The organism is Nonomuraea sp. NPDC049758 (assembly GCF_040674635.1).
Classification (GTDB): Bacteria; Actinomycetota; Actinomycetes; order Streptosporangiales; family Streptosporangiaceae; genus Nonomuraea.
On the sequence record NZ_JBFAMZ010000003.1, the window covers coordinates 394301 to 449257 of the forward strand.

The 54957-nt window shown below is 73.3% G+C and carries 59 protein-coding genes and 1 pseudogene (2 of these 60 only partly in view); 29 read left to right on the plus strand and 31 right to left on the minus strand.

Features of this window, described 5'->3' with window-relative positions:
* Positions 1 to 274: the 3' end of an FAD-dependent oxidoreductase gene (locus AB0J46_RS09880; RefSeq protein ID WP_364328891.1), read on the plus strand. Its footprint begins 911 nt before the window's first position; the window shows 274 of its 1185 coding nt (coding positions 912-1185); the start codon falls outside the window, past its left edge; the stop codon is at positions 272 to 274.
* Positions 275 to 299: 25 nt separating this feature from the next.
* Entirely contained in the window at positions 300 to 2126 is a 1827-nt protein-coding gene (locus AB0J46_RS09885; protein WP_364328894.1) for a hypothetical protein, read from the plus strand.
* A 31-nt stretch (positions 2127 to 2157) separates the two neighbouring features.
* Here the strand turns inward: AB0J46_RS09885 and AB0J46_RS09890 are convergent, their stop codons facing one another.
* A complete protein-coding gene (locus AB0J46_RS09890; RefSeq protein ID WP_364328897.1) occupies positions 2158 to 4080 on the minus strand; it encodes a Xaa-Pro dipeptidyl-peptidase in 1923 nt (640 codons plus the stop codon).
* A gap of 76 nt (positions 4081 to 4156) precedes the next feature.
* Between AB0J46_RS09890 and AB0J46_RS09895 the strand changes: the two genes are divergently transcribed.
* Positions 4157 to 5146, plus strand: a complete 990-nt coding sequence (locus AB0J46_RS09895; protein ID WP_364328900.1) for an ADP-ribosylglycohydrolase family protein — start codon at positions 4157 to 4159, stop codon at positions 5144 to 5146.
* A 31-nt stretch (positions 5147 to 5177) separates the two neighbouring features.
* Complete coding sequence (locus AB0J46_RS09900; protein ID WP_364328903.1) at positions 5178 to 5837, plus strand: FadR/GntR family transcriptional regulator; 660 nt, start codon at positions 5178 to 5180, stop codon at positions 5835 to 5837.
* Positions 5838 to 5850: 13 nt separating this feature from the next.
* Here AB0J46_RS09900 and AB0J46_RS09905 read toward each other — a convergent pair whose 3' ends face one another.
* From AB0J46_RS09905 to AB0J46_RS09945, 9 genes are all read right to left on the minus strand, one after another.
* A complete protein-coding gene (locus AB0J46_RS09905; RefSeq protein ID WP_364328906.1) occupies positions 5851 to 7200 on the minus strand; it encodes an NADH-quinone oxidoreductase subunit N in 1350 nt (449 codons plus the stop codon).
* Complete coding sequence (locus tag AB0J46_RS09910; RefSeq protein WP_364328909.1) at positions 7197 to 8660, minus strand: NADH-quinone oxidoreductase subunit M; 1464 nt, start codon at positions 8658 to 8660, stop codon at positions 7197 to 7199. Before AB0J46_RS09910 ends, AB0J46_RS09905 begins: the two co-directional genes overlap by 4 nt.
* A 3-nt stretch (positions 8661 to 8663) precedes the next feature.
* Positions 8664 to 10514, minus strand: a complete 1851-nt coding sequence (locus AB0J46_RS09915) for a proton-conducting transporter membrane subunit (protein ID WP_364328912.1) — start codon at positions 10512 to 10514, stop codon at positions 8664 to 8666.
* The gene (nuoK, locus tag AB0J46_RS09920) at positions 10511 to 10816 is read right to left on the minus strand and encodes an NADH-quinone oxidoreductase subunit NuoK (RefSeq protein WP_364328915.1); all 306 of its coding nucleotides are present in this window, start codon (positions 10814 to 10816) and stop codon (positions 10511 to 10513) included. Before nuoK ends, AB0J46_RS09915 begins: the two co-directional genes overlap by 4 nt.
* Positions 10813 to 11310, minus strand: coding sequence for an NADH-quinone oxidoreductase subunit J (locus AB0J46_RS09925; RefSeq protein ID WP_364328917.1), 498 nt, complete (start codon positions 11308 to 11310; stop codon positions 10813 to 10815). The genes nuoK and AB0J46_RS09925 overlap by 4 nt, the downstream gene beginning before the upstream one ends.
* Complete coding sequence (locus tag AB0J46_RS09930; RefSeq protein WP_364328920.1) at positions 11307 to 12212, minus strand: NADH-quinone oxidoreductase subunit H; 906 nt, start codon at positions 12210 to 12212, stop codon at positions 11307 to 11309. The genes AB0J46_RS09925 and AB0J46_RS09930 overlap by 4 nt, the downstream gene beginning before the upstream one ends.
* 4 nt (positions 12213 to 12216) lie before the next feature.
* A complete protein-coding gene (locus tag AB0J46_RS09935; protein ID WP_364328923.1) occupies positions 12217 to 13269 on the minus strand; it encodes a hypothetical protein in 1053 nt (350 codons plus the stop codon).
* Positions 13260 to 13598: an NADH-quinone oxidoreductase subunit A gene (locus tag AB0J46_RS09940; RefSeq protein WP_364328925.1), complete on the minus strand. Its 339-nt coding sequence runs from the start codon at positions 13596 to 13598 to the stop codon at positions 13260 to 13262. The genes AB0J46_RS09935 and AB0J46_RS09940 overlap by 10 nt, the downstream gene beginning before the upstream one ends.
* 129 nt (positions 13599 to 13727) lie before the next feature.
* On the minus strand, positions 13728 to 14438 hold the full coding sequence (locus AB0J46_RS09945) for a TetR/AcrR family transcriptional regulator (RefSeq protein WP_364328928.1): 711 nt from the start codon (positions 14436 to 14438) through the stop codon (positions 13728 to 13730).
* A 77-nt stretch (positions 14439 to 14515) separates the two neighbouring features.
* Here AB0J46_RS09945 and AB0J46_RS09950 point away from each other — a divergent pair, with 77 nt between their 5' ends.
* Positions 14516 to 14848, plus strand: a complete 333-nt coding sequence (locus AB0J46_RS09950) for a nuclear transport factor 2 family protein (protein WP_364328931.1) — start codon at positions 14516 to 14518, stop codon at positions 14846 to 14848.
* A 48-nt stretch (positions 14849 to 14896) separates the two neighbouring features.
* A complete protein-coding gene (locus AB0J46_RS09955) occupies positions 14897 to 15559 on the plus strand; it encodes an NAD(P)-dependent oxidoreductase (protein ID WP_364328934.1) in 663 nt (220 codons plus the stop codon).
* Between the two features lie 15 nt (positions 15560 to 15574).
* Here the strand turns inward: AB0J46_RS09955 and AB0J46_RS09960 are convergent, their stop codons facing one another.
* Positions 15575 to 16444 carry a hypothetical protein gene (locus tag AB0J46_RS09960; protein WP_364328937.1) on the minus strand — a complete coding sequence of 290 codons (870 nt, stop codon included), beginning with the start codon at positions 16442 to 16444 and terminating at the stop codon, positions 15575 to 15577.
* Between the two features lie 177 nt (positions 16445 to 16621).
* Between AB0J46_RS09960 and AB0J46_RS09965 the strand changes: the two genes are divergently transcribed.
* Positions 16622 to 16864 carry a hypothetical protein gene (locus AB0J46_RS09965; protein WP_364328939.1) on the plus strand — a complete coding sequence of 81 codons (243 nt, stop codon included), beginning with the start codon at positions 16622 to 16624 and terminating at the stop codon, positions 16862 to 16864.
* Between the two features lie 74 nt (positions 16865 to 16938).
* Here AB0J46_RS09965 and AB0J46_RS09970 read toward each other — a convergent pair whose 3' ends face one another.
* The 3 genes from AB0J46_RS09970 to AB0J46_RS09980 all read right to left on the minus strand — a co-directional run bounded on the left by AB0J46_RS09970 (position 16939) and on the right by AB0J46_RS09980 (position 18551).
* The gene (locus tag AB0J46_RS09970; RefSeq protein WP_364328942.1) at positions 16939 to 17580 is read right to left on the minus strand and encodes a class I SAM-dependent methyltransferase; all 642 of its coding nucleotides are present in this window, start codon (positions 17578 to 17580) and stop codon (positions 16939 to 16941) included.
* Between the two features lie 43 nt (positions 17581 to 17623).
* Positions 17624 to 17905, minus strand: a complete 282-nt coding sequence (locus AB0J46_RS09975; protein ID WP_364328945.1) for a metal-sensitive transcriptional regulator — start codon at positions 17903 to 17905, stop codon at positions 17624 to 17626.
* Positions 17906 to 17975: 70 nt separating this feature from the next.
* The gene (locus tag AB0J46_RS09980) at positions 17976 to 18551 is read right to left on the minus strand and encodes a nuclear transport factor 2 family protein (RefSeq protein WP_364328948.1); all 576 of its coding nucleotides are present in this window, start codon (positions 18549 to 18551) and stop codon (positions 17976 to 17978) included.
* A 375-nt stretch (positions 18552 to 18926) separates the two neighbouring features.
* Between AB0J46_RS09980 and AB0J46_RS09985 the strand changes: the two are divergent.
* Positions 18927 to 19040: pseudogene (locus AB0J46_RS09985) on the plus strand (hypothetical protein); the annotation flags it as partial.
* On the opposite strand, the gene AB0J46_RS09990 reads toward AB0J46_RS09985, so the two are convergent.
* The 8 genes from AB0J46_RS09990 to AB0J46_RS10025 are packed head-to-tail and all read right to left on the minus strand — an operon-like array spanning position 19004 to position 29315.
* The gene (locus AB0J46_RS09990; protein ID WP_364328951.1) at positions 19004 to 20092 is read right to left on the minus strand and encodes a glycosyltransferase family 2 protein; all 1089 of its coding nucleotides are present in this window, start codon (positions 20090 to 20092) and stop codon (positions 19004 to 19006) included. The pseudogene AB0J46_RS09985 and the gene AB0J46_RS09990 sit on opposite strands and share 37 nt — an antisense overlap.
* Positions 20089 to 21072, minus strand: a complete 984-nt coding sequence (locus AB0J46_RS09995) for an iron-containing redox enzyme family protein (RefSeq protein ID WP_364328954.1) — start codon at positions 21070 to 21072, stop codon at positions 20089 to 20091. The genes AB0J46_RS09990 and AB0J46_RS09995 overlap by 4 nt, the downstream gene beginning before the upstream one ends.
* Positions 21072 to 21803, minus strand: a complete 732-nt coding sequence (locus AB0J46_RS10000) for a class I SAM-dependent methyltransferase (protein WP_364328957.1) — start codon at positions 21801 to 21803, stop codon at positions 21072 to 21074. Before AB0J46_RS10000 ends, AB0J46_RS09995 begins: the two co-directional genes overlap by 1 nt.
* Positions 21804 to 21856: 53 nt before the next feature.
* Complete coding sequence (nirD, locus tag AB0J46_RS10005; RefSeq protein WP_364328960.1) at positions 21857 to 22177, minus strand: nitrite reductase small subunit NirD; 321 nt, start codon at positions 22175 to 22177, stop codon at positions 21857 to 21859.
* The gene (gene nirB / locus AB0J46_RS10010; protein ID WP_364328963.1) at positions 22174 to 24603 is read right to left on the minus strand and encodes a nitrite reductase large subunit NirB; all 2430 of its coding nucleotides are present in this window, start codon (positions 24601 to 24603) and stop codon (positions 22174 to 22176) included. Before nirB ends, nirD begins: the two co-directional genes overlap by 4 nt.
* Complete coding sequence (locus AB0J46_RS10015; protein WP_364328966.1) at positions 24600 to 25994, minus strand: FAD-dependent oxidoreductase; 1395 nt, start codon at positions 25992 to 25994, stop codon at positions 24600 to 24602. The genes nirB and AB0J46_RS10015 overlap by 4 nt, the downstream gene beginning before the upstream one ends.
* Positions 25991 to 28003 carry a molybdopterin oxidoreductase family protein gene (locus AB0J46_RS10020; RefSeq protein ID WP_364328969.1) on the minus strand — a complete coding sequence of 671 codons (2013 nt, stop codon included), beginning with the start codon at positions 28001 to 28003 and terminating at the stop codon, positions 25991 to 25993. Before AB0J46_RS10020 ends, AB0J46_RS10015 begins: the two co-directional genes overlap by 4 nt.
* A 1-nt stretch (position 28004) precedes the next feature.
* Positions 28005 to 29315, minus strand: coding sequence for an MFS transporter (locus tag AB0J46_RS10025; RefSeq protein WP_364328972.1), 1311 nt, complete (start codon positions 29313 to 29315; stop codon positions 28005 to 28007).
* 213 nt (positions 29316 to 29528) lie between these two features.
* Between AB0J46_RS10025 and AB0J46_RS10030 the strand changes: the two genes are divergently transcribed.
* Positions 29529 to 29819, plus strand: a complete 291-nt coding sequence (locus AB0J46_RS10030; protein ID WP_352322735.1) for a hypothetical protein — start codon at positions 29529 to 29531, stop codon at positions 29817 to 29819.
* Between the two features lie 64 nt (positions 29820 to 29883).
* Here the strand turns inward: AB0J46_RS10030 and AB0J46_RS10035 are convergent, their stop codons facing one another.
* Positions 29884 to 30351, minus strand: a complete 468-nt coding sequence (locus AB0J46_RS10035; RefSeq protein ID WP_364328975.1) for a GNAT family N-acetyltransferase — start codon at positions 30349 to 30351, stop codon at positions 29884 to 29886.
* Between the two features lie 123 nt (positions 30352 to 30474).
* On the opposite strand from AB0J46_RS10035, the gene AB0J46_RS10040 reads away from it, so the two are divergent.
* The 3 genes from AB0J46_RS10040 (at position 30475) to AB0J46_RS10050 (ending at position 33855) form a co-directional block, all read left to right on the plus strand.
* Entirely contained in the window at positions 30475 to 32397 is a 1923-nt protein-coding gene (locus AB0J46_RS10040) for a hypothetical protein (protein WP_364328978.1), read from the plus strand.
* 85 nt (positions 32398 to 32482) lie between these two features.
* Entirely contained in the window at positions 32483 to 33460 is a 978-nt protein-coding gene (locus tag AB0J46_RS10045; protein ID WP_364328981.1) for an aldo/keto reductase, read from the plus strand.
* An 89-nt stretch (positions 33461 to 33549) separates the two neighbouring features.
* On the plus strand, positions 33550 to 33855 hold the full coding sequence (locus tag AB0J46_RS10050; protein WP_364328984.1) for a hypothetical protein: 306 nt from the start codon (positions 33550 to 33552) through the stop codon (positions 33853 to 33855).
* A gap of 133 nt (positions 33856 to 33988) precedes the next feature.
* Here the strand turns inward: AB0J46_RS10050 and AB0J46_RS10055 are convergent, their stop codons facing one another.
* Positions 33989 to 34213, minus strand: a complete 225-nt coding sequence (locus AB0J46_RS10055; protein ID WP_364328987.1) for a PLDc N-terminal domain-containing protein — start codon at positions 34211 to 34213, stop codon at positions 33989 to 33991.
* A gap of 131 nt (positions 34214 to 34344) precedes the next feature.
* Positions 34345 to 35040, minus strand: coding sequence for a GntR family transcriptional regulator (locus AB0J46_RS10060; protein WP_364328990.1), 696 nt, complete (start codon positions 35038 to 35040; stop codon positions 34345 to 34347).
* A 115-nt stretch (positions 35041 to 35155) separates the two neighbouring features.
* Between AB0J46_RS10060 and AB0J46_RS10065 the strand changes: the two genes are divergently transcribed.
* Both AB0J46_RS10065 and AB0J46_RS10070 read left to right on the plus strand, forming a co-directional pair.
* Positions 35156 to 36040, plus strand: a complete 885-nt coding sequence (locus tag AB0J46_RS10065; protein WP_364328993.1) for a hypothetical protein — start codon at positions 35156 to 35158, stop codon at positions 36038 to 36040.
* 287 nt (positions 36041 to 36327) lie between these two features.
* Positions 36328 to 37461 (plus strand): ROK family protein, encoded by a 1134-nt coding sequence (locus AB0J46_RS10070; protein WP_364328996.1) that lies wholly within the window; start codon positions 36328 to 36330, stop codon positions 37459 to 37461.
* Positions 37462 to 37492: 31 nt separating this feature from the next.
* On the opposite strand, the gene AB0J46_RS10075 is transcribed toward AB0J46_RS10070, so the two are convergent.
* A complete protein-coding gene (locus AB0J46_RS10075) occupies positions 37493 to 38449 on the minus strand; it encodes an ankyrin repeat domain-containing protein (protein ID WP_364328999.1) in 957 nt (318 codons plus the stop codon).
* Between the two features lie 313 nt (positions 38450 to 38762).
* On the opposite strand from AB0J46_RS10075, the gene AB0J46_RS10080 reads away from it, so the two are divergent.
* The 4 genes from AB0J46_RS10080 (at position 38763) to AB0J46_RS10095 (ending at position 41509) form a co-directional block, all read left to right on the plus strand.
* Positions 38763 to 39440, plus strand: coding sequence for an excalibur calcium-binding domain-containing protein (locus AB0J46_RS10080; protein ID WP_364329002.1), 678 nt, complete (start codon positions 38763 to 38765; stop codon positions 39438 to 39440).
* Between the two features lie 239 nt (positions 39441 to 39679).
* Positions 39680 to 40060 (plus strand): metalloregulator ArsR/SmtB family transcription factor, encoded by a 381-nt coding sequence (locus AB0J46_RS10085; protein ID WP_364329005.1) that lies wholly within the window; start codon positions 39680 to 39682, stop codon positions 40058 to 40060.
* A complete protein-coding gene (locus AB0J46_RS10090) occupies positions 40057 to 40749 on the plus strand; it encodes a cation transporter (RefSeq protein ID WP_364329008.1) in 693 nt (230 codons plus the stop codon). The genes AB0J46_RS10085 and AB0J46_RS10090 overlap by 4 nt, the downstream gene beginning before the upstream one ends.
* Before the next feature lie 31 nt (positions 40750 to 40780).
* Positions 40781 to 41509, plus strand: coding sequence for a sulfite exporter TauE/SafE family protein (locus AB0J46_RS10095; protein WP_364329011.1), 729 nt, complete (start codon positions 40781 to 40783; stop codon positions 41507 to 41509).
* 36 nt (positions 41510 to 41545) lie between these two features.
* Here AB0J46_RS10095 and AB0J46_RS10100 read toward each other — a convergent pair whose 3' ends face one another.
* Entirely contained in the window at positions 41546 to 42682 is a 1137-nt protein-coding gene (locus tag AB0J46_RS10100) for a DUF6596 domain-containing protein (RefSeq protein WP_364329014.1), read from the minus strand.
* 38 nt (positions 42683 to 42720) lie between these two features.
* Positions 42721 to 43128, minus strand: coding sequence for a YciI family protein (locus AB0J46_RS10105; protein WP_364329017.1), 408 nt, complete (start codon positions 43126 to 43128; stop codon positions 42721 to 42723).
* Positions 43129 to 43229: 101 nt separating this feature from the next.
* Between AB0J46_RS10105 and AB0J46_RS10110 the strand changes: the two genes are divergently transcribed.
* From AB0J46_RS10110 to AB0J46_RS10120, 3 genes are all read left to right on the plus strand, one after another.
* On the plus strand, positions 43230 to 44114 hold the full coding sequence (locus AB0J46_RS10110; protein WP_364329020.1) for a DUF2268 domain-containing putative Zn-dependent protease: 885 nt from the start codon (positions 43230 to 43232) through the stop codon (positions 44112 to 44114).
* Between the two features lie 10 nt (positions 44115 to 44124).
* Complete coding sequence (locus tag AB0J46_RS10115) at positions 44125 to 44883, plus strand: TipAS antibiotic-recognition domain-containing protein (protein WP_364329023.1); 759 nt, start codon at positions 44125 to 44127, stop codon at positions 44881 to 44883.
* A gap of 102 nt (positions 44884 to 44985) precedes the next feature.
* Entirely contained in the window at positions 44986 to 45543 is a 558-nt protein-coding gene (locus AB0J46_RS10120; RefSeq protein WP_364329026.1) for a DUF6624 domain-containing protein, read from the plus strand.
* Between the two features lie 57 nt (positions 45544 to 45600).
* Here the strand turns inward: AB0J46_RS10120 and AB0J46_RS10125 are convergent, their stop codons facing one another.
* On the minus strand, positions 45601 to 46854 hold the full coding sequence (locus AB0J46_RS10125; RefSeq protein WP_364329029.1) for a serine hydrolase domain-containing protein: 1254 nt from the start codon (positions 46852 to 46854) through the stop codon (positions 45601 to 45603).
* Positions 46855 to 46992: 138 nt separating this feature from the next.
* A complete protein-coding gene (locus tag AB0J46_RS10130) occupies positions 46993 to 47403 on the minus strand; it encodes a hypothetical protein (protein WP_364329032.1) in 411 nt (136 codons plus the stop codon).
* Between the two features lie 454 nt (positions 47404 to 47857).
* Between AB0J46_RS10130 and AB0J46_RS10135 the strand changes: the two genes are divergently transcribed.
* The 7 genes from AB0J46_RS10135 to AB0J46_RS10165 all read left to right on the plus strand — a co-directional run bounded on the left by AB0J46_RS10135 (position 47858) and on the right by AB0J46_RS10165 (position 54319).
* Positions 47858 to 48772, plus strand: a complete 915-nt coding sequence (locus AB0J46_RS10135) for a DMT family transporter (protein ID WP_364329035.1) — start codon at positions 47858 to 47860, stop codon at positions 48770 to 48772.
* A gap of 139 nt (positions 48773 to 48911) precedes the next feature.
* On the plus strand, positions 48912 to 50381 hold the full coding sequence (locus AB0J46_RS10140) for an AMP-binding protein (RefSeq protein WP_364329037.1): 1470 nt from the start codon (positions 48912 to 48914) through the stop codon (positions 50379 to 50381).
* Positions 50382 to 50456: 75 nt separating this feature from the next.
* Positions 50457 to 50726 carry an acyl carrier protein gene (locus tag AB0J46_RS10145; RefSeq protein ID WP_364329040.1) on the plus strand — a complete coding sequence of 90 codons (270 nt, stop codon included), beginning with the start codon at positions 50457 to 50459 and terminating at the stop codon, positions 50724 to 50726.
* The gene (locus AB0J46_RS10150; RefSeq protein ID WP_352323183.1) at positions 50723 to 51097 is read left to right on the plus strand and encodes an ectoine synthase; all 375 of its coding nucleotides are present in this window, start codon (positions 50723 to 50725) and stop codon (positions 51095 to 51097) included. The genes AB0J46_RS10145 and AB0J46_RS10150 overlap by 4 nt, the downstream gene beginning before the upstream one ends.
* A 15-nt stretch (positions 51098 to 51112) precedes the next feature.
* Positions 51113 to 52267: an acyl-CoA dehydrogenase family protein gene (locus AB0J46_RS10155; protein WP_364329044.1), complete on the plus strand. Its 1155-nt coding sequence runs from the start codon at positions 51113 to 51115 to the stop codon at positions 52265 to 52267.
* A complete protein-coding gene (locus tag AB0J46_RS10160; RefSeq protein WP_364329047.1) occupies positions 52264 to 52920 on the plus strand; it encodes a transglutaminase family protein in 657 nt (218 codons plus the stop codon). The genes AB0J46_RS10155 and AB0J46_RS10160 overlap by 4 nt, the downstream gene beginning before the upstream one ends.
* A 34-nt stretch (positions 52921 to 52954) precedes the next feature.
* Complete coding sequence (locus tag AB0J46_RS10165; RefSeq protein WP_364329049.1) at positions 52955 to 54319, plus strand: TrpB-like pyridoxal phosphate-dependent enzyme; 1365 nt, start codon at positions 52955 to 52957, stop codon at positions 54317 to 54319.
* Between the two features lie 57 nt (positions 54320 to 54376).
* Here the strand turns inward: AB0J46_RS10165 and AB0J46_RS10170 are convergent, their stop codons facing one another.
* Positions 54377 to 54748, minus strand: a complete 372-nt coding sequence (locus AB0J46_RS10170) for a DUF5997 family protein (RefSeq protein WP_352358886.1) — start codon at positions 54746 to 54748, stop codon at positions 54377 to 54379.
* Positions 54749 to 54802: 54 nt separating this feature from the next.
* Between AB0J46_RS10170 and AB0J46_RS10175 the strand changes: the two genes are divergently transcribed.
* Positions 54803 to 54957: the start of a LysR family substrate-binding domain-containing protein gene (locus tag AB0J46_RS10175; RefSeq protein WP_364329052.1), read on the plus strand. 583 nt of this gene lie beyond the right edge of the window; only the first 155 of its 738 coding nucleotides appear in the window; the start codon lies at positions 54803 to 54805; its stop codon lies beyond the right edge, outside the window.

Genomic DNA, 54957 nt, shown 5'->3' on the forward strand with positions numbered 1-54957 from the left:
CCAGGTGATCGCGGCCGTGCTCGGCGGTTTCGCGCCGCCCACCGCGCTGGAGGCGTGGGCGTGGCGGCGGCGGGCCGTGCTGCTGCAGCGGGTGATGCCGCGCGGCGAGACGCGGCCGGCCGGCGTGCGCGAGCGCGACAGCGCCCGGCTGGCCGCGGCGATGGCCGGGTTGCGGGCCATCGCCGGCGACCCGGAGGCCACGCGGGCCTATCTCGCGCAGGCCTCGCTGCTCGACACCGTTCCCGGCTCCGCCGGTGGGGCCCGGCCCGTCTGACACCGCTGAGGAGGTGCGACACCGCATGTGGCGAACGCTCTCGGACGAAGCGCGCCAGGCCATCCGCGAGCTGTGCGACACGCACGGCTCCCGCCTCTACGACTACTGCCGCACCGAGCTGGCCGCGGGCGACGCCGAGCAGGCGGCCGCCGGCGCGCTGGTGTCCGCCCACCTCTACGCGGACCGGCTGCGCGACCCCGCCCTGCACGGGCCCTGGCTCTACGCCCTGGCCCGCGCCCATCGCGCGTTCGTGGCCAAGCCGGCCAGCATCGGCTCGTGGTCGCGTCCGGGGCGGATGTCGGAGCTGCTGCCCGAGGCGCTGCTCTCCCTCGACCGCCCGCTGCGCGAGCTGCTCGACCTGTCCCTGCGCCACGGCCTGTCCGACGCCGAGCTGGCCACCGTCTTCAGCCTGAGCCAGGACGAGGTCAGCGCCGTGGTGGCGCGGGCGGCCGACGCGCTGGAGGGCTGGTTCGCCGCGATCATCGCCGCGCGCGGCCGTACCGGATGTCCTGATCTGACCACGCGGGTGGCGGCCTGGGTCACCTCGCCGGGCCGCCGGGCCCGCGCCCGGATCAGCCGGCACATCCAGGGCTGCGCCGCCTGCCGGGCCGCGCCCCGCACCATGTCGGCCGCCACGCTGCTGCGCCGGCTGCCGATCGCGGAGCTGCCCGGCACACTGACCAACCGGCTCGCCTCGGCGCAGCCGCTGCCCGGAGAGGGACCCCTCTGGCGGGCGGACGGCTTCCCCGTGCTGGCACGCACCCTGGTGGAGCCGCTCGCGGCCCCGCCGGGCGTGGGGGCGACGCCGATGCCCCCGGTCGCCGACCCCACGACGGCGACACCGGGAAACCCCTGGTCGGCGGCGGGCGCGGCCGCCGCCGACCAGGAGCCCCCGGGGCGGGCGGCACGCGGGCGGCACCCGTTCACGCCGACGAGCCGCGCCCGGCCCTTCCGCGGCGGCTCCCCGGGCGACAAGCTCGTCTACGACAACCGGGCCGAAGGCGGCCTCAGCGGCACCGTGGTCAACGGGCCGGGCGGCAGCCCCGTGACCGGCCCGTTGAGCGCGCCGGTCGGCGGCGGTGAGGCCGGTGGCGGTGACGGCGCCGCCGCCCCGCCCGGCGCGATGATCATCCGGTACGGCGGCATCGGCTGGAACGGCGAGCCCGGCGGTCTCGACCGGCTCGACGGCGAGGCGCCCTGGCAGGAGTTCTGGCGGGAGCAGCCGGCGGAGCCCGAGGAGGAGACCGAGGCCCCGATCCGCACGGTGGCCAGGCTGGGCCTGCTGCTGGGCGTCGGGCTGCTGGTGGTGGGCCTGGTGTGGGCCGTGCTCAACGCGCGCGCGCATCCCGCGGTGGTCACCAGGGCGGCGGTGCAGGCGGCCGTCCCGGCCGAGACGCCCACACGCTGGACGGCCGCGATCGGCCCGGCCGCCGGGTCCGCCCTGTCGTCCCTGGACCGGAAGGCCGACCTGCCGAGACCGGCGGCGCCCACAGCCCGGGTGTCGCCCCGGTCGGCGTGGCTGGGGTCCGGGCGCGCGGGGGCGTTCTCGCTGGCGTGCACCGGGACGTGCCGGGTCGTCTCGGCCACCGGCACGCGCGGCATCGTCGTCGACGGCACGACGTTCCGCGTCCTGGACCCCCGTTCGCGGCCCGGCTGCCCGGGAGAGCCCGACGTGCGGCGCGGCCGGATCACCATCGTCTGGACGGGCCGCGCCACCGGCGACGGCCTGCGCACCGGCGGCACGGCGACCGCCGGCGGCACGCTCACCCTGAAGGTGGGCTGGACCGTCGCCAGGGACAAGGGCGTGCGGCGGCTCGACGCCGGCGGCGTCCGCTGGAGCAACTGCCGATGAGGCCCCGGACCGGCCGGGGCCCCACGCGCGGCTAGAAGAACCGGAACCCGGGCTCGGGCTCGGGCAGGTCGAGCTGTCGCGGCCCCCTGAACGTCGCGCTGTCCTTGGGCACGTCGGCCAGCGGTGTCCCGAGCACGAGCGGCACGGCCACGCTGCTCCTGGTCAGGTCGACGGTGACGGTCGCGCCGGTGCCCTCCTCACTGGTGTAGGTGGTGTCGGTCCCGGCCAGCACCAGGCCGATCCGGTGACCCTTCCTGAAGGTGTAGTCCTGCGGCAGCGTCTGCCACCTGACCGTCCCGTACGTGCCGACGGGCAGCGGCTGGGCCTGGCTGAGCGAGTCGCGGTTCTGGACGTCGATCCAGCCGCGGGCGACGATCTCCAGCGGCCGGGTGGCCACGTTCGTGGTGACCTTCTTGTAGCAGGCGTCGTCGGCCGCGGTGCTCTCGCCGTGGCAGTCCTCCTCGGTGAGGGTGGTGACGCCCTGGCCGCGCCGCCAGTCGACGCGGGTGTCCTCGCCGAAGTCGACGAGCAGGGCGGTCAGGTTGGCGGTGGGCTTGTCGAGCTTGACCCGCAGGTCGGCGGTGGGGGCGCCGGACAGGCGCAGGTCCAGCGGGAGCGCGCCGGTGGTGAAGGCGGCGCGGCCCGGCTTGGCCGTGCCGACGTCGGCCACCATCTCGGTCTCGCTCAGCGCGAGGTCGGTGAAGGTGGCGGTGCTGTCGCCGCGGGCCTTGAGCAGGCCGAGCGAGCCGTCGGCGGCGGGCCGCAGCACGGCCTTGAGCGCGTACGGGGCCGGCCAGTCGCGCTGGGTGGTCCACTGCGCCGGGCCGAGCTGCACGTCGGCGCGGGGCTCGTTGGTGATCCCGTTGCGGACGCCGTGCAGCCAGTGGTCGAACCAGCGGTGCAGGGTGTCCACCCACAGGTCCCTGCGGCCCTCGAAGTCGAACGGGTCCACGTGCTGGTACTGGCCGACCCAGATCTTGCGCGGCACGTTCCGCTGGGCCAGGGCCTGCCACCAGGCGGAGAAGTTGTCCGGCCGGACGTTGAGGTCGTTGACCGTGTGCACGACGAAGACGCTGGCCTTGACCTTCGAGGCGTCGCCGAGCAGGCCCTTGAGGTAGTCGCGTTCGTTCCAGAAGGCGTTGTAGTTCCCGGTGTCGTCGCCGTCCTCGGCGTCCATGCGGTCGCGGACGGCCTGGCACTTGGCCTCGGGGTCGGTGTCGACGTAGTTGGTCAGCCAGGAGGCGTAGTCGTAGTTGTAGACCACGCCGTTCGAGCGCTGGTACTTGTACCAGGAGCTGATGGCCGAGATGGGGACGATGGTCTTCAGGCCCTCGACGCCGGTGGCGGCCACGGCGTTGGCCAGCGTGCCGTCGTAGGACTTGCCGATCATGGCGGCGTTGCCGGTGGTCCAGTCGGCCACGGCGGGGGTGCCGTCGGCCCTGACCGCCTTGGCGCGGCCGTTCAGCCAGTCGATGACCGCCTTGCCGCCCAGCACGTCGGCCTTGCCGCCCATGTCGGGGCAGCCGTCGGACCTGGTGGTGCCGAGCATGTCCACGTTGAGCACGGCGTAGCCGCGCGGGACGAAGTAGTTGTCGTAGAACAGGGGGAATTTCGTGACATTTCCGGAGGCGTCGTACGCCTTGCGCTCCCCCTCGTTCCCGCGCCCGGAGTTGTCGTAGTACGGACTCTCGTCGATGATCACGGGCACCTTCAGGCCCGGACCGGACTCCTTGGGACGGATGATGTCCACCCTGACCCGGTCGAGCGCGCCGTCGAGGTCGCTGTCCACGGTGGACTCGACGTACACGTGCTCGCGGACGGCGTCGGCGTAGGAGAAGACCGGCTGCGTCCGGCCGTCCTTGACGGTGATCGTGGGTCCGGCAGCGGCCTGTGCCGGGGTCGCGATCGCCAGGGTGAGGGCGACCGCGAAGAGGGCCGGGCGTAATTGTGGCACGCGTGACCTCCGTGACAAGTGTCGTAATTTCCCCCGCAATCTCTCACTCGGCCAGAAAGCTGACAAGATCCCACCTATGGAGGCACAGGACCGGATCCGGGGCTGCCTGCTCGGCGGCGCGATCGGCGACGCCCTCGGGGCGCCCATCGAGTTCGAGTCGTTGCGGGAGATCCGCCGGCAGCACGGCAAGGACGGCGTCACCGGCTATGTCACGACCTGGCGGGACAGGCGCGCGCTCGTCACCGACGACACCCAGATGACCCTGTTCACCGTCGAGGCGCTGACCCGCGACCGCACGCCCGGCGAGGTGCGGCAGGCGTACCTGCGCTGGCTCGACACCCAGGAGCACCAGGCCCCGCCGCCCGCCGACCGGCCGCACCGGACCGGCGCGCTGCGCGAGGAGGGCTGGCTGTACTCCCGGCGGGCCCCGGGCAACGCCTGCCTGTCCGGGCTGGGGCAACCCTTCCCCGGCCCGTCGCCGTCCGGCGTGCCCGGCCCGGTGAACCCGGACTCCAAGGGCTGCGGCACCGTCATGCGCTCGGCGCCGTTCGGGCTCGTCGCGCCGTACGACGCGGGCGCCGCGTTCGAGCTGGCGGCGGTCTGCGCGCAGATCACCCACGGCCACCCGACCGGCTACCTGGCCGCGGGCGCGTTCGCCGCGATCGTCGCCCGCCTGATGGCCGGGGAGCCGCTGGAGGCCGCCGTCGGCCACGCCCTCGGCCTGCTCGCCGGTCGTCCGGGGCACGAGGAGACGTCCGAAGCCCTGCGTGCGGCGCTCGACCTGGCCGCGTCGGGCCCGCACTCCCCCGAGCGGGTGGAGACGCTGGGCGGCGCATGGGTGGCCGAGGAGGCGCTGGCCATCGGCGTCTACTGCGCCCTGGCCGAGCCCTCGCCCGAGCGGGCGCTGCTGCTGTCGGTCAACCACTCCGGCGACAGCGACTCGACCGGCTCGGTCTGCGGCAACCTGGTGGGCGCGCTGCGCGGCGCGGACGCGCTGCCGGCCGCCTGGGTGACACCGCTGGAGGGCCGCGAGACGATCGAGCGCCTGGCCGCCGCGCTCCTCTAGGCTGGAGGCTCACCGGGACGGAAGAGATCGCATGCGAAACGTCGCGCGGACCTCGCTCGTCGATGCCGCCATCGAGGAGCTCCGCGGGGAGATCACCAGTGGGGCGTGGCCGGTCGGGACGAAGATCCCGTCCGAGAGCCGGCTCGCCGAGAGCCTCGGCATGAGCCGGTTGTCGGTGCGCGAGGCGGTGCGGGTGCTGGCCCACGCCGGGCTGCTGCAGACCAGGCAGGGCGACGGCACGTACGTCACCGCCACCGACGAGTCGCAGGTGGCGCTGCGTCGGCGGCTCGACCGGGCGGCCGCGATGGACATCATCGACGTGCGCCGCGGGCTCGACCTGGTGGCCGCCCGGCTGGCGGCGGTCAAGCGCACCGGCGACGACGTGGCCGCGATGCGCGAGGCGCTGGCCCGCCGCGGGTCGGCCGCGCGCGCGGGCGACCTCGACGGGTTCGCCGACGCCGACGCCGACTTCCACCTGCTGGTGGCCGACGCCGCGCACAACCCGCTGCTGGCCGACCTCTACCGCAGCATGCGCGACGCGCTGCGCGACAGCGTCCGGGACAAGGAGCAGGCGGCGCTGGCGCCCGACCCGTCGCACGACGACCTGCTGGCCGCGATCGAGGCGGGCGACGCGGCCAGGGCGATCGAGGTCTCGGTCGCCATCCTCGACGCCCAGGAACGCGACCTGTGACCCGCGCGCCGGGTCAGCGGGCGATCAGCACGGCGAGCCCGGCGGCCGGGCCGAGCAGGATCGAGGCGGCGGCGCACACCAGCGCGACCGGGCTCGATCCGGCGGGATGCGCCGGGCCTTCCTGGGCGAAGACCGGGCGGATCCAGCGCAGGTAGTAGAACAGGCTCGCGACGGTGTTGGCGGCGGCGACCACCGCGAGCCAGGCGTACCCGCCGTCCCAGGCGGCCGCGAACATCAGCAGCTTCCCGGCGAAGACCGCGGTCGGCGGCGTCCCGACCAGGCCGAGCAGGCACACCACCAGCGCGAACGCCGTCCAGGGCGAGCGGCGGCCGAGCCCCGCGTAGCCGGCCAGCCGCTCGGCCCCGGTGGCGACCACGACGGCGAACGCGCCCAGGTTCGTGACCGCGTAGGCGGCCAGGTAGACCAGCAGGGCGGGCGCGGCCAGGGCGGTGCGTCCGGCCACCGCCACGGGCACCAGCAGGTAGCCGGCCTGGCTGACCGTCGAGTACGCCAGCAACCGCCGTACGTTCTCCTGCTGGAAGGCGGCCAGGTTGCCCAGCGTCATCGTTCCGGCGGCCAGCACCGCGAGCAGCGCGGGCTCGTCCAGCACGGTCGTCGCCAGCCGGTACAGCGCCACCAGCGCGCCGATCTTGGGCACCGTGGTCACGAACGCGGCCACCGGCGCCGACGTGCCCTCGGTGACGTCGGGCACCCAGAAGTGCGCGGGCGCTCCCCCGGCCTTGAACAGCGGCCCGGCCAGCAGCAGCACCGCGCCCACCGCCGGGGCGCGCGCGGCGGGATAGGCGGTGGCGCCGGACCAGCCGTACACGACGGTGGCCCCGGCCAGCATGAGCACGCCGAGGAAGGCGCCCATCAGGTAGTACTTGAGCGCCGCCTCGGTGCCGGACGCGTCCTTGGCGAAGCCCGCCAGCGCGTACGCCGGAACGCTCGCCAGCAGGTACGCCGCCACCAGCACGAGCAGGTCGTCCGCCCCCGCCATGAGGACGGCCCCCAGCGCCGCCAGCACCATCAGCGTGTACAGCTCGGCCTCCCTGCCGTCCGCCCTGACCCGGCCGGTCGCCAGCCACACGGCCAGCAGGGTGGCCAGGCAGACGGTCAGCCGGGCGGCTCCGGTCGGCGGATCGACGGCGTAGGCGTCGAAGGCCAGGACGGCGGGGCCCGGCAGGGCGGCGGCGCTCGCCGCGGCGGCCCCGGCGAGCGCCGCCATGCACACCCAGGCGGCGACGCGCTGCCGCCCGCGTGCCACGAACAGCCCCGCGAGCAGCGCCGTCACCGCGCCCAGCAGCATCACGACCTCGGGCAGCATCGCGGTCACCGCCGCGCCGCCGTGGGGTGCGCTCACCGGCCCGCCAGGGCGACGACGGCACGGGCGGCGGGCTCGATCAGGTCCAGCAGCGGACCCGGCGCCAGGCCGATGACCAGGGACAGGACGAGCAGCGGGGCGATCGCGCCCAGCTCGCGCGGCCGCACGTCGGTGACCCGCGGCGTCAGCTCGCCCGGCTCGCCGAGGAACGCGCGTTGCAGCGCCCGCAGGAACAGCGCCGCGGTGATCAGGATGCCGGTCACGGAGAGCGCGCCCGCGACCACGGCCCCCGAGCCGATCACCCCGGTGAAGATCTGGAACTCGGCGATGAACCCGGACAGTCCGGGCAGCCCGAGCGAGGCGAACGCCGCCACCGCCGTGAGCCAGGCCAGCACGGGCGCCCGTCCCGCGATGCCGCCGTAGCGGCCGAGGGCGTAGCCGCCCGCGCGGTCCCACAGCACGCCGGTGATGAGGAACAGCGCGCCGGTGACCAGGCCGTGGCTGACCATCTGGGTGACCGCGCCGCTGACCGCCAGCTCCTTGGCCCGCGCCGGGCCCCCGGCCAGCCCGGCGGCGCCCAGGGCGAGCACGACGTAGCCCATGTGGTTGACCGAGGTGTAGGCGACGAGCCGTTTGAGGTTCTCCTGGGCGAGCGCCACCAGGGCGCCGTACAGGACGCTGACCAGGCCGATCACGATGACCAGCCAGGCGTAGGCGCGCCACGGGCCGGGCAGCAGCGGCACGGCGATGCGGGCCAGCCCGTACGCGCCCATCTTGAGCAGCACCCCGGCGAGGATGGCCGACCCGGCGGCCGGGGCGTCGGTGTGCGCGGGCGGCAGCCAGGTGTGCACGGGCACGACCGGCGTCTTGACCCCCAGGCCGATCCCGATGGCGAGCAGCACGGCCGGGCCCGCGTCCGGCGGGCGGCGGGTGAGGTCGGCCAGGTCGAAGGTGTGCGGGTCGGCGGCCAGGTAGAGGCCGATGAAGCCGAGCAGCAGCGCCAGCGAGCCCAGGAAGGTGTAGAGGAAGAACGTCAGCGCGGACCTGGCCCGGTCGCCGTGCCCCCAGCCGACGATCACGAAGTACATGCCGACGATGGACAGGTCGAAGAAGACGAAGAACAGCAGCAGGTCGAGCGCCGCGAACAGGCCGGTGGAGACGGTCTGCAGGAACAGGAACAGCGCCGCGTGCGCCTTGGGCCTGACAGGCTCGCCCAGCGAGTGGACGGCGCAGAGCAGGAACAGCACCGCGGTCATGGCGATCAGCGGCAGCGACAGGCCGTCCACGCCGACGTGGTAGCCGGCCCCCACCGTCGGGATCCAGCGCAGCCTGGTCTCGTACGCCAGGCCGCCCCCGTACCCGGACCACAGGGCGACGACCAGGGCGAGGTCGGCGGCGGACGCGGCCACCCAGACCAGACCGGCCGCGCGTGCCGTGACGCCCGGCAGGACGAACAGGGCGGCGGCGGCCAGCGGCAGGAACACGACGACGTCGAGCACGCCTCACCTCACGATCGCGAACACGACGGCCAGCACGACGAGGGCGACGGCGGCCTGGGCGAAGTAGGTGTGGATCTGTCCGGTCTGGGGGCGTCTGGCCAGCTCACCGAGGCGTCGTACCGCGCCGCCGGTCCGCCGTACGAGCCCGTCGAGCCCCGACTCCAGCGGGCTGCCGGCCAGCCGCGCGGCCCGCAGCCCCGCCCGCGCGACCGCCTCGACCGCGCCGTGCACGACCCGCTCGTCGAACCAGGCCGCCCACCGCGCCGCCCGCAGCAGCGGCCGCCACACCACGGCCCGCGCCGCCCGCTCCAGCCCCAGCCAGCGCCCGAACACCCCGCCCACGCGCGAAGGCGCGACCGTCCCCGGCCGCACCCCGATCACGGCCGTCCCGGGCCGGGCTGCGATCGCCGCGGCCACCAGGGCGAGCGCCGGGACTCCGGACAGGGCCAGTTCGCCCGCCGTGAGGCCGGGCGCGCCCGGGTCACCCACCAGCCGGGACCACCAGCCGTGCAGCGCGGGCAGCCCGACGATCCCGAACCCGGCCGCCACCAGGGCGAGCACCGGCAACGGCAGCAGTTCGGGCCAGGCCACCCGGCCCGTGGCCCGCCGTTCGCTCCCGGTGCCGGTCGCCGCGTCGGCGGGCCGCCAGACCTCGGCCAGCGCCTTCCCCGCGTACAGGGCGGCCACCAACCCGGCGGCGAAGGCCACCACGCGCGGTCCAGGTTGCGCGACCCCGCCCAGGACGGCGTCCTTGGTCACCCACAACGACAGCGGCGGCAACCCGGCCAGCGCCGCGGCCCCCATCCCGAACGCCACCCCCACCAGCGGGAACCGCCGGGCCGCGCCGTGCAGCCCGGCCAGGTCCTTGGTGCCGAGCGCCGCCAGCCAGGCCCCCGCCCCGAGGAACAGCAGGCTCTTGACCGCGGCGTGCGCGACCAGGTGAGCCGTCCCGCCGGACACCGCCGACGCCCCCGCCGCCAGCACCATGAACCCGACCTGCGCGCAGGTGGAGGCGGCCAGGAGCTGTTTGAGGTCCCGCTGCGCCAGCGCGACCAGGCCGAGCAGCAGCGCGGTCAGCGCGCCCGTCCAGGCCGCCACCGCCGCCGCCCAGCCGGTGGCCGCGAGCAGGGCGTGCAGCCGCAGCAGCAGGTACGCCCCCGCGACCACCATGGTCGCCGCGTGCAGGAACGCCGACACCGGGCTCGGGCCCGCCATCGCCCGTGACAGCCAGAAGGCGAACGGCCCCTGCGCCGACTTGCCCAGCGCGGCCAGCACGACCCCGCCCGCCATCACGTCCCGCCACGGCGGCGGCAGCCCCGGCAGCCCGGCGAGCGCCAGGCCGCCGCCCGCGGCCACGGCCGCGCCGCAGGCGACGTACAGGCCCAGGTCGCCGGCCCGGGTGGTGACGAAGGCGACGGCTCCGGACCGTACGCGCTCCCGGTCGCGCCACCGGTAGCCGATCAGCGCGTACGACATCGCGCCCATGACCTCCCAGCCCATCAGCAGCAGGACGAGGTCCGTCGCGGTCACCGTGGCCAGCATCGCGCCGAGAAAGATCAGCATCAGCCCGTGGAAGCGCCCCGACCGCTGCTCCGCGGCCGCGAACACCAGCACGGCCAGCCCGACCGCCGCCACGGTGACCACCATGACCGCCGAGAGCCCGTCCACGGCCAGCCCTTCGCCGAGGATCAGCCGGGCGGTCGCCGAGGGCCTGGTCGCCGCCGCGTGCCCGGCCAGCGCGAGGGTGAGCGCGGCCGTGGCGATGGACAGGGCGGGGGCGGCGCGGCGCACCGGGATCAGCAGCGCGCCGGCGGCGGCGGGCAGCGCGGGCAGCAGCCACAGGGACGGGCTCATCCCTTGAGGTCTCCGGCGGCGTCGGTCGTGTCCACGTCGCGGGCGCGGAAGACGGCCGTGGTGACGGCGAAGCCCATCGCCATCTCCAGCGCCATCACGGTGACCGCGACCAGGACGAGGACCTGGCCGTCCGCGGCGGCCGGGGCGACGTGGTACCAGAAGGCGCCGGCGGCCGCGATCACGCCGTTGATCATGAGTTCCAGGCCCATCATGAGCATGACGATCGACTGCTGGGACAGCACGCCGTACAGGCCGACGGCGAACAGGGCGGCGGCCAGCAGCAGGAAGGCCTGGAGCGTCACCGGTCGTACCGTCCCCGGTGGGTGGCCAGCAGCACGGCCGAGATCATCGTCGCCAGGATCGCCACGCCGACGACCATCATGACCAGCATCTTCGGTCCCATCAGGGACAGGCCGAGCGCGTGCGTGGGGTCCGCCGGCGGCCGGCCGCGCCGGCTCGGCGGGCGGACGAGCAGCGCCCCGGCGGCCAGCAGGACGAACACCGTTCCGGCGACGGCCGCCGCGCCCCGCTGGTTGTGCACCATCTTCATCGGCACGAGCCCGGCCGGGTTCATCATGTACATGATCATGAAGACGGCCATGACCAGCATCTCCATGACCATCATGAGGACGACCAGCACCCCCAGGTACTCCAGGTCGATCAGCAGCAGCGTCCCGCCCACGGCCAGCAGCGAGACCAGCAGCGCGAACGTCGCCCGCGCCATCGAGTCCACCACGAACACCGCCACCCCGCCCGCCACCGCGACGACCGCCAGCGCCCAGAACGCCACGTTCACGGCAGCACCGCCACCGCGACGACCAGCAGTTGCACGAGCGTCGCCGGGATCAGCACCACCCACGCGAACTGTACGAACCGGTCCATCCGCACGACCGGCAGGCGATGCCCGGCCAGCACCAGCACGGCCAGCACCGCCGCCGTCTTGACCGGCCCCCACACCCAGCCGGGCAGCACGGGCCCCGCCGTGCCCCCGAGGAACAGCGGCACCGCCCCGGCCGCCGCCACGACCAGCAGCGCGTGGCGTCCGGCCAGGAAGACCAGCCGGTCGGGGCCGCCCAGCTCGCCCGGCACGCCGCCGCACACGTCCCGCCCGACCGGCTGTCCCATCGGCCCCCAGAACGCCATCGCCACCGCCGAGACGAGATAGACGACGAACGCGACCGGCATCCACACCACGAACCACAACCCGCGCTGCGCCGCCACGAGGTCGGCGAACCGCAACGACCCCGCCCCCACGCCCGCGGTGATCAGCACGAACATGTGCGGCAGCTCGTACGCCAGGCCCTGGGCCAGGAACCGGTAGCCGCCGACCAGCGGCCACACGGCATTGCCCCCCCACCCGACCAGCCACAGAGCCCCCCAGACGCACACCTCCATGGCGTTGAACCACACCACCCCCGCCCCCAGGTCCAGCACCGGCGCGCCCCCGACCGGCAGGACGACGGCGGCCAGCAGCGCGGCCGCCGGCAACGCCACGACCCCGGCCCGGGTGAGCAGGACGTCGGCCCGGTCCGTCCGCCGCCGCTGCTGCACCACCAGCCGCGCCCCCTCCCTGAACGGCGCCACCGCCGCCGCCCGCCACGAGCGCCGGCCCGCGCCGAGCGCCGCGTCGAAGGCCGCCGCCCCCCACGTCAGCACCGCCATCCCCAGAGCCGTCCCCGCGGCCGTCCCCGCAGCCACCGGTTCACCCGTCCCTGGCTGCCGACGGCAGCCGGTCGAGGTCCGGATCGAGACCGGCCACGATCAGCCGTGCCACGGCGAGCTCGGCCCCGGTCAGCAGGCCCGGCAACAACGCCAGCACCCGGTCCACCGGGACCTCATCGCCGTCCCCGGGTCCGGAGCGCTCTTCGGTCAGGGCGTCCACGTCGTCGAGCCACCGGCGCGCACGATCCAGGGTGTCCCCACGCAGCCGCTGTGGGGCGTCGGAGCCGAGCTCACCCGCGCCGCGCAACATCCACCGCAGCACCCGTGACCGGCGCACCCGCCGCGTGAACCGGACGCAACGACGTCGTCCCCGCTCGTCCATGGCGCCCGCGAGCAGGCGGTCGCGCAGGCGCCGGGCGTCCGCCGCGGCGGCGGGCCATCCGGCCACGCCGAGCAGCCTGCCGAGGCCGTCCAGCCGGGCCGCCGCCGCCGTCCGCCGCCGCGCCTCCGCCCGGCTCGCGTCCGGCCCCGGCGTCCAGAAGCCGGCCCCCGTGCCGTCGGCCGGCAGGGTTCGCACCCGCGCCTCCTGGATGACGTCCCCTTGCAGGACGGTCTCCACCACCAGCCCCGCGGGCCAGTCCGCGAGCACGGGTCCCAGCGGCACGTGCAGCCGGTCCAGCCTCAGCCCGTCCCGGTCGGCCCCTCGGTCGGCCATGGGAGTTTCTTCGTCGGATGTCCCCGTGGCCAGGACGCCGGCCTGCCGCCACTGGCCGGGTTCGTCCCCCAGCGTGCGGACGGCGTCGTCCAGCGCGGCCACGACCCGGTCGGCCGGGACGTCCGGCGGCAGTTCCACCAGCGCCCTCGGCACCGGAACCGCCCTCCACACCTCCCGTACGGCCGCCGCCAGCTCCGCCCCGGGACGCCCGCACACCACCATCACGCTCGCCTCCGCCGCCGACGCCGCCACCGGCCAGCCACGACGGTCCACCTCCGCCTCGACCAGCAGCCGCGCGGCCGTCCCGTACGGGCAGGCGACGAGGAGCACCCGGGGCCGCAGCGCCGCCTGCCGCAGCAGCCACCCCCTCAGGCCCACCGGAACGCCCCTTCCCGCCACGCGTACAGGACGCCGACCAGCAGCAGCCCCAGGAACGCGAACATCTCCACCACCGCCGGCAGCCCCACCTCGGCCACCACGAGGGCCCACGGGTACATGAAGACCATCTCCATGTCGAAGGCGAGGAAGACCAGCGTCACGGCGTACCACCGGACGTGGAAGCGGGACACCGCGTGCTCCCGAGGCCGCGCCCCGGACAGGAACGGCCCCACCCGGACGACTCCGCCGGGCGCCAGGGCCAGGGAGGCCAGGTACACCGTGGCGACCCCGGCGGCGAGCAGCGCCACGAGCCCCAGCACAGCGCCCACCGCTCCCACCTGCCGCAGAGCCCCGAAGATCAGATCACTTGCCCTCACGGTAGCAACCGGAATCCGACTTCCCCGCGACCGACATCCCCCCTTACCAGCACGAACGCGGCCGGGCAGGCGACCGGAGGATCAGTGCGCGAGGCCGAGAGAGGTGACCAGGTCGCGCATCTCGTCGTCGTAGACGGCGGCCGGGTCGTGGACGAGAGCGCGCAGGTGGCCGTAGATCTCCAGGGCGACGAGCCCGTGCATGCGGCCCCACACCCGCAACGTCACCGCGATGCCCGCCGGCGGCAGGTCCGGGAAGTCCTCCCGGACGTGGGCGACCAGGGCGGGGTCGAAGTCGGCCCAGGTGTAGGCGCCGCCCCCGGACGCGCACTCCCGGGCCGCCGGCCAGGCCGCGGCGACCAGCCCGACGAGGCCGGCGCAGGCGCGCGCTTCGGCCTCCTTGCCCGGACCTTCGTCGGGCGGACGGTAGCCCGGCACGGGGTCGCCGTAGATCAGCCGGAAGCCCTCGGGGTTGGCCAGCGCCCACTCGCGCATGGCCCGGGCCCAGGCCAGGATCCGCCCGCCCGGATCGTTCTGCGGCACCGCGTCGCGGGCGGCCTCGGCCGCGTCGACGGCCGAGGTGTAGACGTCGCCGATGAGGGTCGTGACCAGGTCGTCGCGGGTGGGGAAGTAGCTGTAGATCGCACCGGCCGTCATGCCCATCTCGCGGGCGATCGCGCGCAGCGAGATGGCGTCGGGGCCGCCGTCGGCCATGAGCTGCAGGGCGATCGCCTTGATCTCGGCGCTGGTCTGGGCGCGTAGCCGGTCCCGGCGGCTCGTCCTGGGGTCGCTCACGGTCGACAGCTTACACGGCATGCTGTTTACTGAACGGCGTGCAGGAATCGAACGCCGTACATTTTGGGAGCCCCCAGGTGAGCACCACCGATGTGATCCACGCCTACCTCGACGTCTGGAACGAGCCGGACGCCGCCGCCCGGTCGGCCCTGATGAAGTCCGTCCTCACCGAGGACTCGCTCTACGTCGATCCCGAGAACGCGGGCCTGCGCGGGCACGCCGAGCTGTCCGAGGTGATCGGCCGCGTCCGGAGCGGGCTCGGCGACCTCCGGTTCACGCTCGACGCCGTGGTCGGCGTCCACCATGACCGCGCGTTGTTCCGCTGGCGGCTCGGCCCGGCCGTCACCGGCTACGACGTCGTGGAGTTCGACGGGGGCCGCATCCGCAGCATCGTCGGGTTCTTCGCCTGAGTCGAGGCGAGCCCGCTCGTCGTCGTCTGCGTCTCGGACCACGACGCCGTGCACGGGTTGCTGGAACCGGTCGCCTCCTCGCTGGCCGGCCGCACCCTCGTCAGCCTGACCACGGCGACCTCCGTCCAGGCCCGCGACACCGCGAGGTGGGCGGCCACGATCGGGAGCGCTTATCTCGACGGGGCGATCCTCGCCCTCCCCCAGGCGATCGGCACCGCCGACGCCACGGTGCTGTACTCCGGCCCGGAGGCCGCCTTCGAGGAGCACCTGCCCACCTTGCGGGCGCTCTCCGGAGACGGGACCGTCCACCTCGGGGAGGACCACGCCCTGTCCGCCCTGTACGACATGTCCGTCCTGAGCGTCATGTGGGGCGTGCTGAACGGCTTCCTCCAGGGCGCCGCCCTGCTGGGCGCCGCGAACGTCAAGGCGACGACCTTCGCGTCCCTGGCCACCACCGCCATCGGCGTGACGACCGGCTACGTCTCCGCCTACGCCCGGCAGATCGACGAGGGCCGGTACCCGGCCGCCGACGCCACCCTCGCCGTCCACCTGGGCGGGATGGAGCACCTGGCGCAGGAGAGCCGGGCGCTCGGCGTCAACACCGAGCTGCCGGACCTCTTCCTGGACCTGGCCCGGCGCGCGGCGGCCGGCGGGCGCGCCGGCGACGGGTACGCGGCGATGATCGAACAGTTCCGCAAGCCCTCCGCCTGACCTGTCCTGGCCGCGCTAACCGCCGATGACGAGGGTCTCCGTGGAGCCGTCCTCGTCGGGAGGGTCGTCGGCGGCGGCGTTCCGGCGCGCGCCGGCCGGTCGTCCAGGTCGTCCCGGTGTCCCGCGAAGGCGCGGCAGGCGGGACGCCACGAGCGCCACCAGCGCGCCCGCCACCGCCGCGGGCACCAGCAGGTACGCCGGAACCCCGCCGCCCGGCGCCTCCCCGGCCGGAACCCGCGCGGCCGCACTCCCAGCGGCCCCACCTCCGGCCTGCGTCCCGGCCCGCACTCCGGCCTGCACTTCGGCCTGCGTCCCGGTCGGTGCCCCGGCCTGCGTCCCGGTCGGCTCACCGCTCGGCTCACCGGTCGGCACCGGTGTGCTCTTGCCCGGGGGGAAGCCCGGCGGCCGGACGGCGCCCCAAGGGTCCTTCCCGTCGCCGCCGAACGTCGCCACCTTGTCCGGCGGCACCGGGTCGGCCAGCAGCCGTCCGGGAACCGTGAGCGTCCCCACGGCGTACGGCTCGAACCAGCCCTGGAGGCCCTCCACCCGCCACACCCCGTCCGGCACGGCCACCGACGTGGCGTAGTGTCCGGCCTCGGGCAGCGGAGTGCCGGGGAAGGTGACGGTCCTGCCGTCGGCCCGGGTGAGGCGCAGGCCGACGGGGTCCAGCTCGCCCGCGTAGGGATGCGTGCCGTGCTGCAGCACCCAGAACCCCACCGTGTACGTCTTCCCGCCCGCGAACGCCGGCGGCGGATCGAGGTAGGTCACCGCCCACCCCCCGCGCGAGGACGCGGACACCGCCCCCGCCCACCATCCGGACACCACCAGGACGACCACCAGCACGGCGGCCGTCAGAGCAGCCGGTACGGCCACGTTTCTCTTCATCACGCACCTCCGACCTCCCTACACCGCCCGGCCCCGCCGGGTTCCGCCCGCGTCTCGGCGGAGCAGCCGGCCGTTTTCCGCCGGACGGGTGCGACAATTCCCGGTGCGGCGCGCACAATGGAGTCAGTACGAAGAAATCAGGGCGAGAATTCGGCGAGGAGCGAGGAGGCTTACGCCGTGTCCGCCACCGGAGGCGAATATCTGACCGCGATGCTCGACGTTCTGGTTTACGAGAACGTTTTGGTCGCCTGGCGCCGCGCGCCGGGTGGTCATCTGATCGTCACGCACGAGGGCGAGGAGATCCGGCTGACCGCGCAGCAGGCGGGGATGTGGGCGCAGGGGGCGTTCGCGGTTTATCTGGCGTTGGTGGATCAGCGCCGTATCACTCCGCGTATTCCCGGTGACACCACATCGCAATAACACGTATCAGAACAAAAACCCATTTTTCCAGATTTGTCGCCACAGCGGCCTAGAAGAACCGTCCGGACAGCCGGTCAAACCGGTTTCCTGGCGCGTCCGAGAATGTGCGGCAACCTCGGCGACAACGGCAGCGGCCGGAACGCGAACCGTTCGCGCTCCTCGACCACCAGCCCGCTGTCGATCAGGGCGCGCTCGGTGTCGCGGTTGAGGCGGCACCCGCCGGCCATCCGCCGCCACAGCGGCGTCACGAGGTCCTGCACCAGCGCGCCGGCGGCCCGCGAGGAGCGCACGTGCTCGTAGAACCGCACCTCGCCGCCGGGCCTGAGCACCCGGGACACCTCGCCGAGCACCGCGCGCTGGTCGGGCACCGAGCACAACACCAGCGAGAGCACCACGGCGTCGAAGGAGGCGTCCGCGAACCGCAGGTCCGCGGCGTGCCCGGCGACCACGCTCACGGGCACCGGCGCGCCGGCCGCGGCCCGCCCGGCCAGCCGCCGCAGCCGGTCCTCCGGCTCGACGGCGACCACCTCGCGCACCCCCGCCGGGTAGTGCGCGAAGTTCAGCCCGTTGCCCGCGCCGACCTCCAGCACCCGCCCGGCCAGCCCGGCAAGCAGGCGCCGCCGGTGTTCGGCCGCGCCCCGCCGCTCCGACTCGGCGCTCATCCGCTCGTACGCCTCGGCGAAGCGGGGGTTCTGGAACCGCGTCAGGTCCTGCACGTCCTCCACGCTAACCCGCCCGCGCCCGCCCCGCGTGGATCCGTCACGACCGGACGAGGCGGGCGATGGCGTCGGCCGCCTCCTTGACCTTGGCCTCCGCCTCGGCCCCGCCCTTGTGCGCCGCCTCGACCACACAGTGCGCCATGTGCTCCTCCAGCAGCGACAACGCGAACGACTGCAACGCGCTCGTCGTCGCCGAGACCTGCGTCAGGATGTCGATGCAGTACTTGTCGTCCTCGACCATGCGCTGGATGCCCCGCGCCTGGCCCTCGATCCGGCGCAGCCGCCGGAGGTGGTCCTGCTTGCCGTCGGTGTACCCGGCCATCTCCCGGTCCTCTCGCTCGCTACACCGACCGCAACACGGTACCCCCCTACCGTATTCCGGAGCGGGCCCGTCAGGTGCCCTGGTTGTTCATGAAGCGCGAGATCAGCCACTGGCCGCCCTGGTGCGAGAGCATGAAGAGCTCGCGGTAGGTGGTGTCGCCCTGCTTGCTGGTCGAGCGCGCGAAGGCGTCCTGGGTGCCCGCGTTCCGCGTCTCGTCGATGGTGTGCGTGGCCCCCTTCAGGTCGGCGCCGTCCTTGAGCAGCTTCTCGTAGAGGCTGCGGACGGCCTGCGCGCCCGTGGCCGTGGCCTGCCCGTCAAAGGCCACCACGGCGTCGCTGGTGAACGTCTTCACGACCGCGTCCACGTTGCCGGACTTCAGGGCGTCGAAGTAGTTCTGGACGGCGGCGCGCGGCTGGGTGGCCGCCGTCATGGTGCCGGTCGGCGTGGCGGTCCCGGTCATGGTCTCGGTCGTGGTCGGCGACTCCATGCCGGTCTCGGTGGGCGTCATCATGGTCTCGGTCGGCGTGGCCGGGCTGGCCTCCCCCTTCATCGCCTGCGTGTTGCTCCCCGCGGAGCAGCCCGCGACCAGGACGACGGGAACGATCGCGGCCAGCAGGAGTGCCCTGCGCTCAGAAATCTTGCTCATGGCCGGGTTGATGCCCTCGCCGGTCGTTCCCGAATGCCCGGTTTAGGCACTCCGCACGACCCCTTTACCTCATGTCGGTATTACTCACGGTAACGCTTCACTGTCATTGGTGAGACCGGTCAGAGCTGTGATCGTTGCCGCCCCGAGACCGGGCGGGCAGGGGCCGCCTATAGCGTCCCTCCAGTGCGGCCAAAACAGGCGAATCCGGAACCACTGCCCCAGCGTGAGGACGCCGAGCGCTGTGCCAGCGTCCGGTCCGGGCGGCGGTGCGTGCTTCCCGCGGCCCACCCCACTCCGCACGTCTACCCGCCCGTGGAGGCCCTCTAGCGACGTCCTCGCAGGTGAGAGTACCGGTCGGCCGGGCAGGTGACGACGATGGACGAACCGACGACCACCGTCACGCCCTGCGAGGACGGCCCGCTGCTGATCAGAGGCCCCTTCGAGCTGCTGACTCAGGACGGCGAGCCGATCGACCCGGGAAGGGCCACGGTCGCGCTGTGCCGGTGCGGCCGGTCGTCGGCCAAGCCGTTCTGCGACGGCTCGCACAAGTCCGTCGGTTTCCAGGCGTCGAGCGAGCCCGACCCGCCGGCCGACTCCTGAGCCCGCGCACGCAGCCACCGCGCCGAGTGGGCGGCCCGCGCGAGCCGTCCCCCCGCGTACGGCACGCCGCCCGCGCAGGCCGCCCCCACCGCCAGCCAGGAGCACACCGCCCGCTCCAGCACCCACACCGGCGCGAACAGCGAGGCGCCGGCCGGGAAGACCCGCCGCCCGCCGGCCCGCCGCCGCCCGGCCTCGGCCAGCGCGACGGCCGCCCCGGCGGCGGCCAGCAGCGGCAGCGGACGGCGCACCAGCGCGAGCGCGGGCAGCACCGCCAGGAAGGACGCCAGCCGCACCGGCTGGGCGAGGTCGTCGTAGGCCTGCCGGACCCGCTGCGACCAGAACCGCCGCGCGTCGCACGGCAGCCTCCGGACGTACAGGCCGGGCGGGCGCAGCTCGCGCCCGCCGTGGGCGCGCACGGTGCGGACGAGCTCCAGGTTCTCGAACAGCACGTCGCCGTCGTAGCCGCCCATGGCCAGGAAGAACGACCGCCGGACGCCGAACGTGCCCGGGTGGTCGGCGCCGAACGCGCGGTTGAGCAGGGTCCGGGCGGTGTCCCAGCGGGCGTGCCAGGGGGCGGGGTCGAAGTAGTTCTGCGGCCTGACCAGCTCGGCGCGGGCGAGCAGGGCGTGCATCTCGGCCAGCGCGGGCAGGTCGTAGCGCACGTCGTCGTCGGCGATCACGACCCGGTCGCCCTCGGCCAGCCGCAGCCCGGTCGTCACGCCGTTGACCTTGCCGTTGGCGAAGGACAGGCCGGCCGCCGGGCTGACGTGCCGGATCAGGCAGCGCCAGCGGCGGGCGTGGCGGGCGTACAGCTCGGGCCGGCTGCCGTCGACCACGGTCACGCGTACGTGCGGCGCGAGGGCGCGCAGGTACTCGGTCAGCTCGTCGAGGCCGGAGTCGTCCTGCCAGCGCAGCGGGATCACGTAGTCCAGGTCGATCATGCGGGCACCTCCTGGCCGAGCAGCGAGGACGCGCCGCGTTCCCAGCGGCCCATGACGTGCTCGGCCCAGCGGCGTTCGAGGGCCAGGGCGCAGGCGGCGCCGTACAGGACGTCGCCGGTCAGGGCGGGGAAGGCGGCCGCGAACCCGCCGCACAGGTCGGCCGCGGCGATCTGCTCGTGCACGGCGTCGGCCTGCACGTGCTCCTCGTAGAACCGGGCCGCCGCCGCGTCGCCGCCGAGCCGGCGCAGGCCCGCGGCGTAGCGGCGGTTGGGCAGCGACGAGGTCATCTCGATCGCGGCCAGGTGGCCGACCAGCGCGCCGCGCAGCCGCCGGTGCAGCCCGAACAGCGACATGGCGTTGCTGACGGCCAGGGTGACCGCGGGGACCCGCGGCAGGTACGCGCCGTAGGAGTCGTCGAGGCCGAGGCCGCGCATGGTGTGGCCGAACAGCTCGCAGTGCATGCGCTCGGGCCGGCCGCCGCCGTACTCGTCGGCCTGGATCTCCACCAGGGCCGCCTTGGGCCGGCCGCGCAGGCGCGGGATGGCCCAGGTGTGCGGGTCGGCCTCCTTCAGGTGGTAGATCGAGCGGTGGATCACGAACTCGCGGAAGGTGTCGAGGCCGGCCTCGCGCTGGAGGTGCAGCGAGACCGACGCGCCGTCGCCGTCCTCGGCGGTCAGCGCGGTGAGCGCGCGCCGCACCTCGCCGGGCGGCACCGGCCCTGGACGCGGCACGGCCCCGGCCAGCTCCCGCTCGAACCGGTCCTCCAGCAGGCCGCGCAGGCGCAGCAGCGACGGCTCCCACTCCCAGCGGTCGTCCACTTCGTCGAAGCCCTGGTAGTGCAGCTCGTAGCAGGCGAACAGGGCGAGCTGGAGATCCTCCTCGCCGTCGGGGCCGGGGGCGTCGGGCAGCGTCGCGGGCGGCCGGGCGAGCCGGTCGAAGAGCAGGTCGGTGAGCGGGCCACGCGCGGGCGGCAGGCGCATCAGGCGGCCTTGCGGTAGACGGAGACGTGCGCGCGGCTCTCGTCGGTGAACGGGGTGCCGATCCAGTCGGCCCAGCGGTGTTCCAGGGCCATCCCGGCCAGCCTGGCCATCAGGTCGAGCTCGCCGGGCCAGGCGTAGCGGTGGTTGGCGGGCAGCAGCCGCACGCCCTCGCCGGTCAGCCGTACGCGGGTGGTGCGCATGTGCTGGGTGGCCGGGGCGAGCCTGGCCGCCTCGATGACGACGACGTCCTCGGCCAGCGACAGCAGCCGCAGCGCCGAGCCGTCGCGGAAGGCGGCCGGGTCGGGCACCCACGCCTCGACCACGAACCGCCCGCCGCCGCGCAGGTGCCGGGCCGCGTTGGCGAAGCAGTTGACCTGCGCCTCCTGGGTGGGCAGGGCGAAGATCGTGTTGATCGCGAGCACCACCAGCGCGTACGAGCCCTCGACCCGCATGGTGGAGAAGTCCCCCACCGTCACGGGGACGGCCGCGCCGCCGGGTTTGGCGCGCAGCTCGCGGGTCATCTCCGGCGAGGCGTCGATCCCGGCGACGGACAGGCCGCGGGCGGCGAGCGGGAGCGCCAGCCGCCCGGTGCCGATGCCGAACTCCAGCACGGGGCCGCCCTCGGCCAGCGTCGCCAGCCGCTCGACGGCCGCGCCGGTCGGCAGCTCGGTCACCGTGGCGTCGTAGATGTCGGCGATCCCGCGCCCGTAGGCGGAGGCGTCGTAGGCCACGCGCACCTCCTGTCCCCCGTGTTTCAGCAGGTCAATGCCCCTGCTCTGATCGGCTAAACGCTCACCTCCACCCGTCCGGCCGCCACCCGCACGGCGTAGACGGGCACCTGGACGGCCTCCTCGTCCAGGCACGCCCCCGACACCAGCGAGAAGACCTGCTTGTGCAGCGGCGAGGCCACGGTGGGCTCGCCCCACCTGGTGCCGACGATGCCGCGCGAGAGCACGTACGCGCCGCTGAACGGGTCGAGGTTGTCCAGGGCGTGCACGTGCCCCTCGTAGGTGCGGAACAGCGCCACCTGCCGGTCGCCGACCAGCGCGCAGACGCCGCGCTCCGGCGGCAGGGCCGCGTACTCGCAGACCGGGGTCCAGCTCATCGGGCCATCACCGGCCTGATCTGGCCGCGCTCGGAGGCGAACACGATCGACGGGTCGGGCACACCGGGGGCGTTGACGAAGCTGACGAACCTGCCCAGCTTCTCCGGGTCGTCCAGGGTCGCCGCCCACTCGTCGGCGTAGGTGGCGACGTGCTGTTCCATCTGGGCGTCGAGGTCGGCGCAGATGCCGAGCGAGTCTTCCATGATCACCTTCCGGAGATGGTCGAGGCCGCCGTCCAGCGACTCCAGCCAGGCGGCGGTGCGCTGCAGCCGGTCGGCGGTGCGGACGTAGAACATCAGGAACCGGTCGACGGTCCTGATCAGGTCGCCGGTGCTCAGGTCGGTGGCCAGCAGGTCGGCGTGGCGGGGCCGGAAGCCGCCGTTGCCGCCGACGTACAGGTTCCAGCCCTGCTCGGTGGCGATGACGCCGAAGTCCTTCGACCTGGCCTCGGCGCACTCGCGGGCGCAGCCGGACACGGCCGACTTGAGCTTGTGCGGCGAGCGCAGGCCGCGGTAGCGCAGCTCCAGGGCGATGGCCAGGCCGACGGAGTCCTGGACGCCGTAGCGGCACCAGGTGGAGCCCACGCACGACTTCACCGTGCGCAGCGCCTTGCCGTAGGCGTGGCCGGACTCGAAGCCGGCGTCCACCAGGCGTCGCCAGATCTCCGGGAGCTGCTCGACCCGGGCGCCGAACAGGTCGATGCGCTGGCCGCCGGTGATCTTGGTGTAGAGCCCGAAGTCGCGGGCGACCTCGCCGATCACGATGAGCTTGTCCGGCGTGATCTCGCCGCCCGGGATGCGCGGGACGACCGAGTACGTGCCGTTTTTCTGGATGTTGGCGAGGAAGGCGTCGTTGGTGTCCTGCAACGCGGCCCGCTCGCCGTCGAGCACGTGCCCGTTGTGCAGCGAGGCCAGGATCGAGGCCACCGCGGGCTTGCAGACGTCGCAGCCGCGCCCCTGCCCGTGCTCGGCGATGAGCCGGGAGAACGTCGTGATCTTCCGCACCCGGACGATGTCGAACAGCTCGGCCCGCGAGTACGCGAAGTGCTCGCACAGCGACCTGCCGACCTCGACCCCCGACTCCTCCAGGAGCTGCCTGAGCATCGGCACGCAGCTCCCGCACGTGGTGCCGGCCCGCGTGCACGCCTTGAGGCCGGGCACGTCGGTCACGCCCAGCTCGGCGACGGCGTGCCGGACGTCCCCCGCGCACACGTTGTTGCAGGAGCAGACCTGCGCGTCGCCGGGCAGGTCGAGCGGCGCCCCGGAACCGCTGAACAACAGGTCGGAGGGCGGCGCGGGCAACGGCTTGCCGACGAACGGCCGCAGCGCCGCGTACGGCCCGGCGTCCCCCACGCAGATGCCGCCGAGCAGCGTGCGGGCGTCGTCGCTGATGAACAGCTTCTTGTAGATCCCGGCGACCGGGTCCATGTAGGTGACGTCGAGGGCGCCGTCCATCGCGCCGAACTGGGCGACCTCGACGCCGAGCAGCTTCAGCTTCGTGGAGGTGTCCCCGCCCGCGAACGACGACGTCCCGCCCATGATCCGGTCGGCGGCCACCTCGGCCATCGTGTTGCACGGCCCGACCAGGCCGTGGACCGTGCCGCCGGCCAGCGCGCACTCGCCGATCGCGTAGACCGACGGGTCGGAGGTGCGCATGCCGTCGTCGACCACGACGCCGCCCCGCTTCCCCACCTCCAGCCCGCACGCCCTGGCCAGCTCGTCGCGCGGCCTGACGCCCGCCGAGAACACCACGACCTGGCCCTCGATCAGCGTGCCGGACGGCGTGCGCACCCCGGCGACCCGGCCGTCCGGCCCGGTGACGACCTCCTGGACGCCCGACCCGGCGTGCACGCCGAGCCCGAGGGCCTCGATGTGGCCCTTCAGCACCGCGCCGCCGCCATCGTCCACCTGGCGGGGCATCAGCCAGGGGCTCATCTCGACGATGTGCGCCCTCAGGCCGAGCGCCTGCAGCGCGTCGGCCGCCTCCAGGCCGAGCAGGCCGCCGCCGACCACGACGCCCTCGGCCGCGTGCCGGGCTGCCGCCCGGATGGCGTCCAGGTCGTCGATCGTGCGGTAGACGTGGGCGTGCTCGCGTCCTGGCACCGAGGGCACGAACGGCGCCGACCCGGTGGCCAGCACGAGCACGTCGTACGGCTCGGCGGCCCCGCCCTCGACGGTCACCGTCCGCGCCGCCCGGTCGACGGCCACGGCCCGGCTGCCCAGCCGCGTCACGGTCCCGGCGGGCACCGGGTAGGTGAGGTCGGCCAGGGTGGCCCCCGACAGGTACGAGGTCAGCGCCACCCGGTCGTAGGCCGGGCGCGGCTCCTCCCCGATGACGGTGATCCGCCCGTCGAAGCCCCGGCTCGCCAGGGTCTCCACGAAGCGGTGCGCGGCCGGGCCGTACCCGACGACGACGATCCTCCTCATACCGGCACTCCTTCCTGATCGCACAACCAGCCGACGATGCCCTCCACGGCGTCGCGGCAGGTGCCGCAGCCGGTGGTGGCCCTGGTGGCGGCGGCCACCCCGGCCACGTCCCGGGCGCCGGCCTCCCAGCACGCCCGGATCTGTCCCTTGGTCACGTTGTTGCACCGGCAGACCTCGGTCGCGTCCGGCATCAGCATCGGACTGTCCGCGACCGGCGCCGGCGACAGGCCAGGGAACAGCAGCCCCGCGCGGTCGCCCGGCACCGGGCCGCCGCGGTCGAAGAGCTGGGTGAGGGTGCCGACGGCGTCGCTCTCGCCCAGCAGGATCGCGCCCACCAGCCGCCCGTCGCGGATGACGAGCTTGCGGTAGGTGCCGCGGGCGCGGTGGCTGAAGCGCACCACCTCGGCGTGCTCCTCGCCGAGCTGCGTCTCGCCCATGGCGGCCAGCTCGACGCTCCTGGCCTTGAGCCTGGTGACCAGCCGGGAGCCGCGGTAGCGGGCCTTGCCGCCGGTGATCACCTCGGCGGCCACGGCGGCCTGCTCCCAGGCGGGGGCGACCAGGCCGTACACGGTGCCGTCGTGCTCGGCGCACTCGCCGACGGCGAAGATCGACGGGTCGCCGGTGCGCAGCTCGTCGTCCACGACGACGCCGCGCCGCACCTCCAGCCCCGCCGCGGCGGCGAGCCCGGTGACCGGGCGCACCCCGCAGGCCAGGACGACCAGGTCGGCCTCGACCAGCTCGCCGTCGGCCAGGCGGACCCCGTCCGGCTCGACCGCCGCCGCGCTGACGCCGGTGCGGGCCGCCACGCCGAGCCCGGCCAGCGTCTCGCCGAGCACCTGGCCCGCCTCGGCGTCGAGCTGGCGTTCCATCAGGTGCCCGGCCAGGTGCAGCAGCGTGACCGGCAGGCCGCGCCCGGCCAGGCCGCGGGCGGCCTCGATGCCGAGCAGCCCGCCGCCGACGACGGCCGCGCGGCGCGCCCGTCCGGCCGCCCGCACGATCCGCTCGCAGTCCGCCAGCGTGCGGAACGGCACGGCCCGCCCGACGCCGGGCAGCGGCGGCACGACCGCCTGGCTGCCGGTGGCCAGGACCAGCAGGTCGTACGGCTCGCGCCGCCCGTCCGCGGTCACCACGCGCCTGGCGTCCCGGTCGATGCGGGCGACCTCGGCGCCGGGCACGGCCTCGACGCCGTGCCCGGCGTACCAGGAGGGGTCCACCAGGCGCACCTGGTCGGGACGCGCGCTCCCGGCCAGCACGTCCGACAGCAGCACCCGGTTGTACGGCGGCCCCGCCTCGGCCCCGAACACGGTCACCCGCATCCGCGGGTCCCGCGCCCGCACCTCGCTGACCAGGCGTGACCCGGCCATCCCGTTCCCCACGACGACGAGCCTCATGAGTCCCTCTCCACCCTGACCGCGCAGACCTTGAACTCCGGCATGCCGGAGACCGGGTCGAGCGCCGGGTTGGTGAGCCGGTTGGCGCCCTCCCAGTGGAAGGGCATGAACACGGTGTCGCGCCTGATGGCGTCGCTGATCCTGGCCACCGCCCTGCTCCGGCCCCTGCGGCTGCTGACCCGCACCAGGTCGCCCGCGGCGACGCCGAGCTGCGCGGCCAGGTCGGGATGCAGCTCCACGAACGGCTCGGGGGCGGCCCGCACCAGCGACGCGATCCGGCGGGTCTGGGCGCCGCTCTGGTAGTGGGACAGGACGCGGCCGGTGCTCAGGTACACCGGGTAGTCCGCGTCGGGCTCCTCGGCCGCGGGACGGTGCTCGACCGGGACGAACCGGGCGCGGCCGTCCGGGTGGGCGAAGCGGTCCAGGAACGGCCGGGGCGTGCCGGGGTGGTCCTGCGACGGGCAGGGCCAGAAGACGCCGGTCTCGGCGGCGATGCGCTCGTAGCTGATGCCGGAGTAGTCCGCGACGCCGCCCGCGGCGGCCCGGCGCAGCTCGTCGAAGACGGCGGCCGGCTCGGTGTCGAAGCGGTGGCCGAGCCGGGCGGCCAGCCCGGCGATGACGTCCAGGTCGCTCCGGACGCCCTCCGGCGGCGCGACGGCCCGGCGGCGGAGCAGGACGCGGCCCTCCAGGTTGGTCATCGTGCCGCTCTCCTCGGCCCACTGGGTGACCGGGAGCACCACGTCGGCCATGGCCGCGGTCTCCGAGCGCACCACGTCGGCCACGACCAGCAGGTCCAGACCGGCGATCCGGCCGCCGACGTGCCCGGACGCGGGCGCCGACACCACCGGGTTGGACCCGAACAGCAGCAGCGCCCGCGGCCCCCGCGGGGTGCCGAGCGCGTCCAGCAGCTCGTACGCCGTCCGCCCCGGCCCCGGCAGGTCCTCGGCCCGCACGCCCCACACCCGCGCGACGTGCGCGCGGGCCGCCGGGTCGTCGATCCTGCGGTAGCCAGGGAGCTGGTCGGCCTTCTGGCCGTGCTCCCTGCCGCCCTGGCCGTTGCCCTGGCCGGTCAGGCAGCCGTAGCCGGAGCCGTACCGGCCGGGCAGGCCGAGCGCCAGGGCCAGGTTGATGAACGCGGTGACGGTGTCGGTGCCCTTGGCGTGCTGCTCGGCGCCGCGCCCGGTCAGCACGTACGCGTTCCCGGCGGCGGCCAGCGCGCGGACGGCCTGCCGCATCCGGTGCACCGGCACCCCGGTGACGCGCTCGACGCGTTCTGGCCACCAGGCGGCCAGCGAGGTGCGCACGTCGTCGAAGCCGGTGGTCCTGGCGGCCACGTAATCCGCGTCCACGAGGTCGTCAGCGATCGCCAGGTGCAGCAGCCCGAGGGCGAGCGCCAGGTCGGTGCCGGGCGTGGGCTGCAGGTGCAGCCAGGCGAGCCGGGCCGTCGGGGTGCGGCGCGGATCGACGACGATCAGCCGCGGCCCCGACAGGTGCCGGACGAACGGCGGCATGGTCTCGGCCACATTCGCGCCGGCCAGCAGCACGACGTCGGCGTCGGCCAGGTCGGTGACCGGGAACGGCAGGCCCCGGTCCATGCCGAAGGCCCGGAGGGAGGCGGCGGCGGCCGAGGACATGCAGAAGCGGCCGTTGTAGTCGATCTGGCTGGTGCCGAGCGCGACCCTGGCGAACTTGCCGAGCTGGTAGGCCTTCTCGTTGGTCAGCCCGCCGCCGCCGAACACGGCCACGGCGTCGGGGCCGTGCTCGGCGCGGATCGCGCGCAGCCGGGCGGCGACGTGGTCGAGGGCGGTCTCCCACTCCACCGGCTCGCCGTGCAGGAGCGGCGTGGTCAGGCGTTCGCCGTTGGTGAGCAGCTCGGCCGCCGTCCAGCCCTTCTGGCACAGCGCGCCGGGGGCGTTGGCCGGGACGTCGGTCCTGGGCGTGATCTCCAGTGCGGGGCCGATCTCCATGCCGCACTGGAGGGCGCAGTAGGGGCAGTGTGTCTTCGTCATGTCAGACCCGCGCGTGGGCGAGGCTGGCGACGACCGTGACGCCGACGGTGCGCGTGTAGCACCACCAGGTCAGCGCCAGGCAGCCGGCGTAGAAGACGGCGAAGGCCAGGAACGCCGGCGCCGGGGTGCCGGCCGCGGCGAACGCCATGCCGAAGGCCCGGTTGACGAGGAACCCGCCGAGCGCGCCGACCGCCGAGATGACGCCGATCGCCGCCGCGGCCTGGCGCCTGCCGTGCAGCAGGGCCTCCGCGCCCGCGCCGCGCTCGGCGACCGCCTTGGCGTGGAAGATCGCCGGGATCATCCGGTACGTCGAGCCGTTGCCGATGCCCGCGGTGAGGAACAGCAGCTGGAAGGCCAGGAAGAACAGCCAGAAGCCGCCCGCGACGCCGGCCGCCCAGGCCAGCAGCACCCCTGCGCCCATGGCCGCGAAGTTCCACTGCGTCACCCGCGCGCCGCCCAGCCGGTCGGCCAGCCAGCCGCCCACCGGCCTGACCAGCGAGCCGAGCAGCGGCCCGGCGAAGGCGACCGCCGCGTACGGCGCCTCGGGGAACAGGCTCTTGCTCAGCAGCGGGAACGCCGTCGAGTAGCCGATGAACGACCCGAACGTGCCGACGTACAGGACCGACATGATCCACGTCTGCGCCCGTCCGGCCACCGCGAGCTGCTCGCGCGGCTCGGCCCTGGCGCCGGCCAGGTTGTCCATGAAGAACCACGCGCAGGCCGCGGCCACCACGATGAACGGGATCCAGAACCAGCCGGCGGCGGCCGTCCCGAGCGAGCCGATCACCAGCGGCACGACGAGCTGCACCGAGCTGACCCCGACGTTGCCGCCCGCCGCGTTCAGCCCGAGCGCCAGCCCCTGCCTGCCGCGCGGGTAGAAGTAGGTGATGTTGGCCATGCTGGAGGCGAAGTTCCCGCCGCCCACCCCGGCCAGCGCCGCGATCACCAGGAACAGCCAGTACGGCGTGCCGGGATCGTGCACCGCCACCCCGAGCAGCACGGCCGGGACCAGCAGCAGCGCCGCGCTGGCCACGGTGAAGTCGCGCCCGCCGAACCGGCCGGGCCCGAACGTGTAGGGCACCCGCAGCACGGCCCCGACCAGGTTCGGCAGCGCGACGAGCCAGAAGAGCTGGTCGGTGGAGAAGTCGTAGGCCCCCATCCTGGTGGCCACGACGCTCCACAGGGTCCAGACGGTGAACCCGAGATGCTCGGCCACGATGGAGAAGACCAGGTTGCGCCGGGCGACGTGCCTGCCGGTCCGCTGCCAGAAGGCCGGGTCGTCGGGGTGCCACTCGGTGATCCAGCGTGCCATCGATCTCTCCTCCGCTCGGCGTCGGGAGCACCACGGTAGGAGGGCCGCGTTACGCGTTCCGGCAGCCGGCGGGGGTACGGCGGTTACGGGTGATTCACCGCGGTAACAGGGCGCGCACAAGCGTCACCGGCGAAACACGCCGGTAATGATCGGAGTTCTGGCTGGTTACATGGTCTTCCCCGGGGTAACAGCACTCATGGCAAGGGGGGAATAATGATCAAAAAGCTGCACCAGATGGGCATCAAGTCAGGCCACATGTACGCCGCGGGGCTGGCGTCCATCGGCCTGTCCTTCGCTTCTTGGATGATCTCCAAGAACCAGGAGGGCGCGGGCCTCGACCGGGCCGACCGGTGGGGGATCTTCATCGGCGAGTGGGCGCCCACGTTCTTCGCGATGGGCGTCGCGCTGCGGATCGAGGAGACGCACAAGGACCTCGAAGAGCGCGGCACCGAGATGTTCGACAGCACGCAGGGCCAGCGGTCCCGCTCGCACGTCGGAGTGTGACCAGGAGGCCGCGCAGGTCATGCCGGGGGGCCGGCCTGCGCGGCACACCTCTTCACCGACGGCCTCAGCGGGACAGCCGCTCCAGCGGCTCGTCGGTCAGCCGGTACTTCAGCCACTCGTCCTGCCGCACGGCGCCGAGCTTGTCGTAGAAGGCGATGGACGGCTCGTTCCAGTCGAGCACCGACCACTCCAGGCGCTGGTAGCCGCGCTCGGCGCAGATCTTCGCCAGTTCCGCCATCAGCGCGCGGCCGTGGCCGCCGCCCCGGTGCTCGGGGCGCACGTACAGGTCCTCCATGTAGATGCCGTGCACGCCGCGCCAGGTGGAGTAGGTCAGGAACCAGATCGTGAATCCGACGGGCTCGCCGTCCTGCTCGGCGATGTGCGCGAACACGGCGGGCCGCTCGCCGAAGAGCGAGGTCCGCAGCATCTCCTCGGTCACGCGCACCTCGTGCGCGGCGTTCTCGTACGTGGCCAGCTCAAGGATCATGCGCACGATGGCGGGGACGTCTGCTGGGGTGGCGGGGCGAATCATGCGCACAGGGTAGCCAGCGCATTCGGTTGAACCGTCCACCGCCCCCGCACGTCGTTACGGCAGAACGGTATTCGGGGGACCGTCTGGAAGCTCAGCCCGGATGACCGAATGGGGACGGAAACCGTGGGCGTTTTAGAGGAGCTGGGGGTTCGCCTGCCCCCGTATCCGGACATCAGGCTCGCGCTCGTGCTCGGTGAGCGCGCTTTGTACGTGAACGGGGATCTGCAGACCGCCAGACGCTGGTTCGACTCGGCCTACCGGCAGGCCGAGGCGCGCGGCGACGTGCCCGCCCTGGCCACCGCGGCGCTCGGCCTGGGCGGGGTGTGGGTGCAGGAGCACCGCACGTGCGCGGAGTCGGAGATGGTGCGCGCGCGTCAGCGGCACGCGTTGTCGCTGATCGATCCGTACTCGTCGCTGGCGCTGCGGCTGCGGATCAGGATGACCGGGGAGGAGGACTACAGCGCGGGCGGGCACGAGGAGATCCTCCGGCTCGTCGCGCGGGCCAGGAGCGCGGGCGATCCGGCGGCGCTGGCCGAGGCGCTGAGCCTGGCCCACCACTGCCTGCTCGGGCCGGAGCACGGGCCGGCCCGCCTGGAGCTGGCCAGGGAACTGATCGGCCAGGCGGCGGTCACCCGGCGCAGGGGCGACCTGCTGATGGGCCTGCTGTGGCGGACGGTCGACCTCTACCTGGCGGCCGACCCGCACGCCGGACGCTGCCTGGAGGAGCTGCGGGGCCTGCTGGCCGAGCACGACCACCTGGCCGTCGGGTTCGTGACCGACGTGATCAGGGTGATGCTGGCCATCCGGGCGGGCCGGTTCGAGCAGGCGGAGAAGATGGCCGGCGACTGCTTCGAGCGCGGCGTCCAGGCCGGCGACATGGACGCCACCGGCTGGTACGGCGGCCAGATCGCCGCCATCCGCTGGTACCAGGGCCGCACGGCCGAGCTGCTGCCGGTGCTGGCCGACCTGGTCAGCTCGCCCACGCTCAGCCCGGTCGACAACTCCTACCTGGCGGGCCTCGCGCTGTCCGCGGCCACCTCGGGCGACCGCAGGGCGGCGGCCGGTCACCTGGCCCGGCTGCGCGGCCGGGACCTGGCCGACCTGCCGAGGTCGAGCACGTGGCTGTTCTCGATGTACTGCGTCGTCGAGACCGCCCACCTGCTGCAGGACGCCTCCGCCGCCGCCGAGGCGTACGCGCTGCTGCTGCCGTTCGCGGCTCTGCCGGTGGTGGCCAGCCTGGGCGTGCTCTGCCTGGGCTCGGTGCAGCACAGCCTGGGCATGGCCGCGCTCACGACCGGCGACGTGGACCGCGCCGCCGGGCACCTGGCGGAGGCCGTCCGGGCCAGTCTCGCGCTCGGCCACTGGCCCGCCGCGACGCTGTCGCGCTGGCGGCTCGGCCAGACGCTCGCGCTGCGCGACGGGCCGCACGACAAGGCGGCGCGGGCCGCCCAGAACGCCGCCGCGCAGGAGGCCAGGGAGCTCGGCATGGTGCTGCCCGCCGTGGTCGGCAGGGCGGGCGCGGCGCACGGGGCGTTCCGGCTGCGCAGGCACGGACGGCACTGGCAGGTCGAGCACGGCGGGCGGCTGGTGGTCGTCGAGCACAGCGTCGGCATGCAGCACCTGGCGGCCCTGATCGCCAACCCGGGGCGCGAGATCCTGGCCGCCGACCTGGCCGCGGGCGCGCCGGCACAGGACAGCGAGCCGGCCTCGGCGCAGCCGGTGCTCGACGACCTGGCCAGGGAGACCTACCGGCAGCGGCTGACCCAGTTGCAGGACGACATCGACGAGCTGGAGGCGATGAACGACCTGGAACGGGCCGCCGCGCTGCGGCTGGAGCGCGAGTGGCTGGTGGCCGAGCTGTCGGCGGCGACCGGGATCGGCGGGCGGGCGCGGCCGTTCACCGGCACGGAGGAACGCGCGCGGATCGCGGTGGGCAAGGCGATCCGGCGGGCGATCTCCCGCGTCTCGTCGGCCGACCAGGCGCTGGGGGACGAGCTGCGGGCCACCGTGCACACGGGCGTGCGGTGCAGCTACCGGCCCCGATGACGGCCGTACGGGCGTGCCCCCGCGGCGCGCCCGTACCTTTCGTCCGGGACACTGGTCGCAGGAACCAGACGAACGGACAAACAGTATGGAACACCGCACACTCGGACGTACGGGACGCCAGGTCGGCGTCGTGGGCCTCGGCGCCTGGCAGCTCGGCGCCGACTGGGGCGAGGTGAGCGAGGACGAGGCGTTCGCCACCCTGGAGGCGGCCGTGGCGGCGGGCGTCACGTTCGTCGACACCGCCGACGTCTACGGCGACGGCCGCAGCGAGCAAATCGTCGGCCGCTTCGCCAAGGCGCATCCCGGGCTCACCGTGGCCACCAAGATGGGCCGCCGGACGGCGCAGGTGCCGGCCAACTACGTGCTGGACAACTTCCGCGCCTGGAACGAGCGCTCCCGGCGCAATCTCGGCGTGGACACCCTCGACCTGGTCCAGCTCCACTGCCCGCCCACCCCGGTGTACTCCTCCGACGCGGTCTTCGACGCCCTGGACACGCTGGTCGCCGAGCAGAGGATCGCGGCGTACGGCGTCAGCGTCGAGACCTGCGAGGAGGCGCTGACCGCCATCGCCCGGCCGGGCGTGGCGACCGTCCAGATCATCCTCAACGCGTTCCGGCTCAAGCCGCTGGAGCGGGTCCTGCCCGCCGCCCGCGCGGCCGGGGTGGGCGTCATCGCCCGCGTCCCGCTGGCCAGCGGCCTGCTGTCGGGCCGCTACGACGAGCACACCGTGTTCGCCCCCGACGACCACCGCACCTACAACCGGCACGGCGAGTCGTTCGACGTCGGCGAGACCTTCTCCGGCGTGGACTTCGGCACCGGCCTGGAGGCGGTGCGGCGGCTGGCCGGGCTGGTGCCCGAGGGGGCGTCCATGGCCCAGTTCGCGCTGCGCTGGATCCTCGACCAGCCAGGCGTCTCGGTCGTCATCCCCGGCGCGCGCAACCCCGGCCAGGCACGGTCCAACGCGACCGCGGCCGACCTGCAGCCGCTTCCGGAGAAGACGCTGGAGGCCGTGCGGGCCGTCTACGACGAGCTGATCCGGCCACAGGTTCACGACCGGTGGTGAGCCGTTGACGGTACGGCTTTCCGGGCTCTAATGTTTAGGAAACTTTCCTAAGCAATTCTCGCCGCGCGCACACCTTCGAGGAGCCCCGCATGAACGCGAGAAGACGGACCGCCGGCTGCGCCGCCCTCGCCACGGGCCTGGTCCTGCTGGGCGCCCCGGCCGCCTCCGCCGCACCCACCGGCTGCACGTACCAGCTCAACCAGGCCGAACGCTGGGCCACCAGCTACTGCCCGAGCGGCACCGGCGAGCACCGCATCCACGTGATCCAGCGCCACTTCCTGCCCGAGGTCGGCCTGATCCCGATCGAGGGCCCGTGGGTGCCGGCCGGGCAGACCTCCTACACCGGGATCACGCCGCACACCACGGTGAGCGTCTGGGTGGACACGCGCGGATGAACACCAACGGATACGGCGGCTTCTGCCCGCACGCGACCATGAACGCCAACGGCTACGGCGGCTTCACCGCCCGCTGACGCGGGGCTTCACCGCCCGCTGACACAGGGCTTCGGCGCCCGCCGACACGGCGGCCTCACCGCCTGCGGCCTCTCCCCCTTCGCCTGCCGTACGCCAGGTAGGCGATGAGCCCGAACGGCTGCACGAAGATCCCCAGCCACCAGACGCCCTTCCAGCCGTGGATCTCCCGCTGCGGCCGGCGCCACAGATCCACGGCGGCGGCCCCGGTGAGCACCAGCTCCGCCGAACCGAGCCCGAGCAGCACCGCCCGCCGCCGCCCCGACATGTCACTCCATCGCACGGCCGAACACTCCCATCGATCTCACCATCGCATGGCCGGCCACTCCGATCGACCTCTCTGAGGACAATCCGTCCTCCGTCGTCTACCCCACCCATCACCTCCCGGCAAGCCCCCTTCGCCCCGTCCGGCACTCACCGCCGGATCGCGATCTCGTAGGAGTAGCGGTCGCCGCGGTAGATCGACTTGGCCGCCTCGACCGCCCTTCCCCGCTGGTCGTAGGCCACCCGTTCGACCAGCAACGCCGGCGCCAGCGGCGCCGCCTCCAGCAGCTCGGCCTCCTCCGGCTCCAGCACCGTGGCCCTGATCGACTGCTCGGCCCGTTCCAGCCTGATCCGGTACGCCCCCGCCAGCACCTCGTACAGCGACCCGCCGAGCGGCCGGTCGAGCAGTCCGGGCACGAACGCGGCCGGCACGTGGGCACGCTCCAGGCACATCGGCGAACCGTTGGCCGTACGCACCCGGCACAACCGCACGACCGCGTCCGCCGGGCTGATGTCGAGCGCCTGCCCCACCCGCGCCCCCGCGGGCACCTCGGCCGCCTCCAGCAGCCGCGCCCCCGGCTCCAGCCCCCGCCCCCGCATGTCCTCGCTGAACGACGTCAGCTCGATCGTCTTGGCGATGCTCCGGTGCGCGACGAACGTCCCCGCCCCCTGGACGCGGTAGACCCGCTGGCCGGTCTCCAGCCGGTCGACCGCCCGCCGCACGGTCAGCCTGCTCACCCCGAACTCCTCGGCGAGATCACGCTCGGCGGGCAACCGTTCGCCCGGCTTCAGCTCGGTCTCGATGAGCGTGAGCAGATGGTCTGTGAGCCGGCCGATCTTCGTCACGGGTGGTCGTCCTCGGTCAGGGGGTGCTCTTGACGCTCCGATCTTAATTGGGCTATACCAATCGGGCAAGTGAGGTGGACTCCTTCCTCTATCCCGGAAGATTGGGCTGTACCAAATGGATGTGGTGACCGCGATCGAAGGCGGCCTGGTCGTGAGCTGCCAGGCCCCCGAGGGCCACCCCCTCCGCGACCCGCGCACCATCGCGCTCCTCGCCCGCTGCGCCGAACTCGGTGGCGCGGCCGGCCTGCGCGTGAACGGCCCCGAGGACGTCCGCGCGGTCAAGGCCGTCACCGGCCTGCCCCTGATCGGCCTGGCCAAGGTCCCCCGCCCCCACGCCCGCCCCCTGATCACCCCCACCTTCGCCCTGTGTGAATCCCTGGTACGAGCCGGCGCCGACATGGTGGCCCTGGAGGTGACGGCTGAGGCCGAACCGGCGGCGGGCGACCTGCCGTCCCTGGTCGAACGGGTATGGAAGGAGCTGGGCGTGCCCGTCATGGCGGACGTCTCGACAGCGGAGGAAGGACTGCTGGCCTGGAACCGAGGCGCAGCCCTGATCTCCACCACCCTCGCCGGCTACACCCCCTACACCGCCCCCGCCCCGCCCGCCGACCCGAACCTCCACAGCGCCCACACCCTCGCGGGCGACCCCGCCGCCCTCGACAGTGCCCTCGCCCTCGCGGGCCACCCCGCCGTCACCCGGAGTTCCACCACCAGTGATCCCGCCGTGCCCCTGAGGCCCGCCGCCGCTGACTCCACCTCCCGCCCTGGGGTCGGGTCCGCTCCTCGGCCGGGGCTCCCCCATGAGCCCGACCTCGACCTGGTCGGGGAACTCGCCGCCCTCGGGGTCCGTACGGTCGCCGAGGGCCGGCTCCGCACCGACGCCCACGTGGCGGAGGCGTTCGCCCGCGGCGCCTGGTCGGTCGTGATCGGCGCCGCCATCACCGACCCCCTCGCCCTCACCCGCCACCTCACCGCGGCCACCCCCAGGGCAAGCCGGTGACCCCCACCCCACCCCGCGTCCACCCTCACCACACCGACGCCCCCATGCCTCCCTCAGAACGCCGCCCAGCCGCCACCTGCACCGCCTCGCCGAACAGCACCGCGCAAGTCCGTCCAACCGAACACCCCCACCCGAACAGCACCGCACCACTCCCCGCAGACAGCACCTCAGCGGAACATCCCCGCCCGAACAGCGCCGCGAGCCCCCTCCCAGACAGCACCCCGGCGGTACACACCCACCTGAACAGCGCCCCCACCGTGCGGCGCCCCGCCACCAGCACCCTCACCGTGCGACACCGCACGAACGGCATCCCCGCCGTGCTCGGCATCGACATCGGCGGCACCAAGACCGCCGCCGCACTGATCCCGGCCTCGGCGACCCCCGAGACGGAGATCCACCTCCCCGCCCGCGTCCCCACACCTGCCGGAGGCGGCGCCGCAGCGGTGCTGGCCGCCGCGCTGGAGCTGGCCGAAGACCGCCTCACCCAGGCACGCGCCGCCGGAATGGACGTCATCGCCTGCGGAGTCGGCAGCGCCGGGACGATCGACGGCAACGGCGTCGTCACGCACGCCACCGACGCCCTGCCCGGCTGGCGGGGCACCGACCTGGCCACCGCCTTCACCCAACGGCTCGGCCTGCCCGTCACCGTACTCAACGACGTCCATGCCTGGGCGCTCGGCGAGGCCCGGCACGGCGCGGCCAGGGGCAGCCGCCTGGCCCTGGTCCTCACGATCGGCACCGGCGTAGGCGGCGCCCTCGTACGCGACGGCGAACTCCTGCGCGGCCGCAACGGCATGGCGGGCTCCCTCGGCCACACCCCGGCCGTCCTGCCCCCGAACGCCGACGCCGACCGCCCGTGCCCCTGCGGCGCGACGGGCCACCTGGAGGCGTACGCGTCGGGCCCCGCGATCCTGTCGGCCTACCACGCCCGCGGCGGCACCGCCCCCGACCTCAAATCCCTCGCCACGGCCCGACACAACACCGGGTCCCCCGACCTCGGATCCCTCCCCACAACCCCACACAACACCGGGTTCCCCGACCTCGGATCCCTCCGCCAAGCTCGACACAACACCGAGCCCCCCGCCCTACGAGACCCGGCCGAAACCACCGATCCGCGGAACCGCCTCGGAGTCACCGGTGAGCAGGCTGGGTCGGAGAACGCCGATCCCTTGGCCCGCGAGGTGATCCGCGAGGCCGCCGTCATCCTCGGCCGATCGATCGCCTCCGCCGCCACCCTCCTGGACCCGGACGTGATCGTCCTGGGCGGCGGCGTCACCGGCCTCGGCGAGCTCCTGACCGTACCCCTGATCGAGACGATCCGCCGGTACGCGCCCCGCGCCCTCGACTCCGTCCCCGTCCGGCTCTCGACCCTGGGCGCACACGGAGCCGTGCTGGGCGCGGCCTCGGCCGCCATGCCATGACTCCGGAGCAGCACGTACCGGCCGACCGGCGTCAGCCGCGTGGCGGGAGGTGCAGCCAGATGTCAGGCGGCCCCAGGACGGGCCGGGCGTCGGTGAGCCGCAGCCCCGTGTACGCGCAGCAGTACGCCACGCCCTCCCCCTGGTAGAGAAAGGCGTTCAGCACCTCGTCCGCCGAACTGTCCGGCGACACCCAGCCGCCGCCCGGATACGCGTCCCACTCCTCGACGACACCGTTCCGCGAGCTGTAGCCCTGGTTGCCGCCCTTCGGATCGGCGTACATCGCGTAGCAGACCGTCCCGGCCGAGAGGCGGTTGATGACGTCGGCGCTGGTCACCTCGGAACCCCGGCGCCGGCTGATCACGCATCCGCCCGGCACGTCGGTGGCTCCCACCAGGCCGTTCCGCTCGCCCGGGTACGGCTCGTCGAGCACCCCGTCGATCCCGGCTCCCTCGGCCACCGTCGCCCCGAGCCGCCGCGCGGCCTCCGCCGCGGTGACGCCCGCGACGCACACCAGCCCCAGCCCGTCGTAATCGAAGTCGCCCAGGGCCTCGATCAGCCGCTCGGCCTCCACGACGGCGGCGTGCTCCGCCTCCGACAGCGTGGGCTTGTCGCGCGGGAAGGGGAAGAACAGGCCCGGGTTGGGACCGGCCAGGCTGAGCCGCCCGGGCGACCAGCCGCCCGTCATCGGCCGCCACGGATCGGCCCCGGCGGCGACCAGGGCGAGCGCGTTGTCCCTCTGGTGAGCGAACACGGCCCGCCAGAGCGCGCTGTGCCCCTCGTACGCGACGTCGACGTCGCCGACCCGGCGGGCCAGCTCGGCGACCACCTCGGGCGAGCCGTACTCGGCCGCGAGATGGAGGGGCGGCCCCTCGTGCCACAGGTCGGCATGCGGATCGGCCCCGGAGTCGAGGCGGGCGCGGATCTCGCTCAGATCGGACCAGTCATCCCAGCTCAAGCCCACCCATCCGGCTTCCTTGGTGACAACCACGACACTCCCCCAGAGGCAGGCAGCTTATCGAACACCAGTACGAGCATATCGTGGCTCCGGCGCCGGACCGTCCCTGACGACCCACCCGGCCCCGCACGCGCAACCGTCCGCGCGAGGCAGGCCGAGGAGGGCCGCACAAGCCTCTGACCTTGGACGTCGGCCACCCCGAGGGGGCCGGCGACCAGTCAAACCCTAAGCGCAGCGTCGCCACACCTCGACCAGGAGTGACATAACCGTGCCCTTCCGGCGGTACACCCCTGTCTCCGCCGGCGCGTCTCCTCACGTCCGGACCATCCGTCCCTGGAGTCACGCCATGCCTACGAACGCGAGCACGGCCAGGATCGTCACCGCCACGGCCGCCCTGCTGCCCCTCACCCTCGCCCTGAGCACGCCGGCCGATGCGGCCGCCGTCCCCAAGGGCACGGTCGCGGCCCGGGTCGTCAAGATCGTGGACGGCGACACCATCGACGTCGTGCGCGGCACCACGAAGATCCGCGTGCAGCTCCTCGGCGTGGACACCCCCGAGCGCGGGCGGTGCTGGTCCAGGGCGGCCACCGCCCGTACGGCGGCGCTCCTGCCGCCCGGGACGACGGCCCACCTGCTCACCGCCAGGACCCCGGGCCGCCCGCCCTCGCACGTGTGGAACGCCAAGGGCGTGCACGTCAACCGCAACCTGATCCGCTACGGCTACGGCAAGGCCGTCCCGTTCAAGGCGGACGACAGATTCACCAGCCTCTTCCGCACGGAGCAGTCGAAGGCCAAGGCGGAGAAGTTGCGGATCTGGTCCGGCAGGTGCGACACGTCCACCTCCACGCCGACCCCGTCCCCGACTCCGACCCCCACGCCGCCCCCGCCCGCCGGCACCGACCCGCGCTTCCGTACCTGCGCCGAGGCGAACGCCGCCGGCTACGGCCCGTACCGCCGCGGCATCGACCCCGAGTACGCCTGGTACCAGGACCGCGACGGCGACGGCGTCGTCTGCGAACGCTGACCCGCGCGAGCCCGCCGAACGTCCCGCCCGACCGGCCGCGCGGTAGCGGGTCAGCGGGCAGAACACCCCAGGATCGCCGCCCCGACGCCGTCGGCAGCGGGGCGGCCGGGCCCGGCCCTGGTGGCCTCACGAAGGCGAGCCTCCCAGCCCCTGAAAGACCCTCACAGAACGCCGCTGAGCACTTCCGTCGGACACCACCACCCTCGCCATAGATGCCGAATCCGGGCTAACATCGCCACATGGCGATTGATTCTGAAGGTGGCCGTTGTGTCAGTGCCGACATCGCCGCCGGCATCTCCCCCGCGGCCGCGCTGTTCCACTCCCTGGCCGACGAGACCCGGCTGCGCATCGTCCAGCGCCTGGCCCGCGGCGAGGCCCGCGTGGTCGACCTGACCACCCAGCTCGGCCTGGCCCAGTCCACGGTGTCCAAGCATCTGGCCTGCCTGCGCGACTGCGGCCTGATCGACTACCGCGCCGAGGGCCGCCAGTCGTTCTACTCCCTGACCCGGCCCGAGCTGATGGACCTGCTCGCCTCCGCCGAACAGCTGCTGGCCGCCACCGGCCACGCCGTGACGCTGTGTCCCGGCCCCGTCGAGGTCACAGAGGAGCCGGTGTCGTGACCGCCGCGCACCTCACCACCCCGGCGCGCCGGGCGGCCCTGCGGCGCCGCATCCGCCTGCTGGTCGCGGCCACCATCACCTACAACGTGATCGAGGCGGTGGTGGCCATCACCGCCGGCACCCTGGCCTCCTCCGCCGCGCTGGTCGGATTCGGGCTGGACTCGGTGGTGGAGGTCGCCTCGGCCGCCGCGGTGGCCTGGCAGTTCTCCGCGGCCGACCATGAAAGGCGGGAAAAAACGGCCCTGCGCGTCATCGCGATCTCCTTCTTCGCGCTGGCCGCCTACGTGACCTTCGACGCCGTCCGCACGCTGCTGGGGGTGGGCGAGGCCGAACATTCGACGCCCGGCCTGATCCTGGCCGCGTTGTCGCTGGTGGTCATGCCGTTCCTGTCCCACGCGCAGCGCCGCGCCGGACGCGAGCTCGGCTCCGCCTCCGCGGTGGCCGACTCCAAGCAGACCCTGCTGTGCACCTACCTGTCCGGCGTGCTGCTGGTGGGACTGGCGCTCAACAGCCTGTTCGGCTGGTCCTGGGCCGACCCGGTCGCCGCGCTGGTGATCGCGGCGGTCGCGGTCAAGGAAGGCCGTGAAGCCTGGCGCGGTGACGCCTGCTGCGCCGTCCCGGCCGGCCCTGAGGAGCAGGCGGACGGACGTGCCCCCGGCTGCTCCTGCTGCTCCGCGTCCGGAGAATGACAGGCCGCACCCCCGAGGGGAGGTGAGATGCGTGAACACCGTCCTGGTCGTGGTCGTCATGGTGGCGGCGACGTTCGCCACCGCGACGCTGTCGGCGGTGGCCGGGTTCGGCGGCGGGGTGCTGCTGCTGCCGGTGTTCGTCGCGATCCTCGGCACCCGGGACGCGGTCGCGGTGCTGACCGTCGCGCAGCTCGCCGGCAACGGCAGCCGGGTGTGGTTCAACCGGGACGAGGTCGACCGCCGCCTGGTGGGCGTCTTCGCGGCCGGGGCGGTTCCCGCCGCCGCGGCCGGCGCGCTGGTGTTCGCCGCCGCCCCGCTGGCCGCGCTGACCCGGGTCATCGGACTGTTCCTGCTGGTCATGGTGGTCTGGCGACGCCGGCGGCCGCATGGCGTCCGGCTGGACGACACGGCGTTCGCGGCCGTCGGAGCCGTGTCCGGGTTCGGCTCGGCGCTGGTCGGCTCCATGGGGCCGATGGTCGCGCCGTTCTTCCTGGCCCGCGGCCTGCTGCGCGGCGCCTACATCGGCACGGAGGCCGCGGCGGCGGTGGTGATGCACCTGACCAAGCTGGTCGTCTTCGGCGCGGCCGCCGTGCTCACCACGTCCGGCGTCGCCACCGGGCTGGCGCTGGCGCCGGCGAGCGCGGCGGGAGCCTGGGCGGGCAAGAAGATCGTCGACCGGCTGCCCGCCGGCGCGTTCGTGGTGGTGGTCGAGGTGGGGCTGGTCGCGTCGGGGCTGGTGCTCGTCGTCACCGGAGGCTGAGGATCCGGCCGCCTGGACGACGTCAGCCCCGGACCCTCACGCCCCGCGCAGCCGGGCGGCCTGGCGGGTGAGGTGGTCGCGTTCGGGGAGGGTGGGGGCTGATCGGGCGGCCTCGGCGTAGAGGCGGGCCGCGGTGGCCGGGTCGCCGGCGCGTTCGTGCAGGTAGGCCGCGACGGCGGCGTGGCGGGGCAGGGACGGGTCGAGCTCGGCCAGGGCGGCCAGACCGGCCCGTGGGCCGTCGGCCTCGCCGACGGCGACGGCCCGGTTGAGGCGGGCCACCGGGCTGCCGGTGAGGCGCACCAGCTCGTCGTACCACTCGACGATCTGCGGCCAGTCGGTCTCCCCGGCCGTCGGGGCGTCGGCGTGCAGCGCGGCGATGGCGGCCTGGGCCTGGAACTCGCCCAGCCGGTCGCGGGCGAGGGCCGCCTGGAGCACGTCGACGCCCTCGGCGATCAGTCGGGTGTCCCACAGGCCGCGGTCCTGCTCGGCGAGGGGCACGAGGCTCCCGTCGGGAGCGGTGCGTGCCGGCCGCCGGGCGTGGTGCAGCAGCATGAGCGCGAGCAGGCCCGCCACCTCCTCGTGCTTGATCCTCGCCGCGAGCAGCCGGGTGAGCCGGATCGCCTCGGCGGCGAGATCGACGTCGCCGGAGTAGCCCTCGTTGAAGACCAGGTACAGCACGCGCAGCACGGTGGCGACGTCGCCGGGCTGGGTGAACCGCACGCCGGAGACGGTGCGCTTGGCCCGGCTGATCCGCTGGGCCATGGTCGCCTCCGGCACCAGGTACGCCTGCGCGATCTGGCGCGTGGTCAGCCCGCCGACCGCGCGCAGCGTGAGCGCGACGGCCGAGGCCGGCGTCAGGGACGGGTGCGCGCACAGGAAGTACAGCTGGAGCGTGTCGTCCACCGCCTCCCCGGGGGCCGGCGGGGGCTCGCTGTCGACGCGGGTCTCGCGGTGCCGCCGGGAGGCGTCGGCACGGGCGGCGTCGAGGAACTTGCGCCAGGCCACGGTGACCAGCCAGCCCTTGGGGTCGCGGGGCGGGTCGTCCGGCCATACGCGCACGGCCTCGGTCAGGGCGTCCTGGACGGCGTCCTCGGCCGCCGCGAAATCCGCGCCACGGCGGACGACGACGCCGATCACTGCGGGCACCAGCTCCCGCAGCAGCGACTCGTTCACCCGGCCATCAGGTGCGGCCTGGTCAGAAAACGACCCGTTCACCCGGCCACCAGGTGCGTCCCGGTCAGGAACGGCCGCACCTCCAGCCACTCGTGGATCGGCTCGCCGCCCGCGCCCGGAGCCGCGGACAGCTCGCCGGCCAGGTGCAGCGCCCGTTCGTAGCTCGCGACGTCGATCACCATCCAGCCGGCGATCAGGTCCTTGGTCTCGGCGAACGGCCCGTCGGTGACCGGCGGCCGCCCCTCGCCGTCGTAGCGGACGAACGTGCCCTCGGGCGAGAGCCCCTGACTGTCGACGAACTCACCGCTCTCCTGCAGCCGGGCGGCGAAGTCCCGCATGTACTGGACGTGGGCCGCGACCTCCTCCGGCGTCCACTGGCCCATCGGCACGTCGTTGACCGCCGCCGGCGCGCCCCGGTAGTGCTTGAGCAGCAGGTATTTGGCCATCAGGTTCTCCTTCGAACTGTCCGGCCCAGTCTGGCCGGGTTCCGCCCCGGGACAAAACTCGGTTTGACGTTGACGTTGCGTCAACTTCTAGCATCGGGGCCATGTCGATCACCGTTCTTGACACCTGCTCCGCCATGCGGCGGATCCTGCTGGCCCCGATGGCGGACCGCGCCGGCCTGCTGCGTTCGATGCTGGAGCCCAATGCCGGGATGTACCGCTACTACCCGGGCGAGGTCGATCTGGTGTCCGTGCATCTTCAGACGTCCGGGTTCCCCATCGACCGGGACGAGGAGCGTTGCCTCGAGGCGCTGGACACCCTGGAGGCGGCCGGAGCCTGGGAGCGGATGCGGCGCGCGCTCGACGACGCTCTCGCCGTGCTGCTGGAGGCGACGCCCGGACTGGCGGTTCCGGACATCACCGTGCTGTTCGTGCTCGGCGACCCAGCTGACGAGCATTTCATGGGGCCCTGTCAGGGAGTGACCGGGTTCGGCGGCATCTCGGGCAACATCGCCATCACGTTGTGGCCCTTCCCCGAGAACGTGGAGCGGCTGGAGGCCACCGCCGTGCACGAGCTCCACCACAACCTGCGATGGAGCCCGGGCGGAGTGGTGTGGGACCCGATGACCGTCACGGTCGGCGAGCACATCGTCGGCGAGGGCCTGGCCGACGCCTTCGCCCGCCAGCTCTACGGCGACGAGCTCGGCTACGCCCGCATCGGCGTGCCGCACCTGCACGACGACGCGGTCTTCGACAAGGTGCTCACCGGCCTCGACGTGACGGGCATGGAGAACTTCACCGCCTGGGTGCACGGCGACGCCGGCGCCGAGCACCTCGGTGTCACCCCGGTGGGCCTGCCGATGGGCGCCGGGTACGCCGCGGGCAACCGTCTGGTCGACGCCTACCTGGCGGCGACCGGACGGACGGCGGCGCAGGCCCTGCACGCCGACAGCGCGGAGATCATCGCGACCACGCTCCGCCGCGGGTGACACTGGACCGATGGAGTGGACGATCCAGGAGCTGGCGGCCAGGGCCGGCGTCAGCAGCCGCACCCTGCGGCACTACGACAGCGTCGGGCTCCTGATCCCGTCCCGGGTGGGCGCGAACGGCCACCGCCATTACGACTCCGCCGCGGTCCTGCGGTTGCAGCGGATCCTGCTGCTGCGCCGGCTCGGCATGGGCCTGCCGGCCATCGCCGAGGTCCTGGCCGAGGAGGTGGACGCGTGCGACGGGCTGCGTGCCCACATCGCCGCGCTGGAGGACGAGCGTGACCGCATCGACCGGCAGATCAGCTCGGTCCGTCACACGCTGGACGCCCTGCTGGCGGGGGCGGAACCGCGGATGGACGTCATGCTGGCCGGCTTCAACGACCACTACAAGGACGACGTGATCGCACGCTGGGGCGAGCGCGCGTTCCAGGTGAGCAACGACTGGTGGCACGGCAAGACGCTCGACCAGCAGCGGGCCTGGAAGCGGGCGGCCGAGGACCTGGTCGCCGCGTGGGTCGCCGCGGTGCGGGCCGGGGTCTCGCCGACCTCCGACCGCGCCCAGTCGCTGGCCGCCCGGCACGTGCGGTGGCTGAGCCAGATCCCGGGCACGCCGACGGCCGAGGGCGACCGGGAGCGCTCGATCGAGATGGTGAGCTGCCTCGGCGACATGTACGTGGACGATCCCCGCTTCGCGGCCATGTACGACGACGCCGCCGGGGCGAGGTTCGTCCGCGACGCGCTGCAGGCGTACGCGCGGACCCGGATGTAGGACGCGCTGCAGGCGTACGCGCGGACCCGGACGTGAGCGCGCGTACCCGGATGTAGCGGTCATCCCTCGCGTCCCGGGACGGACGGAGAGATGATCGAGGGTATGCGGGTCTTGTCCCTGTGGCTGTTCGCGGCGTTCCTCATGGTCACGGCGTGCGGTGACGATGCCCCGAGGAACCCCGCGCTCCGGGCCGAACTGTTGAAGATGCTCAAGGTGGACCAGGAGTTACGCACCCCGGAGGCCAGTCAGGAGGACTGGGACCGGACCGAGAAGGCCAACACCGAGCGCATGCGGCAGATCCTCGACGCCTACGGCTGGCCGGGGTACGAGCTGGTCGGCAAGGACGGCGCGCAGGCGGCGTGGGCGCTCGTCCAGCACGCCGACCGCGACCTGGCCTTCCAGCGCCGGGGCCTGGAGATGATGCGGCGGGCGGTGGACGACGGCGACGCCGACCCGTCCGACCTGGCCTACCTGGTGGACCGGGTGCGCGTGGCGGAGAAGAAGCCCCAGGTGTACGGAACGCAGTGGGAGACCACCCCCGAGGGCGAATGGCGGCCCCGCACCCCGATCGAGGACGAGGCGCGGGTCGACGAACGGCGCGCGGAGGTGGGTCTCAAGCCGCTGCAGGACTACCTCAAGGAGCTCCAGTCACTGAAATGAGCGCCTGAAGCTCGCGATGTGCTCAGCCGTAGTGATTTCCCGGCCCTCGCGGCGTGCTCAGAAGTAGCGGGACGTCAGGTCCGTCGTGGGCCAGGAGGAGACGGTGACCTTGTTCATGTCGTCGTCGAGCGTGTCGAAGTCGAGCGACCCGGTCTCCTCCCTGCGGTTGAACACGACCGCGTAGCTGAAGCCGTTCTGCAGCCGGGCCAGGTAGGAGTACGTGCCGGGCATCGAGCCGTCGTGCCAGGTGTTGAGGTGGCCGGTGACCTGGCGCACCCACCAGCCGCCGCCGTACCAGGATCCGTACTGGTTGACGCCGATCTCCGGCTTGGCGACCAGCTTCGCGATCGAGGCCGAGCTCAGCACCGTGCCGGGCTTGTCGAAGGCGAGGGTCCAGCGGACCAGGTCGACGGCGGAGGCGAGCCAGCCGCCGTTGGCGTCCTGGTTGGGCATGTTGAAGCCGCCGTACTGGTAGGGGACGACGGTGCCGGAGGCGTCCACCACCGACTTGTTGGTGTACTGCGACTCGTAGGCGACCTCGCCGGGCGCGGCCTCGCTCCGCAGGCTGCCGCCGAGCCGCATGCGGGTGATGCCGAGCGGCTGGAGCAGCTTGGTCTTGACGTACGACTCGTACGACATGCCGGAGACCTTCTCGATCACGCGGCCCAGCAGCAGGTAGCCGTAGTTGCTGTAGACCATCTTGCTGCCGGGGTCGAAGTCGAGCCGCCGGGCGGTGGCGTACTTGACGATGTCGGCGTGGCTGATCGGCAGCGGCACGTCGAGCGCGGCGGAGATGGTGTGGTCCAGCCAGAGCTGGTCCTTGGAGACACCACGGTCCCAGCCGCCGAGGTGCTGCATGAGGCGCAGCACGGTGACCTGGCCCATGCGCTCGTCGAGGGGGGTGAGCCCGAGGAGCTGGGTGACCTTGGCCGACAGGCTGAGCTTGCCGTCCTGCACCAGCCGCATGATCGCGGCGGAGGTGATGTTCTTGCTCAGGCTGGCGATCCGGAACAACGACGTCGGCGAGACCGCGGGCAGCGCCCTGGAGAAGTCGTTGTAGCGGTAGCCCCGGGCCAGCACGATCTTGCCGCTCTTCATGATGGCGAGCTGCGCGGCGGTGATCTGCCGGTCCAGCACGAACTTCTTCAACAGGTTGTCGAAACCGGCCAGCGAGGCGGGCGCGACGCCCGACATCTCGACCCCGGGCAGCTCGGGCCGCGCCGCCTGGGCCGCCGTTCCGGGTGCGAGGATCGCGGCCGGAACCGCGATCGCGCCGGTTTTGAGAAGATTTCGCCGGGACAGCAGCGTCACGTCAGGGCCCCCAAGTCACATCCGTACCATTAGGGCCCGTATCTTACGGACTTTTCAGTCATCCTTGACAAGGATCTGCCAGATCGCGCCCGGCCGCAGCCCGGCGACCTCGCCGCCGGGCCGGAGCGCCGCGCGGGGCTAGACCCGGGTCATCGTGGACTGGTAGCCGCCGCCGGGCCACTCCCAGGCGCCGGCGTTGGTGTCGCCGTCCTCGCTGAACTTGCCGACGAAGCGGGCGGGCGAGCCCTGGTCGCCGTACCAGATGGTCAGCGTGTCGCCGCTGACCTCCCAGGTGTACTTGAGGATCTCGGCGGACTGGCCGAACAGGTGCGACTTGAGGGTCTTGCTCTCCTCGTCGTAGCCGATGTACTCCACGGCCTTGGTGTCGGCCAGGTCGACGTGCTGGACCAGGAAGTTGCCGCCCTCCAGCCATTCGAAGCGCACGGTGCCGGCGTCGGTCGCCTTGCCGTCCTCGACGTTGCTGACCCGCCAGGTGCCGATGAGGACGTCGAGCTGCCGGAGCGCGGGATTGGGGGATTTATCGGTCATGGTGGTTTCCCTCCGTTTCAGGGTGACAGTGCACGGCTTGGCGCGGCGGGACCAGCGGCCCGATGCCGTCCGGCGAGGGCCGGTGATTTCGCGGCTGACCTGCGAGGACACCGATCGGCGGCACTCCGGTCGCGCGTCCAGCATCCCTTGGTGTCGAGCTGATTGTCCACTGAAAGAGCACGTTGAAAGAAGCCGCGACACGGGCGCCGTGCGATTCTCGGGAAGAATTGCTTTCGTGCGGGAATTGTCGCGCGGCAGCGAATAGGCTGGAGGATTTTCATGGATTCGCCGTCGGTCTTCCGCAGGCCGCCGGCCCGCATCCCCGGCGCCGCTCCCGCCCCTCCCGTCCGGCCCGCTCCCCCGCCCTTCGCGTGAGCAGCCCGTCCATGAACGAACCGTCCGTGAGCAGACCGTTCACGAGCAGACCGTTCATCCCGACCCCAAGGAGACGCATGTGAGCCGCCGTGGCTGGGTGCTGTTCGCCCTGATGTCCGTGATCTGGGGCATCCCCTACCTCCTCATCAAGGTCGCGGTCGGCGGCGTGCCGGTGCCCGTACTGGTCTTCGCGCGCACCGCGATCGGCGCCGCGCTGCTGCTGCCGCTGGCGATCCGCGGCGGGCAACTGGCGATGGTCCGGCGGTACTGGCGGCCGGTCTTCGCGTTCGCCTGCCTGGAGATCCTGGCGCCCTGGTGGCTGCTGTCGGACGCCGAACGGCGGCTGACCAGCTCGACCAGCGGCCTGCTGATCGCCGCGGCGCCCATCCTCGGCGTGGCGCTGGCCCGCCTGAGCGGCGGCAGCGAACGGCTCGGCAGGGCCCGCTGGATCGGGCTGGTGATCGGCCTGGCCGGCGTCGCCGTGCTGGCCGGGCCGCACCTGGGCGGCGGGGACGCCTGGGCGATGGGCGAGGTGCTGCTGACCGCGCTCTGCTACTCGATCGCCCCGCTCGTCGCCGACCGGCACCTGCGGGAGCTGCCCACCATCCCGCTGACGGCCGCCTGCCTCACCCTGGCCGCGCTGGTCTACACGCCCGCCGCGATCTGGACCTGGCCGTCCGCCATGCCGAGCTGGCAGGTGCTGGCGGCGCTGGGCGGTCTCGGCGTGGTCTGCACCGGGCTGGCGTTCGTGGTGTTCGTGGAGCTCATCAAGGAGGCCGGGCCGTCGCGGGCGCTGGTGTCGACGTACATGAACCCGGCGGTGGCGATCGTCGCAGGGGTGCTGATCCTGGACGAGCCGCTGACCGCCCTGATCGTCGTGTCGTTCGCGCTGATCCTGGGCGGCTGCGTGCTGGCCACCCGCGCCGAGGAGGAGCCGACCGCCCCGGCGGGCGGCCCGCCGGAGCGGGCCGAAGAACTGGAAGTACGGTCCTGACCCGTTCTCGTGGTCGAGGCGTTGCAGGAAGCTGCCGGACGCGGGCAATTAGTTGAAGCCCGCATTCCCGATTCCGCGGTCGCACATCGAACAAAATCATTGGTATCCGGCAACCAAGAAATCGATGGGTGACCTTCCGATGACCACAGAACTGCTCCGCGATTTCATCGCGCACGCCGAGAGAGAACCGTCCGCACCGGCCTTGCGAACCAGGACGGAAAAAGTCAGCTACGCCGAACTGGCCGCCATGGCAGGACGGGCTCAGAAAGAACTGGACGCTTTTGCGCCGGGCCCGGTCGCGGTGCTCGCCCGTAAGTCGCCGCAGGCGGTCGCGCTCGTGCTCGGCTGCCTGGCGGCCGGGCGTCCGCTGCTGCTGCCGCCGATCGACCTCGGCGCGGTCGCGCTCGGCGAGCTGTGCGCGCGGGCGGGCTGCGTCGAGGTGCTGGCCGCCACCCCCGAGGACGCCGCCGAACACCCCGACGTGGTCACCGCCGTGATCGGCGGGCGCGACAACGAGCCCAGCGGCGGGCCCGCGGTTCCCCACCCCGTGGCCGTCACCGAGCAGGACACCGCGTTCATGCTGACCACGTCCGGCTCGACCGGCACCCCGAAGATCGTCCCGCTGTCGGCGGGGGCGGTGGCGCGGTTCACCGGCTGGGCCGGCGACGCGTTCGGCCTCGGCCCCGGCGAGGTGGTGTTCAACTACGCGCCGCTCAACTTCGACCTGTGCCTGCTGGACGTGTGGGCCACGCTGCGGCACGGCGGCTGCGTCGCCCTGGTCGACCCTGCGCTGGCCGCCAACCCGCGCTACGTCTGCGACTTCTTCGCCGCCTGCGGGGTCACCGTCGTCCAGGGCGTGCCCATGCTGTACCAGCTGCTGGAGGAGGGCGTCTTCCCCGGCGTGCGGCACGTCATCGTCACCGGCGACCACGCGCCGGTCCCGCTGCGCGCCGGCCTGCCGCGCCGGTTCCCGCGCGCCCGGCTGCACAACGTCTACGGCTGCACCGAGACCAACGACAGCTTCTGGCACGAGTTCGACGCCGCCGAGGCGGCCGGGCCCGCCCCCCTGCCGATCGGCCGCCCGCTGCCCGGCGTCGTCGTGGCCTTCGGCCCCGATCTGGCCCCCGTCCCGCCGGACGACGGCGGCACCGAGCTCCTGGTCTGGACGCCCTTCCAGACCGTGGGGTACGTGACCCCGGACCCGGCCGCGGCGACCGGCAGGTTCGTGACCGGGCCGGACGGCCGCCGCTTCTTCCGCACCGGCGACCTGGTCCGCCGGGACGCCGCCGGCCGGCTGTTCCTCGTCGGCCGGGACGACTTCCAGCTCAAGGTGCGCGGCATCCGGGTGAACCTGGAGCAGATCGAGCGGGTGCTGCTGGAGCACGACGACGTCCTGGAGGCCGCCGTCGTCCCGGCCGTGGACGGCGCCGAGACCCGGCTCACCGCGTTCGTCCGCGGGACGGGGCCGGGGCGGCTGTCGGGGCTGCGCCTGCGTACGCACTGCGCGATGCGGCTGCCGCGGGCCGCGATCCCGTCCGCCATCAGGCTGGTCGAGCAGCCGTTCCCGCGCACCTCGACCGGAAAGGTGGACCGAAAGCGCATCGGCTGACACGCAAAAGCCTATTGCGGGCACGCGCATTCTCGGAGATGCGACCGCGTGCGCGCGCGTGTGATGCTGCCTTTCGTGGACATCGCACACCGGATTAAAGAATTCGTGGTGACCGAGTATCTCCCGGATACTCCGCCCGACGAACTCGAGGCCGACTACGACCTTTTCCGCAACGGGGTCATCAGCAGTCTGGGCCTGTTGAAGCTCATCGGCTGGATCAAGGACGAGTTCGACGTCCCGGTCGACGAGCTGGACATCGCCCCGGAGAACTTCCGGACCGTGGCCGCCATTGACGAATTCGTCGGAAAAGCATTATCAGCACCAGCAGAACGGACACTGCAATGATCATCCGCAAGATCTCTGACGTGACGCCGGTCGAGTGGGGGAACGGCCTGAGCCACCGCTTCCTGGTCGAGCGCGACGGCATGGGCTACTCGCTCACCGACACGATCGTCTGGGCCGGCACCAGCTCCCCCCTCCAGTACCGCAAGCACCTGGAGGCGTGCTACTGCATCAGCGGGCGCGGCGCCGTGATCGACGCCGACGGCCGCCAGCACGTCCTGGAGCCGGGCACCATGTACGCGCTCGACCAGAACGACCCGCACCACCTGATCGCCGACCCCGGCGAGGACCTGCGGCTGATCTGCGTCTTCTCCCCCGCGCTGCAGGGCGACGAGCGCCACCAGCTCGCTGAGGCTGAGTTCTCCCACTACTGACGGATCTGGTCACCCATGGACGAGTGGAGCGACACACACCGCGAGCTCAGGGCCGAGTTCGCGGACTGGTACGAGGTGCTGGGCGAAGGCCACCTGGACGCCGACCGGACCGCCGGCCTGCCGGCGCACAAGTGGGAGCAGGTGCGCGCCTCCGGGCTGCTGCGCCTGCCGTTCTCGCCGGAATGGGGCGGCCGCGGCCTGGACCTGCTCAGCACCATGTACGTCCTGGAGGGCCTCGGCGAGGGCTGCCGGGACGGCGGGCTGTGCTTCTCGCTCTGCACGCAGATCGTGAGCGCCGGGATCCCGCTGCAACGCTTCGGCTGCCCCGAGCTGAAGGCCCGCCACCTGCCCGGCATCTGCGACGGCACGACGATCACCGCGCACGCGATCACCGACCCCGGGGGCGGCTCCGACGTGCTGGGCATGGGCATGACCGCCAAACCGGACGGCGACGACTGGATCCTCGACGGCGACAAGGTGTTCGTGACCAACGGCCCGGTCGCCGACCTGATCGTGGTCTACGCGGTGACCGACCGCGACCTGGGCCCGTTCGGCCTGACCGCCTTCCTGGTCGAACGGGACACCCCGGGCCTGCTGACCGGCCCGGACGTGCCCAAGATGGGGTTGCGCACGTCCCCGCTCGGCGAGCTGACGCTGCGCGACTGCCGGGTCCCGGCCGCCAACGTGGTGGGCCGGCCCGGCATGGGCTTCACCGTGCTGGAGCACGTGATGCGGTGGGAGATCCTGTGCTCCTTCATCGTCCAGGCCGGCGCGATGCGGCACCGGCTGGACCGCTGCGTCGAGCACGCCTCCCGGCGCCGGCAGTTCGGCCGGCCGATCGGCTCGTTCCAGATGGTCGCCGGCCAGATCGTGGACATGAAGATCGGCGTGGAGACCGCCCGGCGCTGGTTGTACGACGCCGCGCGCGGCTTCGCCGCCGGCCGGGACGTCGCCACCGACATCGCGATCGCCAAGGTGGTCACCAGCGAGGCGAACGTCAGGTCGGCGCTGGCCGCGATCCAGATCTTCGGCGGCAGCGGCTACCTGACCGGGACCGGGCTGGAGAAGGAGCTCCGGGACGCGGTCGGCGGCACCATCTACTCCGGCACCTCGGAGATGCAACGGATCCGCATCGCCCGGATGCTCGGCCTCAAGGAGTCACACACATGACCGCTGACCTGGCCGCCACGAAGTTCCTGGACGCCGGCCACCCCGTGGTGCGCGAGTTCGCCGAACGGGCCGTCGAGGGCGCCACCACGCCCACCGAGCAGGCCGTACGCCTCTACTACAAGGTGCGCGACACCATCCTGTACGACGTCTACGACATCGACATGTCCCGCGACGGCCTGCGGGCCAGCACGATCATCGCCCGGGGCAGCGGCTTCTGCCTGCACAAGTCGGTGGTGTACGCGGCCGCCGCCCGTGCGCTCGGCATCCCGTCCCGGCTGGTGTTCGCCGACGTGCGCAACCACCTGGCCTCCGGACGGCTCAAGGAGCTCGTCGGCGGCGACGTGTTCCGCTTCCACGGCCTGGTCTCCGTCCAGCTCGGAGGCCGCTGGGTGAAGGCCACCCCCGTGTTCAACAAGATGTTGTGCCGGCTGTACCGCCTGAAGCCCCTGGAGTTCGACGGCACCGCCGACAGCGTCTACCACCCGCACGACGAGGCAGGCCGGCGGCACATGGAGTTCCTGCACTGGCACGGCGAGTTCGACGACTTCCCCTACGAGCTGGTCCTGGAGGGCTTCAGGACGTCCCATCCCGCGCTGCTGGGCGGCGGGGACCAGACCGTGAAGGGCTCGCTGACCGCGGAAGCGGGCGTCTGACATCCATCGACGAAGTCCTTATGAGAGGTATCCGTTGAACGAGAGCGTCAAATACACCCTGAACGAGGACGACATCCCGTACACGTGGCTGAACATCGCCGCGGACTTCGGCGAGCCGGCCCCGATCCTCGACCCGGCCACCGGCGCGCCGATCACCCGCGCCGAGCTGTGCAGGACGATCGCCGAGCCCCTGGTGGACCAGGAGCTCAGCACCGAGCCGGAGTTCGAGATCCCCGGCCCGGTCCGCGACATCTACCGCCAGTGGCGGCCCACCCCGCTCTACCGGGCGCGCCGCCTCGAACGCGCCCTCGACACCCCCGCCCGCATCTACTACAAGTACGAGGGCGTCTCGCCGGTCGGCAGCCTCAAGCCCAACTCGGCGGTGCCGCAGGCGTACTACAACAAGCAGATCGGCAAGACGGGGCTGGTCACCGAGACCGGCGCGGGCCAGTGGGGCAGCTCGATCGCCTCGGCCGCGGCCATGTTCGGGCTGAGCGCGCAGGTTTTCATGGTGGGCGTCAGCTACCGGCAGAAGCCGTACCGCCGGGCCCTCATGGAGGCGTACGGCGCGGTCTGCAACTCCAGCCCCAGCCCGCTGACCGCGGCCGGACGGGCCGTGCTGGCCGAGGACCCCGACCACCCCGGCAGCCTCGGCATCGCCAAGTCCGAGGCCCTGGAGGTCGCCTACGGCAACCCCGACCTGGGCTACACCCGCGGCAGCTCGCTCAACCACGTGTGCGCCCACCAGACCGTCATCGGTCAGGAGGCGATGCTCCAGATGGAGCTCGCCGAGGACTACCCGGACATCGTGGTCGGCCCCTGCGGCGGCGGCAGCACCCTGGCCGGGATGTGCTTCCCGTTCCTGCGCGACAAGCTGCGCCGCGGGCGCGAGATCCGGCTCGTCGCGGCAGAACCGGTCGCCTGCCCCACGCTGACCCGTGGCCGCATCGCCTACGACCACTCCGACGCGGCCCGGCTCACCCCGCTGTCGCGGATGCACACGCTCGGCCACAAGTTCGTGCCGCCGCCCGTGCACGCCGGCGGGCTGCGCGCCCACGACATCTCGCCGCTGATCAGCCGGGCCGTCGAGAACGGGCTGATGGAGGCCGTCGCGGTACGGCAGACCGCCTGCTTCGAGGCCGGCGTGCTGTTCGCCCGCGAGGAGGGCATCGTGCCCGCCCCCGAGTCGGCGCACGCGGTGCGGGCCGCCATCGACGAGGCGCTGCGCTGCCGTGAGCAGGGCCAGTCGAAGGCGATCCTCATCGCGCTGTCCGGGCACGGCCACTTCGACCTGGCCGCGTACGAGATGTTCCAGGCCGGGCTGCTGCCCGACGACGAGCCGACGGACGACGACCTCGCCCACGGCCTGTCCAGCATCCCCGACCTGGCACGCGCCTGACCGGGCGGTGACGCGCGGCCTGCCTGCCGGCGGGCCGCGCCGTCAGCTCGGGGACCGCTAGCGCTGCTTGAGCCGGAGGGCTTCCTTGCGGGCCTCCGCCTGGACGGTGCGCTCCCGCTCCAGCCAGTCGGGGTTCTCCGCCTTCAGCGCGTCGATCTCGGCGGTCGTGAGCGGCTCGGTGATCCCGGCCCGCAGCAGCCCCGAGATGGAGACGCCGAGCTTGGCGGCCACGACCTGCTTGGGGTGTGGCCCGTTACGACGCAGGTCGGCGAGCCACGCGGGCGGCTTGGCCTGCAGCTCGTTCAGCTCGTCCCTGGAGACGACGCCCGCCTGGAACTCCGCGGGCGTGGCCGAGAGAAGGACACCCAGCTTCTTGGCCGCCGTCTCGGGCTTCATCGTCTGGATGCTCTTCGATTTGGACGAGGTCATGCCCCCAAGCCTAGCCAGTCGGGACAGCGTCCCCGACATCGATACCCTGAGGACGTGACTGACGAGAGCGGCGAAGACTTCCGGCTGGCGTACGCGCCCGGCGTGACCCCCGCCAAGTGGGCCGGCGTCTGGGCCGAGAGGCTGCCCGACGTGCCGCTCACGCTGGTCACGGCCCCCACCCCCGAGGCGCTGGCCCTCCTGCGGGGCGG

Bases quoted from the DNA above. Each gene is read 5' to 3' on its own strand.
- AB0J46_RS09895 (WP_364328900.1), top strand. From the start codon at position 4,157: ATGGAGGCACAGGACCGGATCCGGGGCTGCCTGCTCGGCGGCGCGATC.
- AB0J46_RS09960 (WP_364328937.1), bottom strand. From the start codon at position 16,444: ATGAAGAGAAACGTGGCCGTACCGGCTGCTCTGACGGCCGCCGTGCTG.
- nirB (WP_364328963.1), bottom strand. From the start codon at position 24,603: ATGAGGAGGATCGTCGTCGTCGGGTACGGCCCGGCCGCGCACCGCTTC.
- AB0J46_RS10030 (WP_352322735.1), top strand. From the start codon at position 29,529: ATGATCAAAAAGCTGCACCAGATGGGCATCAAGTCAGGCCACATGTAC.
- AB0J46_RS10035 (WP_364328975.1), bottom strand. From the start codon at position 30,351: ATGATTCGCCCCGCCACCCCAGCAGACGTCCCCGCCATCGTGCGCATG.
- AB0J46_RS10020 (WP_364328969.1), bottom strand. From the start codon at position 28,003: ATGACGAAGACACACTGCCCCTACTGCGCCCTCCAGTGCGGCATGGAG.
- AB0J46_RS10050 (WP_364328984.1), top strand. From the start codon at position 33,550: ATGAACGCGAGAAGACGGACCGCCGGCTGCGCCGCCCTCGCCACGGGC.
- AB0J46_RS10065 (WP_364328993.1), top strand. From the start codon at position 35,156: ATGGATGTGGTGACCGCGATCGAAGGCGGCCTGGTCGTGAGCTGCCAG.
- AB0J46_RS10150 (WP_352323183.1), top strand. From the start codon at position 50,723: ATGATCATCCGCAAGATCTCTGACGTGACGCCGGTCGAGTGGGGGAAC.
- AB0J46_RS10080 (WP_364329002.1), top strand. From the start codon at position 38,763: ATGCCTACGAACGCGAGCACGGCCAGGATCGTCACCGCCACGGCCGCC.
- AB0J46_RS10025 (WP_364328972.1), bottom strand. From the start codon at position 29,315: ATGGCACGCTGGATCACCGAGTGGCACCCCGACGACCCGGCCTTCTGG.
- nirD (WP_364328960.1), bottom strand. From the start codon at position 22,177: ATGAGCTGGACCCCGGTCTGCGAGTACGCGGCCCTGCCGCCGGAGCGC.
- AB0J46_RS10085 (WP_364329005.1), top strand. From the start codon at position 39,680: ATGGCGATTGATTCTGAAGGTGGCCGTTGTGTCAGTGCCGACATCGCC.
- AB0J46_RS10105 (WP_364329017.1), bottom strand. From the start codon at position 43,128: ATGGCCAAATACCTGCTGCTCAAGCACTACCGGGGCGCGCCGGCGGCG.
- AB0J46_RS09975 (WP_364328945.1), bottom strand. From the start codon at position 17,905: ATGGCCGGGTACACCGACGGCAAGCAGGACCACCTCCGGCGGCTGCGC.
- AB0J46_RS09885 (WP_364328894.1), top strand. From the start codon at position 300: ATGTGGCGAACGCTCTCGGACGAAGCGCGCCAGGCCATCCGCGAGCTG.
- AB0J46_RS10045 (WP_364328981.1), top strand. From the start codon at position 32,483: ATGGAACACCGCACACTCGGACGTACGGGACGCCAGGTCGGCGTCGTG.
- AB0J46_RS10155 (WP_364329044.1), top strand. From the start codon at position 51,113: ATGGACGAGTGGAGCGACACACACCGCGAGCTCAGGGCCGAGTTCGCG.
- AB0J46_RS10130 (WP_364329032.1), bottom strand. From the start codon at position 47,403: ATGACCGATAAATCCCCCAATCCCGCGCTCCGGCAGCTCGACGTCCTC.
- AB0J46_RS09900 (WP_364328903.1), top strand. From the start codon at position 5,178: ATGCGAAACGTCGCGCGGACCTCGCTCGTCGATGCCGCCATCGAGGAG.
- AB0J46_RS10170 (WP_352358886.1), bottom strand. From the start codon at position 54,748: ATGACCTCGTCCAAATCGAAGAGCATCCAGACGATGAAGCCCGAGACG.
- AB0J46_RS10115 (WP_364329023.1), top strand. From the start codon at position 44,125: ATGGAGTGGACGATCCAGGAGCTGGCGGCCAGGGCCGGCGTCAGCAGC.
- AB0J46_RS09995 (WP_364328954.1), bottom strand. From the start codon at position 21,072: ATGCGCCTGCCGCCCGCGCGTGGCCCGCTCACCGACCTGCTCTTCGAC.
- AB0J46_RS09990 (WP_364328951.1), bottom strand. From the start codon at position 20,092: ATGATCGACCTGGACTACGTGATCCCGCTGCGCTGGCAGGACGACTCC.
- AB0J46_RS10160 (WP_364329047.1), top strand. From the start codon at position 52,264: ATGACCGCTGACCTGGCCGCCACGAAGTTCCTGGACGCCGGCCACCCC.
- AB0J46_RS09980 (WP_364328948.1), bottom strand. From the start codon at position 18,551: ATGAGCAAGATTTCTGAGCGCAGGGCACTCCTGCTGGCCGCGATCGTT.
- AB0J46_RS10120 (WP_364329026.1), top strand. From the start codon at position 44,986: ATGCGGGTCTTGTCCCTGTGGCTGTTCGCGGCGTTCCTCATGGTCACG.
- AB0J46_RS09915 (WP_364328912.1), bottom strand. From the start codon at position 10,514: ATGAGCCCGTCCCTGTGGCTGCTGCCCGCGCTGCCCGCCGCCGCCGGC.
- AB0J46_RS10015 (WP_364328966.1), bottom strand. From the start codon at position 25,994: ATGAGGCTCGTCGTCGTGGGGAACGGGATGGCCGGGTCACGCCTGGTC.
- AB0J46_RS10110 (WP_364329020.1), top strand. From the start codon at position 43,230: ATGTCGATCACCGTTCTTGACACCTGCTCCGCCATGCGGCGGATCCTG.
- AB0J46_RS10140 (WP_364329037.1), top strand. From the start codon at position 48,912: ATGACCACAGAACTGCTCCGCGATTTCATCGCGCACGCCGAGAGAGAA.